54 protein-coding genes and 1 riboswitch (2 of these 55 only partly in view) are annotated in these 55,985 nt (G+C 66.3%); of the genes, 38 read left to right on the forward strand and 16 right to left on the reverse strand.

Annotated features, from left to right (window positions below; genetic code table 11):
* From ACSLGO_RS01065 to ACSLGO_RS01075, 3 genes are all read right to left on the reverse strand, one after another.
* A protein-coding gene (locus ACSLGO_RS01065; protein WP_091602061.1) for a 1,4-dihydroxy-2-naphthoate polyprenyltransferase crosses the window boundary here: on the reverse strand, positions 1–625 show its 5' portion. It extends 260 nt beyond the left edge of the window; the window shows 625 of its 885 coding nt (coding positions 1–625); the start codon lies at positions 623–625; the stop codon falls past the left edge of the window.
* 205 nt (positions 626–830) lie between these two features.
* Positions 831–1,967, reverse strand: coding sequence for an AMP-binding protein (locus ACSLGO_RS01070; RefSeq protein WP_325785894.1), 1,137 nt, complete (start codon positions 1,965–1,967; stop codon positions 831–833).
* Between the two features lie 6 nt (positions 1,968–1,973).
* Entirely contained in the window at positions 1,974–2,927 is a 954-nt protein-coding gene (locus ACSLGO_RS01075) for a 1,4-dihydroxy-2-naphthoyl-CoA synthase (RefSeq protein WP_152273803.1), read from the reverse strand.
* A 125-nt stretch (positions 2,928–3,052) separates the two neighbouring features.
* Between ACSLGO_RS01075 and ACSLGO_RS01080 the strand changes: the two genes are divergently transcribed.
* The 8 genes from ACSLGO_RS01080 to ACSLGO_RS01115 are packed head-to-tail and all read left to right on the forward strand — an operon-like array spanning position 3,053 to position 13,652.
* On the forward strand, positions 3,053–6,778 hold the full coding sequence (locus ACSLGO_RS01080) for a nitrate reductase subunit alpha (RefSeq protein WP_436399733.1): 3,726 nt from the start codon (positions 3,053–3,055) through the stop codon (positions 6,776–6,778).
* Entirely contained in the window at positions 6,778–8,454 is a 1,677-nt protein-coding gene (narH, locus tag ACSLGO_RS01085) for a nitrate reductase subunit beta (RefSeq protein WP_277664742.1), read from the forward strand. Before ACSLGO_RS01080 ends, narH begins: the two co-directional genes overlap by 1 nt.
* A complete protein-coding gene (gene narJ, locus ACSLGO_RS01090) occupies positions 8,451–9,149 on the forward strand; it encodes a nitrate reductase molybdenum cofactor assembly chaperone (RefSeq protein WP_325785891.1) in 699 nt (232 codons plus the stop codon). The genes narH and narJ overlap by 4 nt, the downstream gene beginning before the upstream one ends.
* Complete coding sequence (gene narI / locus ACSLGO_RS01095) at positions 9,146–9,973, forward strand: respiratory nitrate reductase subunit gamma (protein ID WP_152273799.1); 828 nt, start codon at positions 9,146–9,148, stop codon at positions 9,971–9,973. Before narJ ends, narI begins: the two co-directional genes overlap by 4 nt.
* Positions 9,974–9,994: 21 nt before the next feature.
* A complete protein-coding gene (locus tag ACSLGO_RS01100; protein ID WP_263127617.1) occupies positions 9,995–11,233 on the forward strand; it encodes a nitrate/nitrite transporter in 1,239 nt (412 codons plus the stop codon).
* A 36-nt stretch (positions 11,234–11,269) separates the two neighbouring features.
* Positions 11,270–11,995, forward strand: coding sequence for a histidine phosphatase family protein (locus tag ACSLGO_RS01105; protein ID WP_091602085.1), 726 nt, complete (start codon positions 11,270–11,272; stop codon positions 11,993–11,995).
* The gene (locus tag ACSLGO_RS01110; protein WP_436399734.1) at positions 11,979–12,848 is read left to right on the forward strand and encodes an NAD(P)H-hydrate dehydratase; all 870 of its coding nucleotides are present in this window, start codon (positions 11,979–11,981) and stop codon (positions 12,846–12,848) included. The genes ACSLGO_RS01105 and ACSLGO_RS01110 overlap by 17 nt, the downstream gene beginning before the upstream one ends.
* A 48-nt stretch (positions 12,849–12,896) precedes the next feature.
* Complete coding sequence (locus ACSLGO_RS01115) at positions 12,897–13,652, forward strand: CPBP family intramembrane glutamic endopeptidase (RefSeq protein ID WP_091602091.1); 756 nt, start codon at positions 12,897–12,899, stop codon at positions 13,650–13,652.
* A gap of 16 nt (positions 13,653–13,668) precedes the next feature.
* Here ACSLGO_RS01115 and ACSLGO_RS01120 read toward each other — a convergent pair whose 3' ends face one another.
* Entirely contained in the window at positions 13,669–14,109 is a 441-nt protein-coding gene (locus tag ACSLGO_RS01120; protein WP_091602094.1) for a VOC family protein, read from the reverse strand.
* A gap of 374 nt (positions 14,110–14,483) precedes the next feature.
* Here ACSLGO_RS01120 and ACSLGO_RS01125 point away from each other — a divergent pair, with 374 nt between their 5' ends.
* The 3 genes from ACSLGO_RS01125 to ACSLGO_RS01135 are packed head-to-tail and all read left to right on the forward strand — an operon-like array spanning position 14,484 to position 17,646.
* Complete coding sequence (locus ACSLGO_RS01125) at positions 14,484–15,998, forward strand: 3-hydroxyacyl-CoA dehydrogenase (RefSeq protein WP_436399735.1); 1,515 nt, start codon at positions 14,484–14,486, stop codon at positions 15,996–15,998.
* 41 nt (positions 15,999–16,039) lie between these two features.
* A complete protein-coding gene (locus tag ACSLGO_RS01130; protein WP_436399736.1) occupies positions 16,040–16,849 on the forward strand; it encodes an enoyl-CoA hydratase/isomerase family protein in 810 nt (269 codons plus the stop codon).
* A gap of 2 nt (positions 16,850–16,851) precedes the next feature.
* Positions 16,852–17,646, forward strand: a complete 795-nt coding sequence (locus ACSLGO_RS01135; protein ID WP_263127612.1) for an enoyl-CoA hydratase-related protein — start codon at positions 16,852–16,854, stop codon at positions 17,644–17,646.
* A gap of 50 nt (positions 17,647–17,696) precedes the next feature.
* Here the strand turns inward: ACSLGO_RS01135 and ACSLGO_RS01140 are convergent, their stop codons facing one another.
* On the reverse strand, positions 17,697–18,437 hold the full coding sequence (locus tag ACSLGO_RS01140; protein ID WP_263127611.1) for an IclR family transcriptional regulator: 741 nt from the start codon (positions 18,435–18,437) through the stop codon (positions 17,697–17,699).
* Between the two features lie 179 nt (positions 18,438–18,616).
* Between ACSLGO_RS01140 and ACSLGO_RS01145 the strand changes: the two genes are divergently transcribed.
* The 6 genes from ACSLGO_RS01145 to ACSLGO_RS01170 all read left to right on the forward strand — a co-directional run bounded on the left by ACSLGO_RS01145 (position 18,617) and on the right by ACSLGO_RS01170 (position 25,469).
* Positions 18,617–20,005, forward strand: a complete 1,389-nt coding sequence (locus ACSLGO_RS01145; protein WP_263129029.1) for a TIGR00366 family protein — start codon at positions 18,617–18,619, stop codon at positions 20,003–20,005.
* Positions 20,006–20,054: 49 nt separating this feature from the next.
* Positions 20,055–21,482 (forward strand): phenylacetate--CoA ligase family protein, encoded by a 1,428-nt coding sequence (locus ACSLGO_RS01150; protein WP_436399737.1) that lies wholly within the window; start codon positions 20,055–20,057, stop codon positions 21,480–21,482.
* Positions 21,483–21,514: 32 nt separating this feature from the next.
* Positions 21,515–22,519, forward strand: coding sequence for a zinc-binding dehydrogenase (locus ACSLGO_RS01155; protein ID WP_263127609.1), 1,005 nt, complete (start codon positions 21,515–21,517; stop codon positions 22,517–22,519).
* Positions 22,520–22,657: 138 nt separating this feature from the next.
* Complete coding sequence (locus ACSLGO_RS01160; RefSeq protein WP_091602097.1) at positions 22,658–23,869, forward strand: thiolase family protein; 1,212 nt, start codon at positions 22,658–22,660, stop codon at positions 23,867–23,869.
* Positions 23,869–24,624, forward strand: coding sequence for an enoyl-CoA hydratase/isomerase family protein (locus ACSLGO_RS01165; RefSeq protein ID WP_152273795.1), 756 nt, complete (start codon positions 23,869–23,871; stop codon positions 24,622–24,624). Before ACSLGO_RS01160 ends, ACSLGO_RS01165 begins: the two co-directional genes overlap by 1 nt.
* Positions 24,621–25,469, forward strand: coding sequence for a 3-hydroxyacyl-CoA dehydrogenase family protein (locus ACSLGO_RS01170; protein ID WP_325785885.1), 849 nt, complete (start codon positions 24,621–24,623; stop codon positions 25,467–25,469). The genes ACSLGO_RS01165 and ACSLGO_RS01170 overlap by 4 nt, the downstream gene beginning before the upstream one ends.
* Positions 25,470–25,533: 64 nt before the next feature.
* Here ACSLGO_RS01170 and ACSLGO_RS01175 read toward each other — a convergent pair whose 3' ends face one another.
* Positions 25,534–26,100 (reverse strand): hypothetical protein, encoded by a 567-nt coding sequence (locus ACSLGO_RS01175; RefSeq protein WP_091602106.1) that lies wholly within the window; start codon positions 26,098–26,100, stop codon positions 25,534–25,536.
* A 45-nt stretch (positions 26,101–26,145) separates the two neighbouring features.
* Positions 26,146–26,949, reverse strand: a complete 804-nt coding sequence (locus ACSLGO_RS01180) for a MerR family transcriptional regulator (RefSeq protein ID WP_325785883.1) — start codon at positions 26,947–26,949, stop codon at positions 26,146–26,148.
* A 97-nt stretch (positions 26,950–27,046) separates the two neighbouring features.
* On the opposite strand from ACSLGO_RS01180, the gene ACSLGO_RS01185 reads away from it, so the two are divergent.
* Entirely contained in the window at positions 27,047–27,793 is a 747-nt protein-coding gene (locus ACSLGO_RS01185; RefSeq protein WP_325785882.1) for a tyrosine-protein phosphatase, read from the forward strand.
* Between the two features lie 59 nt (positions 27,794–27,852).
* On the opposite strand, the gene ACSLGO_RS01190 is transcribed toward ACSLGO_RS01185, so the two are convergent.
* A complete protein-coding gene (locus tag ACSLGO_RS01190; protein ID WP_091602115.1) occupies positions 27,853–28,239 on the reverse strand; it encodes a hypothetical protein in 387 nt (128 codons plus the stop codon).
* A gap of 16 nt (positions 28,240–28,255) precedes the next feature.
* Positions 28,256–28,389: riboswitch (SAM riboswitch) on the reverse strand.
* A gap of 131 nt (positions 28,390–28,520) precedes the next feature.
* Between ACSLGO_RS01190 and ACSLGO_RS01195 the strand changes: the two genes are divergently transcribed.
* Positions 28,521–29,567 carry an NAD(P)-dependent alcohol dehydrogenase gene (locus ACSLGO_RS01195; protein WP_419243023.1) on the forward strand — a complete coding sequence of 349 codons (1,047 nt, stop codon included), beginning with the start codon at positions 28,521–28,523 and terminating at the stop codon, positions 29,565–29,567.
* Positions 29,568–29,644: 77 nt separating this feature from the next.
* Here ACSLGO_RS01195 and ACSLGO_RS01200 read toward each other — a convergent pair whose 3' ends face one another.
* Positions 29,645–30,616, reverse strand: coding sequence for an SGNH/GDSL hydrolase family protein (locus tag ACSLGO_RS01200; protein WP_436399738.1), 972 nt, complete (start codon positions 30,614–30,616; stop codon positions 29,645–29,647).
* Positions 30,617–30,890: 274 nt separating this feature from the next.
* On the opposite strand from ACSLGO_RS01200, the gene paaZ reads away from it, so the two are divergent.
* Positions 30,891–32,975, forward strand: a complete 2,085-nt coding sequence (gene paaZ / locus ACSLGO_RS01205; RefSeq protein ID WP_152273788.1) for a phenylacetic acid degradation bifunctional protein PaaZ — start codon at positions 30,891–30,893, stop codon at positions 32,973–32,975.
* Between the two features lie 110 nt (positions 32,976–33,085).
* On the opposite strand, the gene ACSLGO_RS01210 is transcribed toward paaZ, so the two are convergent.
* The 3 genes from ACSLGO_RS01210 to ACSLGO_RS01220 all read right to left on the reverse strand — a co-directional run bounded on the left by ACSLGO_RS01210 (position 33,086) and on the right by ACSLGO_RS01220 (position 35,701).
* Positions 33,086–33,724: a TetR/AcrR family transcriptional regulator gene (locus tag ACSLGO_RS01210; protein ID WP_091602126.1), complete on the reverse strand. Its 639-nt coding sequence runs from the start codon at positions 33,722–33,724 to the stop codon at positions 33,086–33,088.
* A gap of 69 nt (positions 33,725–33,793) precedes the next feature.
* Positions 33,794–35,137 carry a phenylacetate--CoA ligase PaaK gene (paaK, locus tag ACSLGO_RS01215; RefSeq protein WP_091602129.1) on the reverse strand — a complete coding sequence of 448 codons (1,344 nt, stop codon included), beginning with the start codon at positions 35,135–35,137 and terminating at the stop codon, positions 33,794–33,796.
* Positions 35,138–35,224: 87 nt separating this feature from the next.
* The gene (locus tag ACSLGO_RS01220; RefSeq protein WP_386917084.1) at positions 35,225–35,701 is read right to left on the reverse strand and encodes a hotdog fold thioesterase; all 477 of its coding nucleotides are present in this window, start codon (positions 35,699–35,701) and stop codon (positions 35,225–35,227) included.
* Between the two features lie 161 nt (positions 35,702–35,862).
* Between ACSLGO_RS01220 and ACSLGO_RS01225 the strand changes: the two genes are divergently transcribed.
* Positions 35,863–36,651, forward strand: coding sequence for a DedA family protein (locus tag ACSLGO_RS01225; protein WP_263127593.1), 789 nt, complete (start codon positions 35,863–35,865; stop codon positions 36,649–36,651).
* Between the two features lie 61 nt (positions 36,652–36,712).
* Here ACSLGO_RS01225 and ACSLGO_RS01230 read toward each other — a convergent pair whose 3' ends face one another.
* Positions 36,713–38,896, reverse strand: a complete 2,184-nt coding sequence (locus ACSLGO_RS01230; RefSeq protein WP_436399739.1) for a S9 family peptidase — start codon at positions 38,894–38,896, stop codon at positions 36,713–36,715.
* Positions 38,897–38,980: 84 nt separating this feature from the next.
* Positions 38,981–39,538 carry a hypothetical protein gene (locus ACSLGO_RS01235; protein ID WP_263127591.1) on the reverse strand — a complete coding sequence of 186 codons (558 nt, stop codon included), beginning with the start codon at positions 39,536–39,538 and terminating at the stop codon, positions 38,981–38,983.
* 226 nt (positions 39,539–39,764) lie between these two features.
* Between ACSLGO_RS01235 and paaA the strand changes: the two genes are divergently transcribed.
* The 11 genes from paaA to ACSLGO_RS01290 all read left to right on the forward strand — a co-directional run bounded on the left by paaA (position 39,765) and on the right by ACSLGO_RS01290 (position 48,252).
* Positions 39,765–40,748: a 1,2-phenylacetyl-CoA epoxidase subunit PaaA gene (paaA, locus tag ACSLGO_RS01240; protein WP_091602144.1), complete on the forward strand. Its 984-nt coding sequence runs from the start codon at positions 39,765–39,767 to the stop codon at positions 40,746–40,748.
* Between the two features lie 2 nt (positions 40,749–40,750).
* Positions 40,751–41,113, forward strand: a complete 363-nt coding sequence (gene paaB / locus ACSLGO_RS01245) for a 1,2-phenylacetyl-CoA epoxidase subunit PaaB (RefSeq protein ID WP_226802313.1) — start codon at positions 40,751–40,753, stop codon at positions 41,111–41,113.
* Positions 41,110–41,928 (forward strand): 1,2-phenylacetyl-CoA epoxidase subunit PaaC, encoded by an 819-nt coding sequence (gene paaC / locus ACSLGO_RS01250; protein WP_091602147.1) that lies wholly within the window; start codon positions 41,110–41,112, stop codon positions 41,926–41,928. Before paaB ends, paaC begins: the two co-directional genes overlap by 4 nt.
* A 5-nt stretch (positions 41,929–41,933) precedes the next feature.
* Positions 41,934–42,479, forward strand: coding sequence for a 1,2-phenylacetyl-CoA epoxidase subunit PaaD (gene paaD / locus ACSLGO_RS01255; RefSeq protein ID WP_152273783.1), 546 nt, complete (start codon positions 41,934–41,936; stop codon positions 42,477–42,479).
* A gap of 3 nt (positions 42,480–42,482) precedes the next feature.
* Positions 42,483–43,643, forward strand: a complete 1,161-nt coding sequence (gene paaE / locus ACSLGO_RS01260) for a 1,2-phenylacetyl-CoA epoxidase subunit PaaE (RefSeq protein WP_091602153.1) — start codon at positions 42,483–42,485, stop codon at positions 43,641–43,643.
* A gap of 41 nt (positions 43,644–43,684) precedes the next feature.
* Positions 43,685–44,452, forward strand: a complete 768-nt coding sequence (locus ACSLGO_RS01265; RefSeq protein WP_436399818.1) for an enoyl-CoA hydratase/isomerase family protein — start codon at positions 43,685–43,687, stop codon at positions 44,450–44,452.
* Positions 44,453–44,620: 168 nt separating this feature from the next.
* On the forward strand, positions 44,621–45,235 hold the full coding sequence (locus ACSLGO_RS01270) for a hypothetical protein (protein ID WP_263127585.1): 615 nt from the start codon (positions 44,621–44,623) through the stop codon (positions 45,233–45,235).
* Positions 45,236–45,290: 55 nt separating this feature from the next.
* Positions 45,291–45,911, forward strand: coding sequence for a copper resistance CopC family protein (locus ACSLGO_RS01275; RefSeq protein WP_436399740.1), 621 nt, complete (start codon positions 45,291–45,293; stop codon positions 45,909–45,911).
* 127 nt (positions 45,912–46,038) lie between these two features.
* Complete coding sequence (locus tag ACSLGO_RS01280) at positions 46,039–46,644, forward strand: copper chaperone PCu(A)C (protein ID WP_436399741.1); 606 nt, start codon at positions 46,039–46,041, stop codon at positions 46,642–46,644.
* Positions 46,644–47,894: a Dyp-type peroxidase gene (locus ACSLGO_RS01285; protein WP_436399742.1), complete on the forward strand. Its 1,251-nt coding sequence runs from the start codon at positions 46,644–46,646 to the stop codon at positions 47,892–47,894. Before ACSLGO_RS01280 ends, ACSLGO_RS01285 begins: the two co-directional genes overlap by 1 nt.
* Before the next feature lie 94 nt (positions 47,895–47,988).
* A complete protein-coding gene (locus ACSLGO_RS01290) occupies positions 47,989–48,252 on the forward strand; it encodes a DUF6480 family protein (protein WP_091602168.1) in 264 nt (87 codons plus the stop codon).
* Between the two features lie 105 nt (positions 48,253–48,357).
* Here the strand turns inward: ACSLGO_RS01290 and ACSLGO_RS01295 are convergent, their stop codons facing one another.
* Positions 48,358–48,807, reverse strand: a complete 450-nt coding sequence (locus tag ACSLGO_RS01295; protein ID WP_152273778.1) for an Lrp/AsnC family transcriptional regulator — start codon at positions 48,805–48,807, stop codon at positions 48,358–48,360.
* A gap of 209 nt (positions 48,808–49,016) precedes the next feature.
* On the opposite strand from ACSLGO_RS01295, the gene pdhA reads away from it, so the two are divergent.
* Genes pdhA through ACSLGO_RS01320 form a run of 5 tightly spaced genes read left to right on the forward strand, consistent with a single transcriptional unit; the run spans position 49,017 to position 54,771 of the window.
* On the forward strand, positions 49,017–50,165 hold the full coding sequence (gene pdhA, locus ACSLGO_RS01300) for a pyruvate dehydrogenase (acetyl-transferring) E1 component subunit alpha (RefSeq protein WP_091602174.1): 1,149 nt from the start codon (positions 49,017–49,019) through the stop codon (positions 50,163–50,165).
* A 12-nt stretch (positions 50,166–50,177) separates the two neighbouring features.
* Positions 50,178–51,248 carry an alpha-ketoacid dehydrogenase subunit beta gene (locus tag ACSLGO_RS01305; RefSeq protein WP_263127578.1) on the forward strand — a complete coding sequence of 357 codons (1,071 nt, stop codon included), beginning with the start codon at positions 50,178–50,180 and terminating at the stop codon, positions 51,246–51,248.
* Positions 51,245–52,660 (forward strand): dihydrolipoamide acetyltransferase family protein, encoded by a 1,416-nt coding sequence (locus tag ACSLGO_RS01310; RefSeq protein ID WP_436399743.1) that lies wholly within the window; start codon positions 51,245–51,247, stop codon positions 52,658–52,660. The genes ACSLGO_RS01305 and ACSLGO_RS01310 overlap by 4 nt, the downstream gene beginning before the upstream one ends.
* Positions 52,661–52,711: 51 nt before the next feature.
* Positions 52,712–53,563 (forward strand): MBL fold metallo-hydrolase, encoded by an 852-nt coding sequence (locus ACSLGO_RS01315; protein WP_436399744.1) that lies wholly within the window; start codon positions 52,712–52,714, stop codon positions 53,561–53,563.
* A complete protein-coding gene (locus ACSLGO_RS01320; RefSeq protein ID WP_436399819.1) occupies positions 53,542–54,771 on the forward strand; it encodes an MFS transporter in 1,230 nt (409 codons plus the stop codon). The genes ACSLGO_RS01315 and ACSLGO_RS01320 overlap by 22 nt, the downstream gene beginning before the upstream one ends.
* Here the strand turns inward: ACSLGO_RS01320 and ACSLGO_RS01325 are convergent.
* Positions 54,768–55,667, reverse strand: coding sequence for a phosphatase PAP2 family protein (locus tag ACSLGO_RS01325; protein WP_436399745.1), 900 nt, complete (start codon positions 55,665–55,667; stop codon positions 54,768–54,770). The two genes, ACSLGO_RS01320 and ACSLGO_RS01325, sit on opposite strands and share 4 nt — an antisense overlap.
* Positions 55,668–55,729: 62 nt before the next feature.
* Here ACSLGO_RS01325 and ACSLGO_RS01330 point away from each other — a divergent pair, with 62 nt between their 5' ends.
* A protein-coding gene (locus ACSLGO_RS01330) for an o-succinylbenzoate synthase (protein ID WP_436399746.1) crosses the window boundary here: on the forward strand, positions 55,730–55,985 show its 5' end (the start). Its footprint extends 746 nt past the window's final position; only the first 256 of its 1,002 coding nucleotides appear in the window; the start codon lies at positions 55,730–55,732; its stop codon lies off the right edge, out of view.

Consider the following 55,985-nt stretch of genomic DNA (forward strand, 5'->3'; position numbering starts at 1 on the left):
GGCGCACGGCGAGGGTCCGCTTGCCGGACTCCCGGTCAGTGGGGATATCCCGCACATTGTTGGCCATCAGCAGCGCGGTGGCAATCAGTCCCGTGGAGACCGCGCCGATCCAGGCCGCGGCATTCACCGTGCCGGCCTGCGTGTAAGTGGTGCCCAGGGTGGCAACGAGACCAAAGAAGACAAAGACGAAAACATCACCCAGGCCGAGGTACCCGTAGGGGTTCCGGCCTCCGGTGTAACCCCACGCAGCGGCAATGCAGCCCACGCCTACGAGCAGCAGGAACCAGGCCTGGGAAAGGACCACCAGAGCCAGTCCTGCAGCCATCGCCAGGCCGAAGGCCGTAAACGCGGCGTACTTCACCGATTTCGCCGGTGCGGCACCGGAACCGGTGAGGCGCAGCGGACCAACCCGGTTGTCGTCGGTGCCGCGGACGCCGTCGGAATAGTCGTTGGCGTAGTTGACGCCCACCTGAAGCAGGACTGCCACGGCGGCCGCGAGCACAGCATTAAGCCAGCGGAAGCCGCCCAGATCGAACGCCGCAGCGGAGCCGATTATCACCGGAGCAACCGCCATCGGAAGTGTCCTGGGGCGTGCCCCCTCCAACCATTGCGCCGCTGTGGCCACAGTTCATTCCTTCTTCGTTTGGCGTTCTTGGGCTGATGCGCGCCGGCGGGAGAAGTTCCCTCCGGACAGCTTCATTCTCCCGCACCGCCGCCGGGACCGCGAAAACGCCGTCCGCCGCGCGCCGAGATAGCAGAAACTGCACGTCTCAGCGCTGAGACGTGCACTTTCTGCCATCTCGATGGGGGAGCGGGGGGTGGGAGGGCTGCTAACCGCGGGCGGCGGCGAGCAGCTGGCGCACAGCCAGACGGTCGGTCTTGCCGCCGGGCAGCAGGGGAAGCCGTTCCAGCTCCACCACTACCTTCGGAACAGCGGGAGCGCCGAGTGCGGAGCGGACGGCGCTGCGCAGCCTGCCCGTGTCCACGGACCCGACGACGACGATTCCCACCACCGCGCCCCACTCCGGGTCATCGAGCCCCATGGCTACCGCCTGGTGTACCTCGGGAAGCTGTTCGGCGGCTGCGGCAACTGCAGCTCCGGAGACCTTCACCCCGCCCGTGACGATCACGTCGTCGAGCCGGCCGGACACCGAGACGACGCCGTCCCCGGACACCGAACCGGTGTCATCAGTGCGGAACCAGCGCTTGCCGGAATGGAAGGCGAACCGCTCGGCGCTCAGTTCAGGCGCACCAAGATAACCTTCTGCGAGCATGTCCCCGGCGATCCAAAGCCGGCCCTGGTCTTCCTGGACCTCCACGCCGGGCAGCGGAACGCCGTCGTACACGCAGCCGCCGGCGGTCTCGCTCATGCCGTAGGTGCGCACCACGTGAAGTCCGGAGTCCTTGGCCTGCGCCAGCAGCGACGGGCTGGCGGCGGCACCGCCGAGCAGGATCGTGTCGAACCGGCGCAGCACCGCCAGCGTGTCCGGAGCGGGATCCGTGAGCAGCCGGTGCAGCTGGGTGGGCACCAGAGAAGTGAGCCGGGTCCGGTCCGTCATGGCCTGCGCGGCGGCTGTGAAGGCCTCGGGGCTGAACGGGGCACCCGTGTCCATCAGCACCGGTTCAGTTCCGGCGTAGAGCGACCGCACCAGCACCTGCACGCCGGCAATGTAGTGCACCGGCAGCGCCAGCAGCCACTGGCCGTCCTGGCCCAGGTGCATCGCGGTGGCCATCGAAGAAGCCGCCAAGGCATCGGTGCTGAGCATGGTCTGCTTGGGTGTGCCGGTGGATCCTGAGGTGCTGATCACCAGCGCGACGTCGTCATTGGGCAGTTCCCCGGTGAAGGTCTGCGCCGGATCGGCATGCGGCGCGACGGCGGGGCCTTCCCCGGCCAGCGCAGCAGCGAGCGGCGGCAGCAGGTCCCCGGCGTTGAAGCCGGACGGCGTGTGGACTGGAAGCAGTTCCATGGCGTCCTAGAAGTAGTAGGGGAAGTTGGACCAGTCCGGGTCCCGTTTCGCCAGGAACGCTTCCTTGCCCTCCACCGCCTCATCCGTCATGTACGCCAGCCGGGTGGCTTCGCCGGCGAAGACCTGCTGGCCGGCCAGGCCGTCGTCAGCCAGGTTAAAGGCGAACTTGAGCATGCGGATGGCCTGCGGAGACTGCCGGGCAATGTCCGCAGCATATTCCAGGGCCACCTTCTCCAGGTTTTCATGGTCCACCGCTTCGTTGACGGCGCCCATGGCCACCATGTCCTCGGCGGAGTATTCGCGGGCCAGGAAGAAGATTTCCCGTGCGCGCTTCTGGCCGATTTGCCGGGCCAGCAGGGCCGAGCCGTAGCCGGCGTCGAAGCTGCCAACGGTGGCGTCGGTCTGCTTGAACTTACCGTGCTGGCGGGAAGCGATGGTCAGGTCCGAGACAACGTGCAGGCTGTGCCCGCCGCCGGCTGCCCAGCCGTTGACGACGGCGATAACCACCTTGGGCATGGTGCGCATCAGGCGCTGCACTTCCAGGATGTGCAGCCTGCCGGCGCGTGCCGGATCAATGGTTTCCTGGGTCTCTCCATCGGCGTACCGGTACCCGTCCCGGCCGCGGATCCGCTGGTCGCCGCCGGAGCAGAAGGAGTGCCCGCCGTCCTTGGGGGAGGGGCCGTTGCCGGTGAGCAGGACGGTTGCCACGTCCGGCGTCATCCGCGCGTGGTCCATGGCCCGGTACAGCTCGTCCACGGTGCCCGGACGGAACGCGTTGCGCACCTCGGGCCGGTTGAAGGCGATCCGCACCGTGGGCAGGTCTCGCACAACGGCGCCGTCGGCGTCGCGCTCCACCTGCCGGTGGTAGGTCATGTCGGTGAAGTCGTCGAAGCCGCCAACCACCCTCCACTGCCTGGGATCGAAGATGTCAGAGACCTGCTCGGGAAGTTGTGTGCTCACGCATCGAGTTTATCGCGGCCGCAAAACGCGGCCTGCGGGACAGCCGCGGCGGCATCTTCGCCGCTGCCGGACAGGAATCAACCCCCACGCTGTTGGCCCCGCGGAGCGGCGCGTAGCTTGAAGAAATGGCTAGCAGCTCCGTAACGGGGACAGACGGCCCCGCATCAGACGCACTCCTGAAACTCGGCAGGTTCTTCACCCGATGGGATGAGACGGCCGACGGCCGCGCGGTCTTCCGCGAAGGCGGACGGAAGGGCGACGCGTTCTACCGGAACCGGTGGAGCCATGACAAGGTGGTCCGTTCCACGCACGGCGTGAACTGCACCGGGTCATGTTCCTGGAAGGTCTACGTCAAGGACGGGATCATCACCTGGGAAGCACAGGAAACCGACTATCCAACGGTGGGCCCGGACCGGCCCGAGTACGAACCTCGCGGCTGCCCGCGCGGCGCCGCGTTCTCCTGGTACACCTATTCGCCCACCCGGGTGCGGTACCCCTATATCCGCGGGGTCCTGCTGGAAATGTACCGCGAGGCCAAGCAATCCACCGGCGGAGACCCGGTGCTGGCGTGGGAGGCACTGGTGGCTGACCCCGAGAAGCGACGCACCTGGCAGCAGGCCCGCGGCAAGGGCGGGCTGGTGCGTTCCAGCTGGCAGGAAGCCCTGGAGATGACGGCGGCGGCGCATGTTTCCACCATCAGGAACTTCGGGCCGGACCGCTGTACCGGGTTTTCCCCGATCCCGGCCATGTCCATGGTTTCCCACGCTGCCGGTGCCCGGTTCATCAACCTGATCGGCGGGGTGCTGAACAGCTTCTACGACTGGTACGCGGACCTCCCGGTGGCGTCCCCGCAGGTGTTCGGCGACCAGACGGACGTCCCCGAATCAGGAGACTGGTGGGACGCGACCTACCTGATGATGTGGGGCTCCAACATTCCCGTGACCCGCACCCCGGACGCGCACTGGATGGTGGAAGGGCGCTACCGCGGCACCAAAGTGGTGTCCGTCAGTCCCGACTATGCGGACAACACCAAGTTCGCCGACGAATGGCTGCCGGTCCAGGCGGGTTCCGATGCGGCGATGGCGATGGCCATGGGGCACGTGATCCTCAAGGAGAACTTCGTGGACCGGCGTGTGCCGTTCTTCGAGGACTACGTCCTGCAGTACACCGACCTGCCGTTCCTCGTCACCCTGGTGGACGGACCGGGCGGCACCACAGTGCCGGGCAAGTTCCTCACGGCACGGGACCTCGGCGGGGAGAGCGCGCAGGCGGCGGACGCCGCGTTCAAGACCGTCCTGGTGGACCGGTTCAGCGGGGATCCCGTGGTGCCCAACGGTTCCCTGGGCTTCCGGTACAACGACGACGACGCCGGCAAGTGGAACCTTGACCTGCAGGGTGTGGTGCCATCCCTCTCGCTGGCGGACACCGACGGATGGTCCGGTGAGACCTCTGGCGTGGACCTGCCCGTGTTCTCGGATCCTTCCGGCACCGGGTCCGTGGCGCACCGCGGCGTGCCGGTCGCGGACGTGGCCGGCCGGAAGGTCACCACGGTCTTCGACCTGATGCTGGCGCAATACGGTGTGGGCCGGGACGGGCTGCCGGGGGACTGGGCTGCGGGATACGACGACGCCGCCACCGCCTGCACTCCGGCCTGGCAGGAGGAGCTGACGTCCGTTAAACCCTCCGCGGTGATCCGCACCGCCCGGGACTTCGCTGCGAACGCCGAGAAATCCAAGGGCCGGTCCATGATCATCCTGGGCGCCGGAATCTGCCAGTGGTACCACGGGGACGTTACCTACCGGGCGATCCTGGCCATGCTGATGCTCACCGGATGCGAGGGACGCAACGGCGGCGGCTGGGCACACTATGTGGGGCAGGAGAAGTGCCGCCCCATCACGGGCTGGGCGGCCATGGCCTCGGCCGGCGATTGGAACCGTCCGCCGCGCTTTATGATCGGCACCGCGTTCTGGTACATGCACACGGACCAGTTCCGGTCTGACGGCTACTCAACGGACGGGGTGCAGTCCCCGCTGGCCGAGGGCCATCTGCGCGGCATGCACTCGGCAGACGTGATCGCCAAGTCCACCCGGATGGGTTGGATGCCGTTCTTCCCGCAGTTCGATGCGAAGAATTCCCTGGACGTGGCCGATGAGGCCGCGGCCGGCGTCGAACGCGGCGAAGCCGAAACGCCGGCACGCTGGGTGGCAGACCGCCTGAAGGAAGGTCGGCTGCGCTTTGCCGTGGAGGACATCGACGCGCCGGAGAACTGGCCGCGGACCCTCATCCTCTGGCGGTCCAACCTTCTGGGCTCCTCCGCCAAGGGCGAGGAGTATTTCCAGAAGCACCTGCTGGGCACCCTGAACAATGTGCTGGGAACGGACCACGGCGATGCCCGGCCCAGGGATGTGGTGTGGCGCGAGGAAGCACCGCAGGGCAAGCTCGACCTGCTGGTCTCGGCGGACTTCCGGATGACCAGCTCCACCCTGCTTTCCGACGTCGTGTTCCCGGCCGCCACCTGGTATGAGAAATACGACCTCTCCTCCACAGACATGCATCCGTACGTGCATGCCTTCACCCCGGCGATCGCGCCGCCGTGGGAATCGAAGTCGGACTTCGAGCTGTTCCGGCTGCTTTCCGTGGAGTTCTCCCGGCAGGCTGCCATGCATCTGGGGGTCCGCAGGGACCTCGTGGCCACCGCGCTTACGCATGACACCCCCGGGGAGATCGCCCAGCCCGGCGGTCACGCCCCGGACTGGAGGAACACGGACGTTCCCGCGGTTCCCGGGAAAAACATGCCCACGCTCGCCGTTGTCGAGCGGGACTACCCGGCCATTGGGGACAAGTTCACGGCACTGGGTCCGCTGGCGGAAAAGCTGGGCTTCACCACCAAGCACGTCACCTACAGGGTGGATAAACAGGTGCGGCAGCTGGCGCAAAAACACGGCGTCTTCGATTCCGGTGCCGCCCGCGGCAGGCCGGCAGTGGATACGGACGCCCGGATGGCGGAGGCCATCCTGCTCTTCTCCGGCACCACCAACGGCGAACTGGCCGTCCAGGGGTTCGAAACCCTTGAACAGCGCACCGGTACCCCGCTGGCAGACCTGGCGGCCGGCGCGGAGGACAGGCTGATCACCTTCCGCGACACCCAGGACCGCCCGACGCCGGTGATCACCTCCCCGGAATGGTCCGGGTCCGAGTCCGGCGGCCGGCGCTACGCGCCGTTCACCATCAACATTGAACGGCTCAAACCCTTCCACACGCTCACCGGACGGATGCACTTCTTCCTGGACCACGACTGGATTCGGGACATGGGGGAGGCCCTGCCGGTGTTCCGTCCGCCGCTGGATATGCACCGGCTCTTCGGCGAACCCACGCTGGGCACCCGGGGGGAACTGTCCGTCGCGGTGCGGTACCTGACCCCGCACAACAAGTGGTCGATCCACTCCGAGTACCAGGACAACCTCTTTATGCTTTCGCTCTCCCGGGGCGGTACGGCGGTGTGGATGAGCCCGCAGGACGCGGAGCTGATCCAGGTGGCGGATAACGACTGGGTTGAGTGCGTGAACACCAACGGCGTGCTGGTTGGCCGGGCCATCGTCTCGAGCCGCATGCCCGCCGGGGTGGTCTACGTGCACCATGCCCAGGAACGGATCATCGATACCCCAAAGTCCGAGGCCACCGGACGCCGCGGCGGCATCCACAACTCGGTCACCCGGATCCTGGTCAAACCCAGCCACATGATCGGCGGGTACGCCCAGCTGTCCTGGGCCTTCAACTACCTGGGCCCCACGGGCAACCAGCGGGACATCGTCTCCGTGGTCCGCCGGCGCTCGCAGGAGGTGAGCTACTGATGAGGATCATGGCGCAGACTGCGATGGTCATGGCACTGGACAAGTGCATTGGCTGCCACACCTGTTCGGTGACCTGCAAACAAGCCTGGACCAACCGGGCCGGTACCGAATACGTGTGGTTCAACAACGTTGAAACCCGGCCGGGGCAGGGCTACCCGCGCCGGTATGAGGACCAGGAGAAGTGGCGCGGCGGGTGGGAGCTGAACCGTCGCGGAAACCTGAAGCTGAAGTCCGGCGGCCGGGCCGCGAAGCTCTTTGGCCTGTTTGCCTCACCGGTGCAGCCCGAGCTCAGCGACTACTACGAACCCTGGACGTATGACTACGAGAACCTTATCCAGGCCCCGGCCGGGAACGATTTCCCGGTGGCCCGGCCCAAGTCCCTGATCACCGGGGACACCATGAAGATCAAGTGGTCGGCGAACTGGGATGACGATCTGGGCGGTGCCCCGGAGACCGCGCAGCAGGATCCGGTGGTGGAGAAGCTGCGCCGCGATGCCGAGGACAAGGTGAAGTTCGAGTTCGACCAGACTTTCATGTTCTACCTGCCGCGGATCTGCGAGCACTGCCTCAACCCGTCCTGCATGGCATCCTGCCCCTCCGGCGCGATCTACAAGCGGGAGGAAGACGGAATTGTCCTGGTGGACCAGGACCGCTGCCGCGGCTGGCGGCAGTGCGTCACCGGCTGCCCGTACAAGAAGATGTACTTCAACCACCGCTCCGGCAAGGCAGAGAAGTGCACGTTCTGCTATCCCCGGATTGAGGTTGGCCTGCCCACGGTGTGCGCGGAGACCTGCGTGGGCCGGCTGCGGTATATCGGGATTTTCCTGTACGACGCCGACCGCGTCACCGAAGCGGCGGCCACGCCCAACGAGCAGGACCTCTACGAAGCGCAGCTGGACCTCATGATGGATCCGAACGACCCGGAAGTGGTTGCCGCCGCCCGGGCCGAAGGCATCCCGGAGGACTGGTTGGACGCGGCCCGCCGGTCCCCGGTGTACGCGCTGGCGAAGGAACTGCGGGTCGCCCTGCCGCTGCATCCGGAGTACCGGACCATGCCCATGGTCTGGTACGTGCCGCCGCTCTCACCGATCGTGGACGTGCTTAAGGACCAGGGGCACGACGGCGAGGACGCCCGGAACCTGTTCGGCGCCATTGAGGCGCTGCGCATTCCGGTGGAGTACCTGGCGGAACTCTTTACCGCAGGGGACACGGACCTGGTGACTTCGGTGCTGCGCAAGCTCGCGGCCATGCGTGCCTACATGCGGGCCATCACCCTGGGCGACGCCCCGGAGGAATCAATCGCCACCGACGTGGGGATGACCGGGGAAGCCATCGTGCGGATGTACCGGCTCATGGCGGTGGCCAAATACGAGGAACGGTATGTGATTCCCAGCGCCCACCTCGAGGATGCGCACAACCTCGAGGAAATCGGCTGCTCGCTGGATACCGACGGCGGGCCGGGGATGGGCCAGACTGGCGTTTTCGGTGAAGCGTCCGGGCGTCCTCTGCCGGTAGCGGTAGAGAACTTCGCAGCACTCGAGGCACGGCAGCGCGGTGAGGACCCGGCCGGGAACCGGGACATGACGGGCCGGGTCAACCTGCTGAACTGGGACGGACGGGGTTCGCCCCGCGGGTTGTTCCCGCCGGGCCAGGCTGAGGGCGGTGAACGGACATGAGCCTGCTGGAGAAGCTGCTGGGCAAACCCGGCAAGGGCACGCTGGCCCCCGAAGCCTACGCGGACAGCAATCCCCGGCGCAGCGCCGTCGTCCGCCAGGTGGCGTCGCTGCTGCTCCAGTACCCGGACGAGGCCCTGCTGGCCTCCCTGCCGCTGCTGCGCACCGCGCTCGCCGAGGAGGAAGCGCTCACCGACGGCATGGACGAGTTCCTGGAGTGGTTCACGGAACGCCCGCTGACGGTTCTCCAGAGCGAATACGTCCAGGAATTCGACCTGTCCAAACGGCACAGCCTGCACCTGACCTACTGGACCGACGGCGATACCCGCCGCCGCGGCGAAGCGCTCGCCGCCTTCAAGGAGGTCTACCGGGAACAGGGGATACTGCCCGAGGGCACGGAGCTGCCGGACTACCTTCCGCTGGTGCTGGAGTTCGCGGCCAAGGTTTCTCCGGCTGACGGCTACGAACTGCTGCAGCGCTACCGTCCTTCCGTGGAACTGCTGCGTCTCGCCCTGCGGGACGCCGGCCTGCCCTACCACCACGTGCTGGCGCTGGTCTGCTCTACCCTTCCCGGTGTCTCGCCCGAGGACGCCCAGACGGTGATGCGCACCGCCGGCTACGGTCCGCCCACGGAAAGCGTGGGCCTGGAACCCTACAGCTCCCGGCTGCTGCCGCTCTCCGAGAGGAACCGGACATGACTGCTGCAGGCTCCCGCTTCCCCGCCGATGTGCCCCCGCCGGAGAACGTGACTGTCACCCTGGGCGACGTCATGCTCTGGGGCGTGCTTCCGTACGTGGTGATCGCCGTCCTGGTGCTGGGCTCAATCTGGCGGTACCGCTATGACCAGTTCGGCTGGACCACCCGGTCCTCCCAGCTCTACGAGGCGCGGATCCTGCGCATCGCCTCCCCGCTGTTCCACTTCGGGATCCTGGCGGTCATTGCCGGGCACTTCATCGGGCTGGTGATTCCCCAGTCCTGGACCCAGGAGGCGGGGATCTCCGAGGGGCTGTACCACGCGTTAGCCCTCGGGATCGGGCTCATCGCGGGGATCGGCACCATGGTGGGGATTGTCCTGCTGATTTACCGGCGCCGCACCACGGGGCCGGTGTTCATGGCCACCACCCGGAATGACAAGCTGATGTACGTCGTCCTGGTTGCGGCCCTGTTCGCCGGGCTGGCTACGACTCTCATCTCCGTCTTTGATCCCAGCATCACCGATTACCGGGAAACGGTCTCGCCCTGGTTCCGGTCCATCTTCATCTTCCAGCCGGACATCGCGGCGATGACCGCTGCGAGCCTCTCCTTCAAGATCCATACCCTGTGGGGCCTGGCCCTGTTCGCCATCTGGCCCTTTACCCGGCTGGTGCACGCGTTCACGGCTCCGCTGCAGTACATCTTCCGCCCGTACATCGTCTACCGCTCCCGCGGGAAGCGGAAAGCTCCGGGGGCCGTGCCGCCGCGCCGCGGCTGGGCGCCGGTGGGCACACCGGACCGGGACCGCAGGGGAGTTCCCCGGCAGTAAGGACTTCGCGAGAGGACAGCCATGGCACCGGCACCATCCGCACCGGCCGCCCCGGACCTGAAATCCGGGCAGCTGCTGAACCTGATCACGGCCACGGTGGCCTCCACCGTGGGCTTCTGGGCCTGGACCATCATCGGCCCGCTTTCCGCCCGCTACACCCAGACACTGGACCTGAACCCATCCCAGACGTCCATTCTGGTGGCCATGCCCATCCTGGTGGGCTCCCTGGCCCGTATCCCGGTGGGCGCCTGGACCGACCGGTACGGCGGGCGGCGCATGTTCACTCTGGTGCTGGGAGCCACGGCGCCGCTGGTCCTGCTGACAGCGCTGGCGGGAGAATCGGGAAGCTACGCGCTGCTCATCATCGTCGCGTTCTTCCTCGGCATCGCCGGTACAGTCTTCGCGATCGGCATTCCGTTCTGCTCCGCCTGGTATGACCGCAGCCGCAAGGGCTTCGCCACCGGTGTCTTCGGCGCCGGAATGGTTGGCACCGCCGTGTCCGCGTTCTTCACGCCCCGCCTGGTCGCCGGCGTCGGATACTTTCCGGCGCACCTGATCATTGCCGGCGTGGTAGCGCTGATGGCCGTGATCAGCTGGCTGGTGCTGCGCGAGTCCCCGGCCTGGAGCAGGCCCACGGAGCCAACGCTGCCCAAGATCCGGCATGCGTTCACGCTCAAAGCCACCTGGCAGCTGTGTTTCCTCTACGGGATTGTGTTCGGGGCGTTCGTCGCGTTCTCCAACTACCTGCCCACCTACCTTGGCAACGTGTACAACTGGGACGCTACAGACGCCGGGACCCGCACCGCAGGTTTCGCCGTCGCGGCGGTGATTGCCCGGCCCATTGGTGGAACCGTCGCGGACCGGATCGGCCCCAAGATCGTGACCCTGGTGTCCTTCGCGGGCACCGTGGTCCTGGCCATGGTAGTGGCGTTCCAGCCCAGCCAGGAACGGGTCTATGGGACGGCGTTCCTGCTGATGGCGCTGTTCCTGGGACTGGGCACAGGCGGCGTCTTTGCCTGGGTGGGACGCGCCGCTCCGCCGAAGGACGTGGGCACCGTCGGCGGAATCATCGCGGCCGCCGGAGGATTAGGCGGCTACTTCCCGCCGCTGGTCATGGGCGCAACCTACGACGCCGAGAACTCCAGCTACTTCGTCGGCCTGACCCTGCTGGCGGTTTTCGCGGCGCTGGCGCTGCTGCTGACCTTCACCGTGCGCAACGGCGGGAAAACCGACGAACGGGCGGCAGCGCCGTCGTCGTAGCCTTGGCCCCGCCGGGTGCCGGAGTAGAGTCGGACGATGGGTGCAACAGAGCTGATCCTCATCCGTCACGGCGAGAGCGCCGGCAACGTCGCGGCCACCCGGGCCCAGCAAACCGGGGCTGAAGTAATCGACGTCGGGCTCCGGGACCCGGACGTGCCGCTGAGTTCCGACGGCGAGCGGCAGGCCATGGCACTGGGCGCCTGGCTGGCAGCCCTTCCCGCGGGCGAACGGGCGGACTCGGTCTGGTCTTCACCGTATCTGCGGGCCCGGCAGACGGCCGAACTCGCCGGGCTGTCCCCCTTCCGGGTGGATGAACGCCTGCGGGACCGCGAACTGGGAATCCTTGACCTGCTCACATCGCGCGGCGTCGCAGCCCGCTACCCAGCCGAAGCCGAGCGCAAGCAGTGGCTGGGCAAGTTCGCCTACCGTCCCCCGGGCGGTGAGTCCTGGGCCGATGTTGCGCTCCGGCTGCGCTCGCTGCTGCGGGACCTGGACGACGCCGAAGACGGACGCCGCGTGGCGGTAGTCTGCCACGACGCGGTGATCCTGCTGCTGCGCTACGTGTGCGAAGGGCTCCTGGAAGCAGACCTGCTGGACATCGCCTCCACGGCCAGCGTCCGGAACGGCTCCATCACCCGTCTGGTCCGCCCCACGGGAACCGGTTTCTGGGCCGTCGCGGACTTTAACGCAGTGGAGCACCTCGCCGCAGGCGGCGCCCCGGTTACCGAACATGCAGGAGATGACAATGTCCACCCGCGCTGAACTGGTCACCCCGGCAATGCTGCGTTCCTGGCAGGTCTCCCGGGACGCCGAGGGCAAGGATGACAGGGGAACCGTTCTGGTGATCGGCGGTGCCCGGCGCACACCCGGCGCCGCGATCCTCACCGGGCGGACGGCGCTGCGGGCCGGCGCCGGGCGGCTGACGCTCGCTGTTGCCGAAGCCGCCGCCGTCGCCTCCGCCGTCTCGCTGCCTGAGTGCGGCACCGTGGGCCTGCCGGAGAAAGGACAGCGCATCGAGGGGAGCGCTGCCGCCGATGCCCTGGGCACAGACCTTGAAACCGCGGACGTCCTGGTGGTGGGTCCTGGCCTGGACAACGCCGAAGACACGGCAGACCTGCTGCGCAGCATTAGCTCCGGGATCCCGCAGGAGGCATCCGTGGTACTGGACGCCTACGCGCTGGGCGTGCTGCCGGGCCTGCCGGAACTGGGCGGGCTCCTGGCCGGCCGTCTGGTGCTGACACCCAACCGAACCGAAGCTGCGCGCCTGCTCGAGGTGGATGAGGTTGAGGACGCCGACGCCGCAGCCCTGGAGATCGCGCGCCGCTACGGCGCGGTGGTGACCAGCAAGGGGCGGATTACCGCCCCGGACGGGCGCGCCTGGGAGGTTCCGGCCGGCAATCCGGGGCTGGCCACGTCCGGAAGCGGCGACGTCCTGGCCGGTTCCGTGGCCGGTTTCCTGGCCCGTGGAGCAACCCCGGACCAGGCAGCCTGCTGGGGCACGTACCTCCATGCCGCGGCCGGGGACAGGCTGTCATCCTCGAAGGGGCCGCTGAGCTTCCTGGCCAGTGAACTGCTCGAAGCCATGCCGCAGGTGATGACGGAACTGACGGTGTAGTGCCTCTGCGTTAGTGCCTGCACGGCGCGGGGCCGATACTGTGGGCTGATGGCAACACCTGACCTCCCGGCCCAACCACGCCGCGCCGTCCTGCAGGAGGCGCCGCTGTCCTACCGCTTCTCCAGGAGCGACGGCGCAGCCCTGGCTTTCTACGTCGCGGCCATGCTGCTGCTCAGCCTGACGCCGGCTGCGCTTGCGGTGACTGCCGTGATCGAGGACCCGGTAACGGCGTCGTACGCCGTGAACTTCACCTTCTACCTGGTCGCGGGAGTCCTCGCATTTGTTGCGGCCCGCCAGTACGTGGTGCGTGAAACCCGGATCCTTGCGACGCGGCCCTGGCTCACGCTGGGCGTGATTCCGCTGTCCATTCTCGCGATGCTGGTCGCCACCATGATCCTGGTACTGCTGACTGGTCCGCCGGAAACCGCAGTCAACCAGGTGGCAGCCCAGGACCTGATGACCTCAGTGTCCCCATGGCTGATCGTGCCGCTGTTCGTGGTGCTTGCTCCGTTCGTGGAGGAGTACATCTACCGCCATCTGCTGATCGGCAAGCTGTCGCGGCGGGTGAACATCTGGGTGTGCGCGCTGCTGTCCGTGATCGTCTTCTCCGGCATTCACGTCCTGGGCGAATCCGAGTTCTCGCTGGCTGTGCTCGTACCCTACCTGGCCATGGGAGTGGTGCTGGTGGGCGTGTACATGTGGGCAGGAAACAACTTCATGCTGTCCTACTTTGTGCACGCGGCGAAGAACCTGCTGGCAGTGGTCCTTACCTATGCCGTTCCCGCGGAGCTGCTGCAGCAGTAGCCGGGCCGTTTGGGGCCTAGCTGATGCAGAACTCGTTGCCCTCCGGGTCTGCCATGGTGTACCAGAGGTGCGGGCCCTGGCTGGCTTCCCAGAGGAACGTTGCCCCGCGGGCTTCAAGGGCCGCGCGGGTGGCGTTGATGTCATCCCCGGCGAGCCGGATGTCCAGGTGGATCCGGTCCTTGACCGTCTTGGGCTCGGGAACCGGCTGGAACAGGATACGCATCGGTGCCACCGGGGATCCGGGCGGCACCGGCTGCAGGACCGCTGACCCGGCCGCCCACATCCGGGTGCCGTTATGGTCAATGACGTCCTCGGGGGAAGCGAAGCCCTTCGCGAGCATCTCGTCAATGAAGTCCTGGTTGGTTTCCTCGACTGGCCAGCCGAGGGTTTCAGCCCACCAGTCGGCCTGGTCATGGGCGTTTTCGCAGTCGATGCAGATCTGGATGTCGTAAGCCATAGGGCCAAACCTAGGGCAGCGGCGGCTGTGCGTCCTGCGTAATGCGGACACATGCCGTCCGCAACATCCCGTCCGGGCGTCACCTGTTTAACCGCCCCCGCCGGGTCTGCGAGGAGATGAGGAGGACCCCTGCATTGTTCGCAATCCGGTGGTGGGCGGCTGATGTCATCGCGTGTTGCCCTGCGAGTACATCATCACTGTGTTGATCGCGCGCTCGTTTGGAGAGCGATGGTCAGTGAACGGCGCAGCCGGTCGTTGCCATGCCACATGGTTCCGCTCTGCGGAAAAGGCTTCCGGGCATTTTCATTGTGGCTGGTCAGCCGCGCTTCCTAGGCTGAAAGCACATTGGAGTACAGCCACAGGGAGTGTAGATCGTGCGGGTTGGGGTCGTAGGGGCAGGGGTTATGGGGCGGGGCATCGCTGCCGCCGCGGCAGTCGCGGGTCATGAGGTTTTGCTTTACGACGTCATTCCAGACGCTGCTCAGACAGCCTTGGACGAAATTGAACAGAGCCTGGAGCGCCGGGCGCTCCAGGGCAAAATTACGGAGCCAGAGGCTGTCCTCGCCCGCGGCCGGCTCCGGGCAGCTGGTGCACTGACTGAGCTCAGCCTCTGCCGCATCGTCGTCGAAGCAGTCATCGAGTCGCTTGAGGCCAAGCAGCAGGTCTTTTCAGCGCTGGAGGACAACGTCGGTACGGATGCGATCCTGGCAACCAACACCTCGTCCCTGTCCGTGGCAGTCATCGCTCGCGGAACCGCACATCCGGAACGCTTCCTGGGAATGCACTTCTTCAACCCCGTCAGCGCCATGGACCTCGTGGAGATTGTCCCGGGCCCGGCCACGGGACCCGAGGTACTCGCCGGCGCCCAAGCCTTCATCCGGGGCCTGGGCAAGACGGATGTCGTGGTCAGGGACAGCCCAGGTTTCCTGGTGAACCTCGCTGGGCGTGCACTCGCCACGGAAGCCCTGCATATCGTCCAGGACGGCGCGGCCAGTTTCCGGCAAGTGGACACAGTCGCCCGGAGGAACCTTGGTTTTCCGTTGGGCCCCTTCGAGCTCATGGACCTCACCGGCATGGACGTCAACTATCCGGTGACAGCCAACCTTTTTGAACACAATTTCGCAGACGACAGGCTGCGATCGACCTGGTACCACCGCTGGTTGTTCGAAGCAGGCTTGCTGGGCAGGAAGACGGGGCAGGGATACTACGCGTACCCCGAACGGACGCCTGACCTATCTGCTCAGGACGTACTGCCGCCATCCGGCAACGACGTGCCTGCGGTAGCGGTTGCGGGCGAATTCGCCGCGCTGCTTAAGGACTGGCTTACGGAACGAGGAGTGCCTGTCACCGATGTCGTGGCAGATGCGGCCCTCTGTGTGGTGGCAGCGGAGGGCCTTGATGCCTCCCGAACGGCCGCGGCCCTGGGGGTTGACCCCAAACGGACCGTTGCCCTTGATCTCTGGGATCCCGACGCGCCCGTTACGGTCCTCATGGTCCCGCCCGGTGTACCCACTGAGACCGTGGGAGCCCTGGCGGCGCATCTGCGTCGCAGGCAGGACGTGGAGGTGATCGCCGACACTCCCGGATACATTGGCCAGCGGTTGCTGGCCGCGGTCATTAATCTGGCTTGCGACATTGCCCAGCGGAGGATCGCTTCGCCGGCTGACATCGACACTGCCGTGACACTCGGACTTGGGTACCCTTACGGCCCCCTGACCTGGGCTGATCAAGTGGGGCCTGGAAGGATCGTGCGTATTCTCGACGGCATGTTCGAGGCGACTCGGGACCCGCGTTACCGCTGCAGTCCCTGGCTGCGCCGCCGCGCAGCGGCCGGCCTTTCCTGTCTCGAACCGGACTATGACCCCGGGGCTCCGGTTCCCCAGCTTTGAACCCAACAGCAACAACCGTTACAACACGAAGGAATGACCAGATGTCGGTATATGACGCATATGAGCACCTGCTGATCGAGGAAGTTGAGGAGGGCATTCTCAAAGTCACCATGCACAGTCCCGGACGACTTAATGCCGCTCACGCAGGAATGCACACCGAGCTGGCCCGGATCTGGAAAGACATAGACGAGGATCCGAACGTCAACGTCGCCATCCTGACCGGATCCGGGGGAGTCTTCTCAGCGGGCGGGGACCTGGACCTGGTAAAGGACATGTCGGAAAATTTCGATGTCCTGACCCGGGTGTGGAAGGAAGCCCGTGACCTCGTCTACAACGTCATCAACTGTTCTAAGCCGATTGTCTCCGCGATGGAAGGTCCAGCCGTGGGCGCCGGGCTGGCCGCTGGCCTGCTTGCCGACATATCCATCGCCGCGAAAGATGCTCGCATCATCGACGGACACACCCGCTTGGGCGTGGCGGCGGGGGACCATGCGGCTATCGTATGGCCTCTGCTCTGCGGCATGGCCAAGTCGAAGTACCACCTCATGCTTTGCGAGCAAGTGACTGGTGAGGAAGCTGAACGCATGGGACTCGTTTCGCTGACCGTCGACGCCGGCGACGTTCAGGACCGGGCGCTTGAAGTGGCTAGGAAGCTGAACCGCGGTTCCAAGACAGCACTTCGCTGGACCAAGTACGCGCTCAATAACTGGCTGCGGATGGCAGGGCCAACCTTTGACGCGAGCCTGGCGCTGGAGTTCATGGGTTTCAACGGGCCGGACATCAGGGAAGGCCGAGCCTCCGTGCTGGAGAAGCGCCGTCCGCAGTTCGGTGCTTCGGCAGAGACACGCTGAACATGGTTGCATGCGACCTGGGCGCTGTGGGACATATCCTCGTGGAGACACCTGCCCCGGGAGTAGCGCTGGTGCGCATCTGCCGGCCGGAGGCGCGCAACGCCCTCTCCATGCCACTGCGTGAGGAACTTGCGGATGTCTTCCATGCGCTGGAGGCGGATCACGCCGTCCGGGCCGTGGTCCTGGCCGGGACGGATGGGTTCTTTGCCGCAGGCGCGGATGTAAGGAGCATGGTCGGGGTTGGGCCCATAGAGATGTACCAGCGTCACACAGAGCGACTGTGGGGAGCGGTGGGTTCCTTCAGTCGCCCGGTCATCGCCGCCGTTAACGGGCATGCTCTCGGAGGCGGACTTGAACTGGCGATGAACACTGACATCATCATCGCCGCCGATTCAGCAAAGCTCGGTCAGCCCGAGGTCCGCTTGGGCATTATGCCGGGCGCAGGGGGGACCCAGCGGCTGCTGCGGGCAGTTGGAAAATTCCACGCAATGCGGCTATGCCTGACTGGTGAGATCATCACGGCCACCGAGGCGCGGGATATGGGACTCGTCTCGATGGTGGTCCCGTCCGCCGACGTGGAAGAGACCGCTATCCGGATGGCGCAGGATATCGCGGCCCTTCCGGCGGTAGCGGTGGAACAGATCAAGGAAGTGATCACTCTGGGCGCGGATGCGCCGCTGGAAGCAGCCATGGCTCTGGAGCGTAAGGCGCTGCAGCTGCTATTCGCCAGCGCAGACAAGGAAGAAGGACTGGTCGCTTTCACCGAAAAACGCCGTCCGAACTTCACGGGCCGGTGACAATGATTGTGGGGCAGCTGCTGAAGCAGCTGCCCCACAATCATTCCCAGTTAGTCGGCGAGGTAATCCGCAGACTGGAGCAGCGGCGGGACCAGCTCGGCGGCGATATCCGCCGCCTCCAGCTGACTGGTCCGGGCGATGAGGGTCAGGGCATACAGTTCGCCGCTGCACCGGACAGGAACAGCTACTCCGCCGAGGTCCGTGTTCCAGCCTCCGATGCTGGACACATACCGACCCGACGCCGCCGCCAGACGTTCCTCGAAAGGCGTGACGGGCTGGCCGCGGCGTTCAAGGTCGTAACGGATGGATGACGTCAGTCGGCTCTTCTCGGGTTCCTCCGACGCTGCGACAAACGCCAGCCCTGCCGCCGAAACCGAGATGGGCAACCGTCCGCCAACTGCGAGGTTGACACTGTTGGAATTACGCGGACGCGTAACGCTCATAAACGTCATGTGCAAGCCGTCCCGGGTAGCCAGGGCAGCAGTGAACCCGGTCGTATCGGCAAGGCTGTCCAACGCCCTGCGCGCCCGTCCGGCGATCGGAAGGTTCACCAGGACCGGGTAGCCCAGACGCAGGTTTTTCGGAGTCAGATAGTAGGCGCCGGAATCAGAACTGACTCTGAGATACCCCAACTGGACCAGGCTGTCCGTGAGCCGGGAAACCGTGGAAGGCGGGAGTCCGGTGGCACGTGAAAGCTGTCCGTTGCCCATGGAACCCGTTGCGCGGGAGAGGACTTCAAGGATCTTTAGCCCGCGGGCGAGGGCTTCTATGGGTCTGGTAGGGGAGCTCACATATCTGATCGTAGCGATCAAACACTGCCCCGGCTGAAACTGGACGCACGTTCCGACAGGCGGAAATAGCTTCCGACAATTTTCATTGAAGCCTGCGACAGTGCCTCATTAGCGTGATGGGACGGGCATGCCGAGAACCCCGTATCCACTCCGAAACGAAAGTCGAGCTGTCCATGTCAATGACGACTGCGCGCCAAAAGCTCTCCCTCTCAGAAAAAGTTGCGACCGGTTACTCCCGGTATTTTCCTGATTCTTTGATATTTGCGCTTGTACTAACCGTCATCGCCATGATTCTGGCGCTGATCTACACCGACTCGGGGGTAGGGGAGGTAATGGACGCCTGGTTCGTGGGTATTCCCATGCTCTTCACCTTCGCGTTCCAGCTGGCCTTCACTTACGCCGCAGCCCTCGTCCTCGTTGACACTCCCAGAATCCAGCAGCTCATCCGGCGTCTTGCACAGCTGGTCCGTACGCCGCAAGCGGCCTACATCTACACCGGTATCTTCGGTGCGCTAACGTCATTCGTCGGGTGGTACATCGGTCCAGTAGTCACCGCCATTTTTGCCCGGGCCGTGGCCAAGGAATTGAAGGGTGTTGATTACCGTCTCATCTCGGCCATTGCTTATTCATCCTTCGTCATCTCCCTGACTGGTATTTCCGGAACGATTCCGCTGTTCGTGGCATCGGAAGGCCCGCTGACGCAAACCCTGGGGGGGCTCATTGGCCTCCAGGACACTACGTTCTCCGTCATGAACCTGGCCTCGGCCGCCATGATTGTCCTGGCCACGACGGTCACGTTTTACTTTATCGCCCGTAACAAGAAGCACGTTGTGTCCTTCGCTGACCTTGCCGTCGGAGCCGCCGACGAAAGGACGGACCGTGTTGATGACGAAGAGAGCACCGACTTGGCAGACGGTGACAGCTTCGCCTCCCGGGTCAACCGAAGCCGGCTGCCGATCCTCATCATCGGTCTGCTTGGTCTTGGCTACCTGGTCTTCTACTTTGTCCAGAACGGCCTCAGCGGCCTGGACCTGAACACTGTGGCCTTCATTGCTCTCGTCATGGGACTGCTGGTCCAGCGAAACGCAGTGACATACTCCGCGTCCTTCGCCCGCAACCTCGTCTCCACCGGCTCAATAATGCTGCAGTTCCCCATCTACGGGGGTATAGCCTCGATTTTCGCCGTGACGGGCCTGGCCGGTGTGCTCACCGAGGGTCTGGTGAGCATCTCTAACGAGTACACCTACCTGACGATCACATTCCTCATCACGGGGGTGCTGAACCTCTTCGTCCCCTCTGCGGGATCACAGTTCGTTGCCACAGCTCCCTTCTTCATTCCGGCAGGTGAGAGCTTCGGGATCGACAACACCTTGACGGTGATGGCCATCACCTATGGTGACATCTGGACCAACCTGATTCAGCCGTTTTGGGCACTGCTGTACTTTCCGATCCTTGCCGCCGGTACTCGCCTGAGGGTTCGGGACTTTCTGGGGTACTGCCTCCCCATTCTGGCGGTGGTCGGCATCATCTGGATCATTGCCCTGAACTTCATTCCGCTGCATCTGTGACCTAGAAAAACCAAAATAGCCCTGAAACAACGTACGTGAGGCCATAAGCATGACCACTCCCCACCGCCCTGCGGTCCGCCCGCCCTACTACTACGAGTCCCTGGACTGGGCAGGGCTCGTCAAGGAGTACGAGCCGCCCTTCGAGTTCATGACCGGGGCCCGTCTATGGTCCCGGGAAGAGATTGCTGAGGAACAGCTCAAACGGCTGCGGGGTGCAATGTCCCGCGCCGCGAAGGTTCCGTTCTACCAGCGGTTGTGGGGGGAAGCCGGTTTCCATCCGGAGGACGTCAAATCACTTGAGGACCTGTCCCGGATGCCCCTCTACACAATCGATGACATCCGGGACAGCATCGAACGCCGGCCGCCGTTGGGCGACTATCAAGGCCTGGGCTTCGAAGACGGGGCAGCCACCCCCTTGCGCCTCTACACCAGCGGCGGTACCACCGGGGCGCCCCGGCCGACCATCTACAGCCAGTGGGACCGAGAGGTAGGCGCTATCCTCAGTGCGCGGACCTTCTACATGCAGGGGGTCCGCCCTGGCGACGTCGTGATGAATGCGTGGGCATACTCGACCCACAATGCAGCATGGATCATGGACCATGCACTTTGGCACTGGTTAGGGGCCACCCCCTTGACCACCAGCACTGGAAATGTCACACCCACGGAGAAGCAGGTGGAGCTGGCACACCTCTTCAAGGCATCCTCCATCACCGCCACCTCTGATTATCTTCTGCACATCGCGGACACCGCACGGAAGATGGGCCTTGACCCGAAACATGACCTCTCCCTGAAAACCCTGCTTTCCTTCGGGGACACAGCTGCCGTAGAAGAAGCCTTCGGGGTACCCACGTACGACTCGTACGCCTTCCATGAAGTCCAGTACGTGGCAGCCGAGTGCCACGCAAAAGACGGACTGCACGTCTTCGAGGACGCTTTCATTGTGGAAGTCGTCGATTTCGAAACAGGTCAACCGCTGCCACCCGGCCATCGGGGCAACCTCGTGGTCACAGCGCTTTACAAGACCGGAACATCGCAGCTGCGCTACAACATCCAGGATATTTCTGCCGCGTATGAGGATGTCGAGTGTGCGTGCGGGAGCCGGCACCGGAAACTGGACTACTTCCAGGGGCGAAGCGACACCATGGTGAAGCTGCGCGGTGTCAATGTCTGGCCGGAGGCATGCGGCAGGATCGTCCGTGAGCACCCGGGCGTGACCGGTGAATACTTCTGCATCGCCCAGCGGGTTCAGCCTGAGGGCAAGCCAGCTCGGGACGCCATGACGATCATGGTCGAAACGGTAGATGGAGCGGAGGGCTCCGTCCAGCTGCGCGCGGAATTGGAGAAACTGCTCAAGCAAAAAGTCGGAGTCCAGATCGATGTGGAACTCGTCGGCCGTGATTCGCTTCGTGGTCTCACCGGCCACGGAGAACGTGCCAAGCTCAAGCGGTTCGAGGACCAGCGGGCGGTGAACCGGTGAAGGCGTACGTTCAGCAGGAGCACGGCCGGCCCGTGGAAGCTGTCGAGCTGCCCGATCCCTCTCCGCAGCACGGAGAGATCGTGGTGTCCGTGGCCAGCTGCGGCCTGAACCATCTGGACCTGTGGCTGAAACAGGGTTCCACGGGTGATGACCTGAGACTGCCGCGGGTTCCCGGGAGCGACGTTGTTGGGCACGTCACTGAGCTGGGAGCGGGCGTTGATCCTGCGCTGGCCGGGAAGAACGTGGTCATCTATCCGGGTAGAGGCTGCGGTGGCTGTGACTGGTGCTCATCCGGGCAGCCCAGCGCCTGCCGGGGGTTCCGGATCATGGGATACTCCTTCGACGGCGGATACGCCGAGAAGGTCGTCGTACCTGCTGAATCAGCAATGGTGCTGGGCGATGACCCGGACCCGGCCTGGGCCGCGGTGCCGGTGGCCTACGTGACGGCTTGGAACGCCCTGGTAACCAAGGGCGGGCTGGAGAAGGGAAAGACGGTCGCTGTCTGGGGAGCTGCGGGAGGTTTGGGCAACGCCGCGCTCCGCCTGGCAGAGGCCATGGGCGCCATCCCACTGCCGATCGTCGGTTCCGAGGAGAAAGCCTCCTGGCTGGCCGCCACGGGATGGTCCGGGGACATCGTTGTCAGAGGAGAGGACGTGGCCACCAGGGTCCGTTCCCTCACAGGCGGACGAGGCGTAGATATGGTCCTGGACCACGTTGGCGCCGCGGCGGTCAAGAGTAGCCTGCGGATGTTGGCGGTACGTGGACACCTGGCCTTCTGCGGGGTCACCACAGGGCACCTCGTGGAGATGGACCTGCGGCAGATTTTCGGAAAGCAACTTACTGTCGCGGGAACATGGATCGGTGATCCCTCGGACATGCGTGATGTTGTGCGTTTCCTGGGCCAGAATCCGCAGGCACTGCCAGTCGTTCAAGCGTCCTACGCATTTGATGACGCCCGCGCTGCGCAGGACGCCCAAGCCGATCCCGGACGCAGCGGAAAGGTAGTGCTGCGTTCGAGTGGACCTGCGGAGGCATAGTGGACGAGTCGATGGGCGTCACCTGTTTGACCGCCCCCGCCGGGTCTGCGATTGTTTATAGAACGATTGGTCGGTAAATCCGGCGGCCGGACGGGCAGCGAAGCCCGGCGGTGAACTGGCAACTCTTTGGGAGCAGACATGGCTGAGGCTTTTCTCGTTGGCGGAGTGCGGACCCCGGTGGGCCGCTACGGAGGTGCGCTGTCCAGCGTCCGTCCCGATGACCTCGCAGCACTCACGCTGCGCGAACTGGTCGCGCGCGAGGGCCTCGATCCCGCCGTCGTCGATGAAGTTATCCTCGGCAACGCCAATGGTGCCGGCGAGGAAAACCGCAACGTGGCCCGCATGGCCGCCCTGCTCGCGGGCTTCCCTGACACGGTTCCGGGCATCACCGTGAACCGCCTCTGCGCCTCTGGCCTCTCCGCAATCATCATGGCTTCCCACATGATCAAGGCGGGTGCCGCGGACATCGTCATTGCCGGCGGCACTGAATCGATGTCCCGTGCCCCCTGGGTCACCGAAAAGCCGACCAAGGCCTTCGCTAAGCCCGGCGACACGTTCGACACCTCGATCGGCTGGCGCTTCGCCAACGAACGCTTCGTCTCCGGCGACCTCTCCCGCGACGGCAAGATGACCTACTCCATGCCGGAAACCGCCGAGGAACTGGCCTCAACGGACAGCATTTCGCGTGAAGACGCGGACGCATTCGCCGTCCGCTCCCACGAAAACGCCCTGGCCGCAATCGCTGCCGGCCGCTTCAAGGACGAAATCGTTCCCGTCACCGTCAAGGGCCGCAAGGGGGACACCGTTGTGGACACCGATGAAGGTCCCCGCGAGGGCACCACCCTGGAGGTTCTCGGCAAGCTCCGCCCCGTGGTCAAGCCCGGTGGAATCGTCACTGCCGGCAACGCCAGCTCCCTGAATGACGGCGCCTCGGCGATCATCATCGCCTCCGAGCGCGCCATCAAGGAATACGGACTCACCGCCCGCGCCCGGATCGTCGACGGCGCCTCCGCCGGTGTCCCGCCGGAAATCATGGGCATTGGTCCGGTTCCGGCCACCCAGAAGGTCCTGCAGCGCAGCGGCATCCGCCTGGACCAGGTGGGAGCCTTCGAACTCAACGAAGCCTTCGCCACCCAGTCCCTGGCCTGCATCCGCCGCCTCGGCGTCGACGAGGCAATCGTGAACAACGACGGCGGCGCCATCGCCCTCGGCCATCCGCTCGGCTCCTCCGGCTCCCGCATCGCCATCACCCTGCTGGGCCGCATGGAACGCGAAGGCGCTTCCCATGGCATCGCGACCATGTGCGTCGGTGTCGGGCAGGGCACCGCCATGCTGATCGAGGCCGTGTAGTGGCAGGGTTCGATTCCTTCACCACGCTGGAGGTCACCGTCGGCGAGGACCGGGTTTCCGCGGTCCTGAACCGGCCCGAGGTCCGCAACGCCATTGACCAGGCCATGGTCGATGAACTGCACGAACTCTGCGCCGAACTCGAACACAACCCGAAGATCCTGATCCTCTCCGGAACCAACGGGATTTTCGCCTCCGGTGCGGACATCGCCCAGCTGCGCGAACGCCGCCGGGAAGACGCCCTGCGCGGCATTAACTCCACCATCTTCCACCGCATCGCCAAGCTCCCCATGCCGGTCATCGCCGCGCTGGACGGCTACGCACTGGGCGGGGGAGCGGAGCTGGCCTTCGCCGCCGATTTCCGCATCGCTACTCCGAGCGTGAAGATTGGCAACCCGGAAACCTCGCTCGGCATTATGGCTGCAGCCGGCGCAACCTGGCGCCTGAAGGAACTGGTGGGCGAACCCCTGGCCAAGGAAATCCTTCTGGCCGGCCGCATCCTCAACGCCGAGGAAGCCCTCGCGGCCCGCCTGGTCACCGAGATCCATGAGGCGAACGAGCTGCTGGCCGCAGCGAACGCCCTGGCCGACCGGATCGCGAAGCAGGACCCGCTGGCCGTACGCATCACCAAGTCCGTGTTCCACGCGCCGGCCGAGGCGCACCCCGTGATCGACACCCTCGCCCAGGGCATCCTCTTCGAGTCCGAGGCGAAGTTCGACCGCATGCAGGCATTCCTGGAAAGGAAGAAAAAGAAATGACAGTTCCCTCCAAGGTCGGTGTCCTCGGCGGCGGCCGCATGGGTGCAGGCATTGCCCATGCCTTCTGCACCGCAGGCGCCTCCGTCGTCGTCGTCGAGCGCGACGAGCAGGCAGCAAACGCTGCATACGAGCGCGTCGCCTCCAACCTGGCCAAGAGCGTCGAGCGCGGCACCACGGATGAATCCCTCGACGCCCTGGTGGCCCGGCTCAGCGTCTCCACGGACTACGCGGACTTTGCCGGCTCCGGCCTGGTTGTTGAAGCAGTTCCGGAAGACTTCGACCTGAAGGCTTCGGCCCTGCAGGCTGTGGAGGAACAGCTCGACGCCGATGCCTGGCTGGCGTCCAACACCTCCTCCCTGTCGGTTTCGGAACTGGCGGAGAAGCTGCAGCGTCCCGAGCGGTTCTGCGGACTGCACTTCTTTAACCCGGTTCCTGCCTCCACCCTGATCGAGGTGGTCCTGGGCAAGCAGACCTCGGACGAACTCGCCGAGGCTGCGCGGACCTGGGTCGCAGACCTGGGCAAAACGCCCGTCGTCGTCAATGATGCTCCCGGCTTTGCCAGCTCCCGGCTGGGTGTGGCCATCGCCCTCGAAGCAATGCGCATGGTCGAGGAGGGTGTCGCCTCCGCGGAGGACATCGATGCCGCCATGGTCCTGGGCTACAAGCACCCGACCGGCCCGCTGAAGACCACCGACATCGTGGGCCTGGACGTACGCCTCGGCATCGCCGAATACCTTGCTTCCACCCTGGGTCCGCGCTTCGAGCCGCCGCAGATCCTGCGGGACAAGGTGGCCCGCGGCGAACTCGGCCGCAAGACCGGCAAGGGCTTCTTCGACTGGAGCTAGTTTTTCGCCAAACACAGCAGCCCGAGTGCTTCGCCCAGTAGAGCGAGCACGCGGGCTGCTGCCGTTAACGAACCCGGGCGGCATCAACGCCCGCAAGCCAGCCCGGCGCCCGGCCCCCGTTCGGCGGGAAAACGGCCGCGGCGTCCACGCCCGATTCCTGCAGCAGCCAGGACACCAGGGAGTTCGAGTTCCACATATCGCCGGCGGACGTTTTGGCACCCCACACCAAGCGGGGAACCTGTGGGACCCGCGCGAGCAGGGCCGCGGCGTCGGATGAGTCCATGCCGAACACCACCGGCGGACCGGGAGCGTAGCCGAGATCGGGTATGACGCCCCCGCGCCAGCACCTCACCTCATACCGGAAAAGCCTAAAACGTCCCAGCAGCCGGAGACCGACCGGGCCAGTCGCCACCACCCCCGGGCCGCCGGCACTCCGGCCCCACGCGGGTGCCATCTCGACGGCGTAGCGACCGGCCGGGGCCAGTATTTCCAGAGCGGCGTGGAACAGCGGGCGGGGGCTGCGCCCTTCGCGCAGGGCATGCCAGTGCTCCCACCAGCGGCTGGTGTGGATCACCACGTGTCCGCCGGCGCCCACCGGCAGCCACCACAGCCGGATCTCGGCTTTGTTCACCGGTGCCTCCTCGTAGCTGGTGCGCGGCTGCCTACCGGATTCCGGCTAGGCCCGGGCGACCGGCTGCTGCAGCTCAGTGACCCAGTCGGCCTGGTCCGCAGACTCCGACCGCAGGTAAACTTCACGGCACGGACCGGACAGGGTGAAACCGCGGGCAAGAATCTCGGCGTGTACCGCCTGCCAGCTCTCGGCAATGTGCTCCATTGACCCGAGGTGGACTCCGCAGACTGCCGTTGGGACGGCCGGCAGCTCAACTGCCTCGGCGCCGTCGGGCACCGGTCCTGTGTGCGCGAAACCGGCAGTGATCCGCAGGCCGTCTTCGTCCATGTCATACTCCGCCACCGGCACACCGCCCGGCGTACCGGAGGGTGCCAGGAGCGCCCCGACGGCGTCGAAGAGCGGCCCGACGACGCCGGGGACTTCGGGCTGTTCGGACACCACAGCGCGCCGGGCCGCGAGCCGGACGGCGGGGAGGGGCTTTTCGATGATTTCGATCTGGGTCATGGCATTCTCCTTTTCAATAAGGTGGAGCCTGCGCTCGACGTCGATGAGCCGAGCCGCCGCTGTCCGCGCTTCCTCCGCGACTTCCGCACGCCGGATGCGCAGCAGGCCGGCGATGCGGCCCGAATCCACCCCGGAAGCGAGCATCGCGGATATATCGTCCAGGCCAAAGCCGAGGGAACGCAGTGCCACAATCCGGTGCAGCCGCTCGAGCTGGGACGGGTCGTAGGAGCGGTAGCCGCTGAACTCATCCACGTGGGCGGGTACAAGCAGCCCGGCGGTGTCCCAGTGCCGCAGCATGCGGTGGGTCACCTGCCCGATCTGCGCGAACGCTCCAATGGATAACATGCCTCAGTTCTCCTGCCTTCCACAGTGTCAGGGTCAAGTATCGCCCCCGGACTGCTTTTCGTGACGCCGGCGGTGCCATGACGCCTACGCTGGAGGCATGGGGAACCGGCCGAACCGCACTGTGAACTGGGAGGGCGCCGCGAATGCGCGGGACCTCGGGGGAATTCCGGCAGTAAGCGGGTACGTCCAGCCGGGGCGCGTGTACCGGATGGGGCGCTCCGAATGGCTGACGGGCCGAGGCTGGCGGCAGGCGCACGACGCCGGTGTCCGCACCGTCGTCGACCTGCGCAACGCAGCGGAGATTGGCCGCCGGGACACGGACCCCGTAGTGCCGCCGGCCGCAGTCCGCGGCATCCGCTTCCTGAACCTGCCCACCCAGGCACCCGACGATCCGGACTTCACCGCATTGACCGGCCCCTATATGAGCTCGCCGCGGTTCTACGCGGAGAACCTGCGCCGCTGGCCGGAGAAGTTCGCGGCAATCGCGCAGGCTGTTGCCGATGCGCCGCCCGGCGGCGTCGTTCTCCACTGTTCCGCAGGCCGGGACCGCACCGGCCTGGTGGCGGCACTGCTGCTGGACCTGGCCGGCGTCCCGCCGGAGGGCATCGCCGCGGACTACCGGGCAGCCCTGGCGGGTATCAATGACTGGCACCGGAGGCAGCAGCAACCGCGTGAACGTCCGCTGGACGACGCCGAACTGGTAGGCCGCGCGGACGCTGCCGAAGCCGAGCTGCTCAGTTTCCTGCGGGACCTCGACGCCGCAGCCTACCTGCGCAGTGCCGGAACCGGCGAGGAAACCCTCGCCCGGCTCCGGTCCCGGCTTCTCGACTCCCCATCGAGATGACAGAAACTGCACGTTACAGCGCTCATTCGGGCAGTTTCTGCCATCTCGGCGGTCGGGGTTCAGGCAGAACCGTGGTCCTGCATGGTGGCGTCATGACGCGGAACCCGGCCGCGGCAGGGAACCACCCTCTCAGGAGTGGCTAAGTAGAAAAAAGAGCTCCGGTTCCGGCCTGCATAGGCACCGGGGACCATCAGGGATGAATACCGGGTGCACCACTGGGGCTGTCCCTGCGTGGCAGCAAGGGCCTCGGCCACCAGCGGAACATCGTGGTGCCACATGATCTGCTGCCGGCCGTCCAGCACCAGGTAGATCAGGTCCAGCTCCGGATCGGCATGGACTTCGACGTCGATCCAGTCGTCGTACCTCATGAGGCGGCCGCCGTGGATCCAGTGGATCTTATGGCCGGGGTAGAAAGCGGTGCAGCGCGGGTCACTGGAGGGAATCACAGCGTGTCCTTCGAGATGAGTGTCCTTGCCCGCTCCGGTTGGACGCGGGCCGCTTCGTCATCCGAACCACCCGCCGAACAGTGGGGTTGGTGCATGGCCAGTCGGAGCTTTTCCGTACCCTGACGGGTGCGGAGGCCATATCTCGTGAAGCACTGATTACGTTAGCAGCCCGCAGGGACACCGGTACATCCTCCGGGGCTGCCGAATTGGGTACATGTAAATGCATGTATGGTGAGGAAGGTGGATAACCTCCACCCAACCGATTCAAAGAAGAAGGCATCATGCGTGCAGTTGTATTTGAGAAGTGGCAGACTTTCCCGTCCCTGACGGACATCGAGCGGCCCAAGCCGGGCCCGGGAGAAGTCCTGCTGAAGGTGGCCGGTGCCGGAGCCTGCCATTCCGACGTCGCCCTGTACAAGGACTTCGAGGAAGGTGCCCCGGGGTCGATCCCGCCGGCGTTCGTTCTGGGCCACGAGAACTCCGGCTGGGTCGAAGAACTTGGTGAAGGTGTGACCGGCGTGGAAGTTGGCGGCGCGTACCTGGTCTACGGTCCGGTGGGCTGCGGCCGCTGCAAGGCCTGCTCCCGTGGCCAGGACACGTACTGCGAGAACGCTGCGGAGATGCCGTACCTCGGCATGGGTCTGGGCCGCGACGGCGGCATGGCCGAGTACATGGTGGCTCCGGTGCGCAACCTCGTGCCCCTGGGCGACGCCGATCCGGTAGCTGCCGCCCCGCTCTCGGACGCAGCCCTGACTCCGTACCACGCGATCAAGAACTCGCTGCCGAACCTGGCCGGCGGTGGCAAGTACGCCCTGGTCATTGGCCTGGGCGGACTCGGCCAGATGGCGGTCCAGATCCTTAAGGCCCTGACCGGTGCCACCGTGATTGCCACGGACATGAAGGAAGACGCCATGAAGCGGGCAGAGGCAGCCGGCGCCGTTGTGGTGCCCGGCGGTGACGGCCAGGTTGAGCGTATCCGTGAGATCACCGGAGGCCGCGGCGTGGATGCCGCATTCGACTTCGTGGGGGCCGGCCCGACCATCAAGACGGCGGCCGCATCGATGGCCCCGCAGTCACGTTTCACCGTGGTGGGTATTGCCGGCGGAACATTCGAGTGGAGCTTCTTCACCACGCCGTACGAATCGACCGTCACCAACACCTACTGGGGCACCATCGAGGACCTGCACGAAGTGGTTGCCATGTACCGTGCCGGCCAGATCAAGCCCGAGGTGGAGCTTTACAGCATGGACAACGCGCTGGAGGCTTACCGCAGGCTGGAAGCCGGTGAGCTCACCGGACGCGCCGTAGTGGTTCCGCACATGAAGTAGTTCTTCCGGAGTCAAAGGCACGACGGCGGTGCCCGCGTTTGGCGGGCACCGCCGTCGTGCTGAGGGAGGGCCTGCGGTCAGCGGCGGCCGCGGCAGGGGTGGCCGCTGCCCGGATGCAGGTCGACGTCGGCGGTGATGGCTGCGAGGTACCCGTCGCGGTAGCCGGTGGCGTTCGGGTGCAGGTCGAACGGGCCCCGTTCGAAAATGATCCACGGATCGGCAGAGCCAACACCATGCCCGGCAAACTCGTCCACGACATCCACGTACGCAGACCGCCGGTCCGGGAGCTGGGCAGCGAGCACTGCGTTCAGCGCGTCGGTGCCGGCGTTGAACAGCCCGGCTGCCTCCGCGGTCAGCAGGCCGGGAGCCCCTGCTGCGTCGAACAGGTGCGGATAGCCCACCAGGACCAGTTCCGCCCGGGGCGCCAGGATGCGCAGCTGCGCCAGGGACTGGCGTACTTGTGGGGCCAATGCGGTCTCCGCGTACGCCTGCGCTGCGGCGAGGGCGGGTTCACAGGTGGCCGGAAGTTCGGCTCCGGCACAGGCAATGACAACTTCCGTAAAACGGACATCATTGCCGCCGATCGTCAGGGTGACCAGGTCCGTGTTCCGGTCGATGCTGCCTGCCGCCTGCAGGGCAGCGATCTGCTCCGGCAGGTCCACCGGCCCGGCAGGCGGCGCAGGCGGCGTCGTGGACGCCGTGGCGCCGCCGCAGGTAACGTCAGCATCCAGTTCAATCCTGGGCAGTGCGTCCAGCAGCGCGGGATAGCCCTCGGCAGTCCGGCCGCACGCGTCCAGCACCGCGCCGCCGCCGAATCCGGCCGCGTACGAATCCCCGAGCGCCACATAGTCAACGGTCCGCTTCCCGCCGCGGTCCCAGCCCTTGGACGGCCCATGGTGCCCGCGGTCCCGGTCAAGGCCGGACGCGGTCCATCCCGGCGGAGTGTCTGCGGCGGCTCCGGCCACCGGCATCACCACGGAGCCTGCCGTGAGCAGGCATCCGCTTAAAAGCACGGCTGCCGCCCGCCTCCACTTGCGTAACTCGAACATGTCCTTGCCTTCCGACGTCGTTGTCCGCAGCGCCGTGCCGCGTAACGGAACACGGTAACGGCCCCACCGCAGCGGCGGAACACGAAGGGTGCCGGGAGACGCCCGCGCCGAAAATACAGGAATAGCCAGGTGCCAGGGTGATGTGCGGCACGGCACTCTCATGTAGGCTGGATTCATTACCGACCGTCCGGTCAGTTATCGGCATGTGCCGCAGCTGCGGCCAGCCGGGCCGGACAGGCCAACGAACGTCCAGTACCGAAAGGGTCCGTCAAAGATGACCTCAACCGCCATAGACGTGCAAGTCGTCCCCAGCTTCGTCCAGGACGAATGGTGGACCCCGGAGAACACCTCCGCCAGCTCCGCCGAAGTCCGGGACGCCTCCACCGGCGAACTGCTCGCCCTGGTCAGCACCGACGGCCTGGACACCGCCGCGGCCATTGAACACGGCCGCACTGTGGGCCACCGGGGCCTGGCCGGGCTCACCTTCCACCAGCGCGCCCTGAAGCTGAAGGAATTGGCCCAGTACCTGAACGGCCGCCGCAAGGAACTCTACGAAATCTCCGCCCGCACCGGTGCCACCAAGATCGACTCCCTCGTGGACATCGACGGCGGCATTGGCGTCCTCTTCACCTTCGGTTCCAAGGGCCGGCGCGAACTGCCGAACTCCACCGTGGTGATCGACGGAACCCCGGAGGTCCTCTCCAAGGACGGTTCGTTCATCGGCGAGCACGTCTACACGTCCATTCCCGGCGTCGCCGTGCAGATCAACGCCTTCAACTTCCCGGTCTGGGGCATGCTGGAGAAGTTCGCCCCGGCCTTCCTCGCCGGCGTTCCCACCATCGTGAAGCCCGCTACTCCCACCGGCTACCTCACCGAAGCCGCCGTGCGCATGATGATCGAATCCGGCATCCTGCCCGCCGGTTCGCTGCAGCTGATCTCCGGCTCCGCCCGGGACCTGCTGGACCACCTCGACTACCGGGACATGGTCTCCTTCACCGGATCGGCGTCGACCGCCAACAAGCTGAAGAACCACACCAACGTCGTCGAAGGCGGTGTCCGCTTCACCAGCGAAACCGACTCGCTGAACGCGTCCATTCTCGGCCCGGACGCTGTTCCGGGAACGCCGGAATTCGACGCGTACGTGAAGTCCCTGGTCACTGAAATGACCGTCAAGGCCGGACAGAAGTGCACCTCCATCCGCCGCGCCATTGTGCCCAAGGCGCTGGTGGACGACGTCGTTGCTGCCGCTGCCAAGCGCATAGAGGAGCGCGTTGTGCTCGGCGACCCGCGCGCCGAAGGCGTCACCATGGGTGCGCTGGCCTCGGTGGAGCAGCGCGACGGCGTCCGTTCCTCCGTGCAGGCCCTCCTGGATGGCGGCGCGAAGATCGCGTTCGGCAGCCTGGACGCTCCGGAAACCGTGCAGGCGGACGGCAGCCGCGGCGTCGTCGAGGACGGTGCGTTCCTGGCGCCCATCCTGCTGACGTGGGACAACCCCGAGGCTGAGGCCCTGCACTCCGTTGAGGCCTTCGGTCCGGTTTCCTCGGTGATCGGCTATGAAGACACCGCCGACGCCGTGCGGCTCGCTGCCCTGGGCGGCGGCTCGCTGGTAGCGACCGTCGCCAGCAACGATCCGGAGACCGTCCGCGAGGTCGTCACGGGCATCGCCGGCCACCACGGTCGCGTGCACGTGCTGAACCGGGAAACTGCCCGCAGTTCCACGGGCCACGGCTCGCCCGTGCCGCACCTGGTCCACGGCGGCCCCGGCCGCGCCGGCGGCGGCGAGGAGCTCGGTGGCATCCGCGCCGTCAAGCACCACATGCAGCGCACCGCCATCCAGGGCTCGCCGAATATGCTGACTGCCATCACCGGCGTCTGGCACACCGGTGCGGACCAGAACTTCGACGAGACGCACCCGTTCCGCAAGGACCTGGCCACGCTGAAGATCGGCGACGCCATGGCCTCCGAGCTGCGCGAAGTGACCCTCGAGGACATCACCGCCTTCGCGAACAGCACCGGAGACACGTTCTACGCGCACACCAACCAGGAAGCTGCCGAGGCGAACCCGTTCTTCCCGGGCATCGTTGCGCACGGCTACCTGCTGCTCTCCTGGGGTGCCGGACTCTTCGTGGAGCCGGCTCCGGGTCCCGTACTGGCCAACTACGGATTGGAGAACCTGCGCTTCATCACTCCGGTGGCAGCAGGCGATTCGATCCGTGTGACCCTGACCGCCAAGAAGATCACGCCGCGTGAAACCGACGAGTACGGCGAGGTTGCCTGGGACGCCGTCCTGCACAACCAGAACGATGAGATTGTTGCGACGTACGACGTGCTGACCCTCGTGGAGAAGCAGCGCGCCTAGCCTCCTTCACCCACACACATCGAGATGACAGAAACTGCCCGTTAGAAGCTTCTAACGGGCAGTTTCTGTCATCTCGATGGGGTGTATGGGCGCGGGTAAAGCGAACGGGGTCAGGGCTTGCCGTGCAGGCCGTCGAACATCATGGAAATGATGTCATCGGCCAGCTTTTCCCCGCTGAGGGAGCCGCCGGGCTTGTACCACTCGACAATCGAGTTGATGGTGCCGAAGAGCAACCGGGTAGTGGTGCGCGGATCGATGTCACTGCGCAGGGAGCCTTCGGAACGCGCGGCGTCCACGAGCGCGGCAACCCGGCGGTCGAACTGCCGACGCCGTTCCAGCGCGTCACGCTCAATGTCAGTGTTCCCGCGCAGCCGCAGCAGCAGGGTGACGAAGGGCAGTCGTTCGGTCAGGACGTTGATCGTCCCGCGCAGCACGAACTCAAGTCGCGCGTCGGCAGGACCGGTGGAGGCACGTGGATCATCGAGGACGCCCTCGAGTCCGCCCAGTGCGTTCTCCAGGGCCAGGCGCAGCAGGTCGCCCTTGGACGGAACGTGGTGGTAGATGGCGGACTTCGTGATGCCCAGGTTCTCCGCCAGGATGCCCATCGAGGTCGCTTCATAACCATGGCGGTTAAAGACGTCGACGGCGATGTTCAGCACGGTCTGCTGGTCGTAGCCCGGGCGTCCGCGGCGGGAACCGTTGCCGGCTGCGGAGGACGGGGAAGTCGCGGAACTCGAGGGACTAGGCATCTGGATATTTTCGCATGACCGTTCGGTTGGCCGGGACAGGCCCGGCCAACCGAGTGATCACATCGGCCGCTAGGCCGGCTTGTTCTCCTGCTTGCGCAGGTCATAGATGCGGCGCAGCTTGCCGCTGGAGCGTGCCAGCGAGCCGGGCTCCACAACGTGGATGGCGCAGGAGGAACCGATGTGGATCTTGATCTGGTTCTTCAGCTCGGCCGCCGCCTTGGTGCATTCGTCCGCGGAGGACTCGGCGCGGCGCTCGATCTTTACAGCCAGTTCGTCCATGCGGTCCGGACGGGTAATTTCGAGCTGGAAGTGCGGGCTCAGGGCGGGAATCCGCAGTGCGATTTCCTCGATCTGGCTCGGGAAGAGGTTCACGCCCCGCAGGATGATCATGTCATCGTTGCGGCCCGTGATGCGGCCCATGCGGCGCATGCCCGGCCGTGCGGTACCCGGCAGCAGGCGGGTCAGGTCATGGGTGCGGTAGCGGATGATCGGCAGCGCTTCCTTGGTGAGGGAAGTGAAGACCAGTTCTCCGTGCTCGCCGTCGCCAAGGACCCGGGTGTCATCAAACGGGTCGATGATTTCCGGACGGAAGTGGTCCTCCCAAATGTGGGCGCCGTCCTTGGTCTCAACGCATTCCCCGGCGACGCCCGGGCCCATGACCTCGGAGAGCCCGTAGATGTCGCAGGCGTCGATGTCCATCATCTGCTCAAGTTCATGCCGCATTTCCTCGGTCCACGGCTCGGCACCCAGTACCGCATTCTTCAGCGAGGTGGAGCGCGGATCAATCCCGGCGCGCTTCATGGCGTCGGCAATGGTCAGCAGGTACGTGGGCGTGGCGAGGATGGTGTCCGGCTGGAAGTCCTGGATCAGCTGGATCTGGCGTTCGGTCTGGCCGCCGGACATCGGAATGACCGTGCAGCCGAGCTTCTCGGCGCCGAAGTGGGCACCCAGGCCGCCGGTGAAGAGGCCGTACCCATAGGCGTTGTGGACCTTGTAGCTGGACTTCACGCCGGAGGCGCGCAGTGAGCGGGCTACCAGGGTTCCCCAGCGGTCCAGGTCGCCCTTGGTGTAGCCAACCACGGTGGGCCGGCCGGTGGTGCCGGAGGAAGCGTGGATTCGGGAGACCTGGTCCATCGGTACGGCGAACATGCCGAAGGGGTAGCTTTGGCGCAGGTCTTCCTTGGTGGTGTACGGGAACTTGGCCAGGTCCGCGAGTTCCTTGAGATCGTCCGGGTGGACGCCGGCGTCGTCGAACTTCTTGGTGTACAGCGGCACCCGCTCATAGGCGTAGCGGACCGTCTCCTTGAGGCGGGTGAGCTGAAGGGCCTCGATCTGGTCCCGGCTCATGAGCTCCTCGGCGTCGAGGGTGCTGGGATCTGCTGCGGTGGCCTTGATGGCGGAGGCGGTATTCATTGCGTAGAACCTTTGGGAGAGGGGTGGGGCTTGATTGTGCAGTGTGGGAAGGGAAAACGAAAGAGCGGGATCCCGCGGGCCTGGACCCTAGCTGCGGCGCGCCGGGTTGGGAATGGTCCGGGAACGGCCCCTGAACTCGGCGATGACGCGGGTGGTGCCGTCGGGGGACTGGGCGGTGACTTCAATGTCGAAGACGCCGCTGCGGCCTGCCGCAGCCCGCCGGCTGGCTTCTGCCCGCAGTTTGTCGCCGGCACGGGCGGAGGAGATGAAGTTGATGTCCGCGCCGGAGGCCACGGTGATCGTGTCCATGCCGGCGAGTGAATCGGCACCGGAAGGGTTGCAGGCCAGGGCGAAGGCAGTGTCCGCGAAGGCGAAGACCATGCCGCCGTGGGCGATGGAGAAGCCGTTGAGCATCTCCGGCCGCAGGTCCATGGTGATCACGGCATAGCCGTCTGCGAGCTCCTGGACAGAGATGCCGAGCCATTCGGACGTCGCATCATGTTCGAGGATCGGATGCGCCAGGCCCGTTTCACGGACCGGGGCGGTGACAGCGGAGTCAGCCATGGAAGCCCTCTCTTTTCTTTACCGAATGTTCATTAGGTAATCCTGTGAGCGTGATCACTGTCAAGTTGATGAGCGTCCGCCGTCATCTGTGACGACCGTCGCCGCGGGTAAAACCAGGGCTCTCCCAGTCGGCGCGAAGGCTCATGGTCTACCCTGAGGTGGTGTCCCTAGCCACAGCTGCTCCCGCTGCGCTGCAGCCAAAGTCCTCGCTCCTGCCGGAATGGCTGGACCCCCAGGTTTTCCTGGCTGATCCCGCAATAGGCCCGTGGGTAGTGCTGCTCATCTGCGGCATCGTCTTCGTGGAGACCGGGCTGCTCATCGGCTTCTTCCTCCCGGGAGATTCACTGCTCTTCACGGCGGGGCTGCTGGTAGCCACCGGAGCGGTGCAGATCAACATCTGGGTGCTGATCCTGCTGATTGCTCTCAGTGCCTTCCTCGGCGACCAGCTGGGATACCTCATCGGACGCAAAGCCGGTCCGGTGGTGTTCAACAGACCCGAGTCCAGGTTCTTCCACCAGGAGAACGTGGACCGCGCGGAGGCCTTCTTTGCCCGGCATGGCGGTAAGGCCGTGGTGCTGGCACGCTTTATCCCGGTGATCCGTACCTTCACCCCGGTAGTGGCCGGCGTGGGGCGGATGCATTACGCCACCTTCATTGCCTACAACGCCATCGGCGGCGCTGTGTGGGCGCTCTCTGTCACGCTGCTGGGCTACATCCTGGGGGACCGCGTCCCGTTTGTGCGGGACAACCTGGACCTGATCTTCCTCGGCGTCATCGGGCTCACGCTGGTGTTCGTCGTCGCTGGCCTGTTCCGGCCCGGACGCCGCCCGCAGCGGACAGGTAAGCAGCAAGAAGTGTCCGAGCCGGAAAGCGCGCCGCAGGAAAAAGGGGTGCGGAAGCCGCGGCCGCTGCCCCGTCCCCGGCCGGAAGCAGCAGCGGAAGAGGACTGAAACGGCAAAAGCCGGGCACCCGCGGGGGCACCCGGCTAACGCCGTCGTTCTTTGCTGCTCCCTACCGGGCGGCAGCAGCCGGTGAGCTGACGCCCGGAAGCAGATCCCGGGCATCCAGCGCGGACAGCACAAAGGCGTAGTCCCAGGCGCGGTCCTTCCAGGCCTCGTAACGGCCGGAGGCGCCGCCGTGCCCGCCGTCCATTTCGATCTTCAGCACCACGGGCTCGGAGCCGGTGGTGGTTTCACGCAGCTTGGCCACCCACTTGGCCGGCTCCACGTAGAGCACCCGGGTGTCGTTGAAGCTGGTGACCGCGGCGATGCGCGGATAATCAACGGCACGCACGTTCTCATACGGGCTGTACTCGCTCATGTAGCGGTACACCTCCGGATCGGTGATCGGGTTGCCCCATTCCTCCCACTCCAGCGCGGACAGCGGCAGGTTGGGATCCAGGATGGTGGTCAGAGCGTCCACGAACGGCACCTGCGCCACGATCGCGCGGTACTTCTCCGGCGCCAGGTTCGCGACGGCGCCCATCAGCAGCCCGCCGGCGGAGCCGCCCATGGCCGCGATCCGTGCCGGATCAACCCAGCCGGACGCCGCCATGTGGTCGGTGGCTGCAACGAAGTCCGTGAAGGTGTTCTTCTTGTTCAGCTTCTTGCCCTGGTCATACCAGGTGCGGCCCATCTCGCCGCCGCCGCGGATATGCGCCACCACAAAGACGACGCCGCGGTCCAGCAGGGACAGCCGGGCAATGTTGAAGGCCGGGTCCATGGAGACTTCGTAGCTGCCGTAGGCGTAGACCAGGGCGGGATTGGATCCGTCCCTGACCACCTCGGCCCGGCGCAGGACAGAGAGCGGAATCCGGGTGCCGTCGGATGCCGTGGCCCAGTCGCGTTCCACGACGTACTGCGCGGGGTCGTAGCCGCCGCGCACCGGGGTTTCCCTGCGCAGCTGGAGCTCGCCGGTGGCCAGCACGTAGTCGTAGACCCGCGGCGGGGTCAGGTAGGACGTGTAGCTCAGCCGGATGATCGGCGAATCATATTCCGCGTTGGTCAGGCCTGCGGTGTAGAGCTCCTCGTCGAAGGCGGGTTCGGCGGGGGATTCCTGCTCCGGGGTGCCGATCCCGGCCAGCGGCAGGATTTGCACGCGCTCGGTGGTGTCCTTGCGCACCGACACCAGGACGTGCGTGGAGGTGACGGACGCGCCGTTGACCCGCACGGCGCCGTCGTGCGCCACTACGGTCTGCCAGTGCTGCTCGCTCAGCGGCTTGGCGAACTCGCCCTCGGCCACCAGGGACACCATCGAGTTCAGGGCGTCCTTGTTGTGCGTTACCAGGTACTGGCGCACGCCATCCCGGGTGAACGGCTCGGCTTCGTAGAGGATCCGCTCGCTGCGTGGAATCAGGGTCCGGAGGGTGTCCGACGCGTCGTCGAAATCCATCACCCGGTATTCGCTGTGTTCCGAGCAGCTGATGCCGATCAGCAGCTGCTTCCGGTCCGCGGAAAGATCGAAACCAGTCCACATGGCGACGTCGTCCTCCTGGTAAATCACGGCGTCTTCACTGACGTCCGTACCCAGGGTGTGGGCCTTGATCTGGTACGGACGCCAGGAATCATCGACGACGGTGTAGAAGACGCGGGTGCCGTCCGGGGAGAAGGCCAGGGAGTAGAAAACGTTGGAGACGACGTCGGGCAGCAGTTCGCCGGTGCGCAGGTCCTTGATCCGCAGGGTGAAGCGTTCATCCCCGGCGTTGTCTTCGCAGTAGGCCAGCAGATTGCCGTCCTCGGTGACGGCCAGCCCGCCCAGGGAGAAGAACGGCTTGCCTTCGGCTTCGGCATTGCCGTCAATCAGGATCTGTTCCCCGGGCACGGCGACGCCCGGTTCGACGACGGGTGGTGTCCAGTCCGCGTGCAGATCGCCGGTGTCCTGCGCCGCGGTGCGGCAGTGGATCGCGTACTGCTGGCCTTCTTCGGTGCGGGTGTAGTACCACCAGCCGCGCTTGCGGGCAGGAACGGACAGGTCCGTTTCAACGGTGCGGGCCTTGATCTCGTCGAAGATCTGCTGCCGCAGCGGCTCCTGGTCCGCGGTAACCGCTTCGGTGTAGGCGTTCTCCGCGTTCAGGTGCTCAACCACCTCCGGGTTGTCCTTTTCCCGCATCCATTCGTAGTCATCGGTGAACGTCTCACCGTGGTGCGTGCGTTCGACGGGGACTTTTTTCGCGGCCGGGGGAACAGGTGTAGTCATGTCCCGAATATATCGATCCGTCTGTCAGCCCGCGACGGGCCGCGCCCCCTTTATGCTGGCGGCTTATGCTCCGCAGCAGCGTGCCTAGCGGCCCAGCAGGATCCAGGCGCTGAACATGCCTGCCGCGGCGAAGAACACCCAGTTGGCTACCACCAGGGCCAGGGTGTGGGCGAAGGGCCTGCGGCTCTGGACGCCCCTCGTGTAGACCGGGTCCTGGCCGGCGGGCCCGCGGCGGAACTGGGACCACAGGGAGGTTGCGAGCAGGAGGCCGCCGCCGGCGGCAGCGACCGGAAAGGCCGGCAGGGCCAGGATGACGGTGCTGCCTGTGGTCCAGTACAGAAGGACATGCGCCAGTGCGACGCCGGCCAGGACGGCCAGCGGGCGCCCGGGCCTTCCCGCGAGGGCCACGGGCAGGTACCGGGGCGTGGCGGCCGCGGCGGCCAGGAGCGTCAGGACCACGCCCAGTCCGCTGACCGTGATGCCGAGGGTGCCTCCGGTGGAGGCCACGGCAGCGGCAACGGCGCAGAACCCCAGCAGGCCCAGCAGGATGGGCACCAGCAGGTGCGCGGCCAGGCCCGGGGCGGAAGCCGCGTCGGCGGCCGGACGCACCCGGGTGCCTTCAGGCGCTCCGCTTGCTGCCATGCTCTGCTTCCTCCTTGCCGGGGCTGTTAGTTCAAAGGTAGCCCCTGCCCGGACACCCCGCGTCCACGGCGCCTGCCTGCCACACCGCCGCAGGCCGCAGGAATCGCAATCCGCCTTGACGTGCGATCGCTCACACGCATATCCTGAACGAACGGTCGGTAATTATTGGCCGAACGACTTCCGCGGAGCTGTCCGCGGCCCCGTGGAAAACAGTGAGGTGACATCTATGGCTACGCAGACAGAGTTGTACGCAGTCCCGGCCCAGCAGGATGATGACGCAGCCGGACAGGCAGCATTCGATGCGGTCATCGCCGACGATTCGCGGATCGAACCGCGTGACTGGATGCCCGAAGGCTACCGGAAAACCCTGGTCCGCCAGGTCTCCCAGCACGCGCACTCCGAGATCATCGGCATGCAGCCCGAAGCCAACTGGATCACCCGCGCACCCTCACTGAAGCGCAAGGCCATCCTCCTGGCCAAGGTCCAGGACGAGGCAGGCCACGGCCTCTACCTCTACTCCGCCGCGGAGACGCTCGGAACGCCGCGGGAGAAGATGACCGAGGACCTGATCGCCGGCAAGGCGCGCTACTCCAGCATCTTCAACTACCCCACCCGCAGCTGGGCGGACATGGGCGCAATCGGCTGGCTCGTCGACGGCGCAGCGATCTGCAACCAGGTTCCGCTGTGCCGCGCCTCCTACGGCCCCTACGGCCGTGCCATGGTCCGCATCTGCAAGGAAGAGTCCTTCCACCAGCGCCAGGGATTCGAAATCCTGCTTGAGCTCGCCAACGGCACCGAGGCCCAGAAGCAGATGGCCCAGGACGCCATCAACCGCTGGTACGCGCCGGCCCTGATGATGTTCGGCCCGCCGGATGACGATTCCCCCAACTCCCGCCAGTCCATGGCGTGGAACATCAAGCGCTTCTCCAATGACGAACTGCGCCAGCGCTTCGTCGGCATGATCTACGAGCAGGTGAAGGTCCTTGGCCTGACCCTGCCCGATGACCAGATCCGGTTCAACGAAGAAACCGGCAAATGGGAGCACGGACCGCTGGACTGGAACGAGTTCAAGGAAGTCCTCGCAGGACGCGGCCCGTGCAACTCGCAGCGGCTGGCCCGCCGCCGCGAAGCACACGAGAACGGCGCCTGGGTGCGCGAAGCAGCAGCAGCCTACGCGGCAAAGCAGGCACGAAAGACTGAGGTGGCATAAGCATGGTTTCCGGTTCGACAACGGGCGACGACGGCACCAAGACGGCGGCAACGTCCGGTTCGGTGGAGCCTGACACGGGCGTCAACGCGGCCTGGCCGCTCTGGGAAGTCTTTGTCCGCTCCTCACGCGGCCTCTCCCACGTCCACGCCGGTTCGCTGCACGCGCCCGACGCCGACATGGCGCTGCGCAACGCACGTGACCTCTACACCCGGCGCAACGAAGGCATTTCCCTGTGGGTGGTTCCGGCGGAGGCCATCATCTCTTCCGACCCCGATGCCAAGGGGCAGTTTTTCGAGTCCCCGCAGGGCAAGGACTACCGGCACGCCACGTACTACCGCAAGTCAGAAGGGGTGAAGCACCTGTGAACACGGACAGCGCCACCCGCATTACCCCGGGCAACGCCCTCCGCCCGGAGGACATCGCAGCCTCCGACGCCAAGGCCCCGGAAGCCGTTGCCGAGTACGCCCTGCGCCTCGGCGATGACGCACTGATCCTGGCCCAGCGCCTTGGCTGGTGGGTTGCCCGGGCTCCGGAACTCGAAGAGGACATTGCCCTCTCCAATATCGCCCTGGACCTGCTTGGCCACGCCCGGTCCTTCCTCACCTATGCCGGCACCGCCTGGGACAAGACCGAGGACGACCTCGCCTACTGGCGCGGCGAAGAGGAATACCGTTCCGCGCACATCGTGGAGCAGGAAAACGGCGACTTCGCCAAGACGATAGCCCGCCAGCTGGTGGTTTCCTTCTTCCAGTACGAGCTCTACACAGCCATGCTCTCCTCCAAGGACGAGACCCTGGCCGCCATCGCAGCCAAGGCCGTCAAGGAAGTCGACTACCACCGGGACCACAGTGCCCAGTGGGTGCTGCGCCTGGGCCAGGGAACCGAGGAATCACGCACCCGCATGATCCGCGCGCTGGAACTCACCTGGCCGTACGTGGGCGAACTGTTCGAGGATGATGACCTGGTCCGCTCCCTCGACGGCATCGCCGTCGCACCCTCCACGCTCCGTGCAGCCTTCGATGAGAAGGTAGGCGCCGTACTGGCTGAAGCCGAGCTTGAAGTCCCCGAAGTGCAGCCCGCACCGGGCGGCGGACGCCGCGGCGAACACAGCGAGTACCTCGGCTACATCCTGGCTGAGCTCCAGGTGCTGGCCCGCCAGCACCCCGGCGCAACCTGGTAACTGCCATGAACGAGACTGAGGCAGCCCCCGCCGTCGACGCCGCAGCCAGTACGCAGCTGCGCCCCGCGGACCCCGCATCAGCGGCAGCGTGGGATGTCGCGGCGACAGTCTGTGACCCGGAAATTCCGGTCCTGACCATCGAGGATCTGGGTGTGCTGCGTTCCGTGGAGGTGCAGGCGGACAATGCGGTGCGGGTGGCCATCACCCCCACCTACTCCGGCTGCCCCGCCATGGACGCCATCCGCGACGACGTGACCGCCGCGCTCCGTGCCGCCGGCTACGGCCAGGTCCAGGTGGACCTGGTCCTGGCACCGGCCTGGACCACGGACTGGATGAGCGAATCCGGCAAGACCAAGCTCAACGAGTACGGCATTGCCCCGCCCACCGGCCGGGCCGCTGCCGGGCCCGTGCGGCTGGGCCTGAGCGTCAAGTGCCCCCAGTGCTCCTCACTCAACACGCGTGAAATGACACGCTTCGGCTCTACTTCCTGCAAGGCGCTGTACGTCTGCCGCGACTGCCAGGAACCCTTCGACTACTTCAAGGTGCTCTAAACCATGACAACCTCCACCACCGAGGCAGGCGCAGCTCCCGCCTCGCGCCGCACCGCCTTCCACCCGCTGACGGTCAGTGCTGTCCGCCGGCTCACCGAAGACGCCATCGAAGTCACCTTCGCGGTTCCCGAAGAGCTGGCCGGTTCCTTCGATTACCTGCCGGGCCAGTACGTCGCCCTGCGCACCACCCTGGACGGGGCGGAGATCCGCCGCAGCTACTCCATCTGCGCCGAGCCCCGGCCAGGAGAGATCCGGGTTGCCATCAAGCGGGATCTCGGCGGCAAGTTCTCCACCTGGGCCAATGAAAACCTCAAGGCCGGAGACGTCCTGGACGTCATGAGCCCCACCGGCGGTTTCATTTCCAAGCACCCGATGACGGCGCTGAACCACCCCGAAGACATTGACGTCACCGATGAGAACGTGTTCGTCGCCGTCGCCGCCGGCTCCGGCATCACCCCGGTAATTTCGATTGCCCGCACCGTCCTCGCAGCCTCGGAGAACGTCCGCTTTGACCTGGTTTACGCCAACAAGGCTGCCATGGACGTGATGTTCCTGGAGGAACTGGCGGACCTTAAGGACAAGTACCCGGCCCGCTTTGCCGTGCACCACGTGCTCTCCCGTGAACAGCGCATTTCTCCGCTGCTCTCCGGCCGCATCGACGCGGAGAAGCTCTCCGCGCTTATCGAGTCCGTGCTCCCCACGCGCGATGTGGACGAGTGGTTCCTCTGCGGCCCGTTCGAACTCGTGCAGCTGTGCCGGGACACCCTGGCCGAGCGCGGCGTCGAGTCGGAGAAGGTCCGTTTTGAACTCTTCACCACGGGCCAGCCCGGAAAGCCCGAAGGCCAGATTGGCCGCCCGGTCCAGGTGGACCCGTCAGCGGACAACTTCGAGATCAGCTTCCGGCTGGACGGGCTGCAGGGCAAGGTGGCCAGCCCTACCCACGCCCGCGAATCGATCCTGAACGCCGCGCTCCGCGTCCGGCCGGATGTTCCGTTCGCCTGCGCCGGCGGCGTCTGCGGCACCTGCCGCGCCAAGGTTGTTTCCGGAACCGTGGAAATGGAAGAAAACTACGCACTGGAACCGGATGAAATCGAAAAGGGTTACATCCTGACCTGCCAGAGCCGCCCCACCAGCCCCGAAGTCACCGTCGACTACGACGCCTAGGAGCGAAGCCACCGATGAGCGAGCAGAACCAGACCGAATCCATGGTCCAACTCAGCATCTCCGACGGCGTTGCCGAGATTGTGCTGACGGCCCCGCACAAGCTCAACTCCCTGGATGAGCAGGCACTTGCGGACCTGTCCAGGGCCTACGACGACGCCGCTGCCGCCGGCGTGCGCGCCCTCCTGCTGCGCGGGGAAGGACGGGCCTTCTGCGCCGGACGCGATATCTCCGGCGTCGTACCGGCCGAAGACGACGCCTATGCCTACCTGGGTGACCTCGTCACCCCGCTGCTGAAGAAGATGGCAGCCTTCCCGGCACCCACCTTCGCGGCCGCCCAGGGCGCCTGCCTCGGCGTCGGGCTTGGCCTGCTAATGGCCACGGACGTGGTCTATGTGGCGGACAATGCGAAGATCGGTTCCCCGTTCGCGAACCTGGGGGCAACCCTGGATTCGGGCGGGCACTGGCTCTTCACCGAGCGGCTGGGCGCCCACCGTACCCTGGACCTGATCTACACGGCAGACCTGATGAGCGGCGCCGAAGCCGTGGCCGCTGGCCTGTTCAGCCGGGTCTTCCCGGCCGATGAGCTGCTCGAAAGCACCCGGGCCACGGTTGCCCGCGTTGCCTCCGGCGCCACCGGAGCGTTCCGCGCGTCTAAGGAACTCGTGGCGCAGATCCGCGATGCCCGCCTGGGCCTATGGGAATCGGTTGAAGACGAGAACAAGGCGCAGGGCGTGCTGTGCGGCACCGAGGACTATGCCGAAGGTTTCGCCGCGTTCAAGGAGAAGCGCAAGCCGGTGTTCAAGGGCTAGCCCTCCCGTCATCGAGATAGCAGAAACTGCACGATACAGCCCTGTAACGTGCAGTTTCTGCCATCTCGACGGTGACGGGGAGTGGATATTCGACACGGCGTCGAAACTTCGCGAGAATTACAGGGCCGGTTGCGATCCCGCCCGGTACACGGTGCCTGAGGAGGACCGATGACAGCGCGTGCCGCACGCTTGGTGCGCGGCTGGGCCGGAGCATTCGCGGCCACGGCCGTCGCTGCTGCGTCGCACGTGCTTGGCGGCGGAGCAGCTCCCGAACCCGCCCTCGTCCTGTTCTGCCTCGCAGTCTCCGGCATGGTCAGCTGCCTGCTCGCCGGACGTGGGCTCTCGCTGCTCCGGCTCGGCACCGCCGTGGCGTTCAGCCAGGGACTCTTCCACCTCATCTTCAGCTTCGGTTCGGCTCCGGCCGCCGTGGGCGCAGGTTCCGCCCACGCCCACCACACAGGCCACTCACTGGCAGGGACCGGAACTGCCGCGGCAATGGCCGCAGCGCCGGCCCCCTCCCACGGCCTCCTGATGTGGGCCAGCCACGCCCTGGCCGCGGTGGCCACGGTGTGGATCATTGCCCATGGCGAACGGACACTGGTCCGCCTCATCGAAGCGCTCGGTGTCCGGCCCGGTGCACTGCTGCCGTTCTTCCGTCCAGCGCACCTTCCCCGCCCTATCGCTTCCGTCCTGGCAGTGCGTCCCCTTGGGCTGCGGAACCTCGGCATTCCCCTCCTCACGCTCCGGCACCGGGGCCCACCTGCTGCATTCGTGTCCAGCTAGGCGCACTCCGCGCACACACACGAATCCCAGTTCCTTCCCGGAACGGAAAGCAGTTATGCCTACCTCTTTTTACCGCCAGGCCCGCACGCGCGCCTCGCTCCTTGCCGCAGCTCTCCTCGCCGCATTCGCAGCGGTTCTCTTCCTTGCAGCACCGGCACACGCGCACGATGAACTTGTGTCCTCCAACCCGGCGGACGGTGCCGTCCTGGACGCCGCTCCCTCCGAGATTGAACTGGTCTTCAGTTCAGAACTCATGGACCTGGGCAACCAGGTCATCGTCGAAGACTCCGCTGGTACCAACCTCGCCGAGTCCGAGCCGGTCCTGACACGCGAAACCCTGGTCCAGTCCGTTCCCGCCCTTGAGGCCGGCGACTACAAGGTCAACTGGCGTGCGGTATCCAGCGACGGACACCCGATCACCGGCACCTTCAGCTTCACCGTGAACGGCTCCGCCGGCGAGAACCCGTCCCCGGCTGCCACCGAGTCTGCTGCTGCTCCGGCGGCCAGCGACCCCGCCGCCGCGGAAACTGCCTCGCCCGAGGCCGCCACCTCTTCCGACAGCACCTCGTTTGGCCCCATGGGCTGGGTGCTGACGGCTGTCGGCGTCGCCCTCGTTGCTTTGCTGGTTTATGTCATCGTCGCGCAGGCCAGGAAGCGCCGCGGCACGGACGCCTAACCGGCACGCAGGCACCTCACCAACACCGCCGCCCAGCGGCACCTTCTGCGGCCGTGCTCCGGCACGGCCGCACCCTTCCCTTTCCCGCGCCCAAAAACGCGGACCACACCTTTGGAGTACCGAAAACATGAAGAAATTCACCCTTGCCGCAGCCGTCCTTGCCGTGTCCGCCGCGGTCCTCACCGGCTGCGGCTCCTCCAACCCCGCAGCCGAGACGGCCCCTGCCCCGGATGATGCCGCAGCGCTGTCCATGACCGGGGCCTGGGCGAAGGCCGCAGAAGCGGACGGAATGACCGGCGCTTTCGGCACGCTCGAAAACTCCGGCGACGAGGACCTCACCATCGTCGCCGCCAGTTCGCCCGCGGCCTCCACCGTGGAGCTGCATGAAGTGGCAATGGACGACGACGGCGCGATGGTCATGCGCGAAATCGAAGGCGGATTCGTGGTCCCCGCCGGAAGCGACTACCTCCTGGAACCCGGAGCGAGCCACCTGATGCTGATGGGCCTGACGGACGGACTGCTCGCCGGAGACACGGTGACGATCACCCTCGAGCTGGCTGACGGCTCCACCCTGGACGTCGACGCCGTAGCCAAGGACTTCGCCGGCGGAAACGAAAGCTACGGGTCCGGCGAAGGCCACGACGCCGAAAGCCACGGGGCCGGATCACACGGCACTGAGACCCACGGGACTGAAACCCACGGGACTGAAACCCATGGGACTGCGGACCACTAATGAGCGCTGAAACCACACCACGGGGCGTGGGCCGGCGCCGCCTGCTCTTCGGCGGTGCCGCGGCGGGCCTGGGCGCGGTTGCGGCTGCCGGCGGCCATCTGGCCGGCAGCCGGGGGATCGGGCAGGGAAGCACGGAGCTGGAACGCGCGGGGCTGGATGAGGCCGGAAGCAACGGCCGCCAGACAGTTCCGTTCTATGGACGGCACCAGGCCGGCATAGCCACGCCGCCCGGAGCCTACGCAGCTTTCGTTGCCCTGGACCTCCGCGGGGGCATCGGCCGGGACCGCATCCGGTCCTGGCTGCGGATGTTGAGTGATGACGCCGCCGCGCTGACCCAGGGCGAACCAGCGCTGGCAGACACCGAACCGGAGCTGGCCCGGAACCCGGCGCGGCTGACGGTGACGTTCGGATTCGGGCCAGGGCTGCTGGCCGCAGCTGCGCCGGAAAAGGCCCCGGCCTGGCTGGCTCCGCTGCCGGCCTTCGGCGTCGATAGGCTGGAGGACCGCTGGAGCGGCGGCGACCTGGTGCTCCAGCTGTGCGCCGATGATCCGATGACGCTGGCTCACGCCCAGCGCATGCTGCTCAAGGACAGCCGCGCGTTCGCCGTCGTGCGCTGGGTGCAGCCGGGCTTCCGGCGCGCCTACGGCACCGAAATGGCCGGGACCACCATGCGGAACCATTTCGGCCAGGTGGATGGCAGCGCCAACGCGCTGCCCGGCACCCCCGAATTCGACCGGGTGGTCTGGGGTGACTCCGAGATCCCGGGGTGGCTTGAAGGCGGCACCTCCATGGTGATCCGGCGGATCGCCATGAACCTGGACACCTGGGACGAGCTTGACCGCCGCGGCAGGGAGGAGTCGGTGGGACGGAAGCTGGACAACGGCGCACCGCTCACCGGCGAGTCCGAGCGTGACGAACCGGATTTCGACGCGGTGACCGGGCTCGGCTTCAAGGTCATCCCGGACTATGCCCACATGCGCCGTGCGCGTCCGGACGATCCGCGCCAGCGGATCTTCCGCCGCGGGTACAACTACGACGCCGCTCCGGAGCCGGGCGGCGGCGTCTCCAATGCCGGGTTGATCTTCGTGGCCTTCCAGGCGGATGTGACCCGCCAGTTCGTGCCGATCCAGCAGCGGTTGGACAAGCTGGACCTGCTCAACGAGTGGACGACGCCGATCGGTTCGGCGGTGTTCGCCGTGCCGCCGGGCGCTGCGGAGGGCGGATTCGTGGGGGAGGGGCTCTTTAGCTAGGGATTGCTCCTCCGCCGGTAGTCCCGCTAGGTTGGAAATGTCAGCATGCTGACTAAATGTTTCCTCCCTTGCGGGACATCACCGAAAGGCCACGATGACGCAAAGCTATGATCCGAACAATGATCCAGCCAATCCGGACAAGCCCAAGGAAGCTGACCACGCTGCCGCCCAGAAGGGTCCGGATACTCAGGAGGGCACCGGGAACCATGCTGGCAGCGGTGAGAAGGGCCGCCGGGTGAACCCTGATCCCGCCGAAGGCAACATCACCGGCCTCGAGCCCGGCGGCGGAGTTCCGCCGGGGGAGACCCCTCCCGCCGAAGACCAGATGAGCATGGACCAGGGGCATGACGAGAACTAGCGTCCCCTCCGCCTAAATCGAGATGGCAGAAACTGCCCGTTTGAAGCTTCAAACGGGCAGTTTCTGTCATCTCGATGAGGGGGAGAACGGGGAGGGGGGGGTGGATCAGCGGACGTCGAGATCCTCGAAGACCAGGAACGTCTGCGTGTCCAGGACTCCGGGCGCGGATTGCAGCTGGTCGAAGATGACCTGCCGGAGGTGCAGGTTGTCCTCGGCCCGGACCAGCAGGATCACGTCGAAGGTTCCGCCGACGAGGGCCACGTGGTGCACCTCGGGAATCTTGCGCAGGAATTCCTTGAGCTCGCGCCAGGACTGCTGGCGGACCTTCATGGTGACGTATGCGCTGGACCGGAGCCCGGCCTTGACCGGATCCACCAGCGCCGTGAACCGGGTCAGGACCCCGGAGCCGGTCAGCTTGGAGATGCGCGAATAGGCGTGTGCCCGGGAGATGTGGACCGCTTCCGCCACGGCGCTGACCGAAGCCCTGCCGTCCTTCGTGAGCTCCGCGAGGATCCGTTTATCGATCTCATCCAATGCCGCCTGCGCCTGGGCCATAGTGTCTACGTCCTTCAAAGTAATCCAGCTCACTTTTGCAACTTGTCCATCACAATACGCACTGGGATACAGAAAATCTAGGATTTCCGCCCGCGGTAGATGCGAATCGTTCAGTTCCGCATACTGGGCTTACAGAAATTCCACCCACGCTGGAGGCTCCGGGACGCCCGGTAACCCTCCGGCATCCGCCGCGGCAGACGGAGATTCCCATGACAATTCCCACCGGCAACACACGCGCCGGGTCCGCAGAGGGCACGCGGCCGGAGGACAACGAGGACCGCACCGCCACCATGCTGCCCTCCGCCGAGCCCGTCCAGCTGATCGACGCTGACGGCACCCACCGGCACAGCGACAAGTACCCCCTGCCCGACGGCGATGCGCTGAAGGCAGCCTTCGAAGGCCTGGTCTCCGGCCGGCGCATCAATGACCAGGCCAATGCCCTGGTTCGCCAGGGCCGCCTTGCGGTCTACCCCTCCTCCCACGGGCAGGAAGCGTGCCAGGTGGCCGCTGCCGCGGTGCTCGCCGAAGGCGACTGGCTGTTCCCGACCTACCGCGACACCGTTGCCGTCGTCCACCGCGGCGTGGACCCGCTGCAGGTTCTGACCCTGCTCAAGGGCGACTGGCATGCCGGATACGATCCGTACGAGCACAACGTGGCACCGCAGGCGACTCCGCTCGCCACCCAGCTGCTGCACGCCGTCGGCGTGGCCCACGCGGCCAAGCTGCGCGGCGAGAACACCGTGGTGCTGGCCATGTGCGGCGACGGCGCCACCAGCGAAGGCGACTTCCACGAGGCACTGAACTTCGCAGCCGTGTTCCATGTACCGGTGGTGTTCTTCGTCCAGAACAACGAATACGCCATCTCGGTTCCGCTGAAGAACCAGAGCGTTGCCCCGTCCCTGGCCCACAAGGCAATCGGCTACGGCATGCCCGGCGAGCGGGTGGACGGCAACGACGCCGCGGCCCTGCTGGCCGTGCTGGGCGCCGCAGTGGAGCGGGCCCGCGAAGGCGGCGGCCCTGCCCTGGTGGAGGCACACACCTATCGGATGCAGGCCCACACCAACGCCGACGACGCCACCCGCTACCGCTCCGACGACGACGTCGCCAAGTGGGTTCCCCGTGACCCGCTGACCCGGCTGCGGACCTACCTCACGTCGCTGGGCATGCTCGACGACGAGGCCGAGGACGCCATGAAGGCCGCCGCGGAGACGGTTGCAGCCCGCATCCGCGAGGGGTTGAACACGGACGTAGTGCCCGAGCCCATGGACCTCTTCAACTATGTCTATGACAGCCGCACCCCGCAGCTCAGCGAGCAGGCTGCCCTGCTGGCCGACGAGCTTTCCCGGGCACAGGACTAACAGGAGCCACCAATGACAGTCACAGCACAGGCGCCTGCGCCCGAAGACACCCGCGTCAGCCTGACCTTCGCGAAGGCCCTCAACACCGCCCTGGCAGACGAAATGGCTGCGGATTCAACCGTGGTGATGTTCGGTGAGGACGTTGGCCCGCTCGGCGGCGTTTTCCGCATCACCGACGGCCTGACCGAACGCTTCGGCGAGGAACGCTGCTTCGATACGCCGCTGGCCGAATCGGGCATCATGGGCATGGCCGTGGGCATGGCCATGAACGGCATCCGCCCGGTGGTGGAGATGCAGTTCGACGCGTTCGCCTACCCCGCCTTTGAGCAGGTGGTCAGCCACGTTGCCAAGATGTCCAACCGCACCCGGGGCAAGGTCAAGCTGCCCCTCGTCATCCGCATTCCGTACGCCGGCGGAATTGGCGGAGTGGAGCACCACTGCGACTCCTCAGAGTCCTACTACGCCCACACTCCAGGCCTGACCGTCCTGGCCCCGGCCACCGTCGCGGACGCCTACACCATGCTGCGTGAAGCCATCCGCTTCCCGGACCCGGTGGTCTTCCTGGAACCCAAGAAGCTCTACTGGACCAAGGAGGACGTTGACCTCGCAGCGCTGCGCGCCCCCTTCGAGGACAGCGCACACGTCGAGGACAGTGCAGCGGAAGCCGAGGCCGCGATAGGCAGGGCCGTCGTAGCCCGCGAAGGCACCGACGCCACGCTGATCGCCTACGGGCCGTCCGTTTCAACGGCGCTGTCCGCCGCGGAAGCCGCCGCTGCCGAGGGCCGCAGCCTGGAGGTCATCGATGTCCGCAGCATCGTCCCCTTCGACGATGAGACGGTGTGCGCTTCCGTGCGCAAGACCGGCCGCGCCGTCGTCATCTCCGAAGCCCCCGGCTTCGCGTCCGTCGCCTCCGAAATCGTGGCCCGTGTGCAGGAGCGCTGCTTCCACTCCCTAGCGGCCCCCGTGCTGCGCGTCACCGGCTTCGACATCCCGTACCCGGCTCCGAAACTGGAGCACTTCTTCCTGCCCGGCGTGGACCGGATCCTGGACACCGTTGACGAACTGCAGTGGGAGGACAAGTGAGCGTGCGTACTTTCCTGCTCCCGGACCTGGGCGAAGGCCTGACCGACGCGGAACTGGTGAACTGGCTCGTTGCCGAAGGGGACACCATTGCGGTGGACCAGCCTGTCGCCGAGGTTGAGACCGCCAAGTCGCTGGTGGAGGTTCCCTCACCCTTCGCGGGCGTCGTGGAGACCCTGCACGGCGCTGCGGGGGAGAGCATCGACGTCGGCAAGCCGCTGATCTCGGTGCGCACGACGGCGGATGCTCCGGCGCCCGGTGAGACCGCACCAGCTGCGCCGGCTGACCCGGATCCTGCCGGGGAAGCCTACCGGCAGGAGGAACGCGCGGGTTCGGGCAACGTGCTCATTGGCTACGGGACTCCGGGAGGACATGGCACCAACCGCCGCACCCGGGCGCCGCGCCGCCCGGCACCCGCCCCGGCCGCTCCAGCTCCGGCATCGGCACCGGCTGCAGCAGCCGCAGTTGCCGCCCCGGCTCCCGCCACGCTCGAAGCTCCCCGGTGCATCTCGCCGCTGGTCCGCCGGCTGGCCCGCGAATCCGGGATCGCGCTGCGTTCCGTGCACGGCACCGGCCGTGACGGCCTGATCCTGCGCCGCGATGTTGAACTGGCCATCAGCGGCGGTTCCGCGCCTGCCCCGGCAACTGCGCCCGTGCCGGCTTCGCCGGCGGCTCCGGCCGCGGGCGACACGGATCCCCGCTCCGGCCTGGCCGTCACGTCCCGCACCCCGGTGAAGGGACTGCGCCGCACAGTGGCGGCGAACCTCAGCGCCAGCCGCAGCGAAATCCCGGAAGCCACCGTCTGGGTGGACGTGGATGCCACTGCGCTGCTGGAACTGCGTGCCGACCTTAAGCGCCGGGCCCCGGAGAACACTCCCGGCCTGATGGCTTTCCTGGCCCGGTTTACGCTTGCCGGCCTGCGCCGGTTCCCGGAACTGAATACCCGCTACGTGGCAGGTGCCGGCCCGGACGCTGAGCTGGTGGCGTTCGACGGCGTCAACCTGGGCTTCGCCGCGCAGACCGACCGCGGGCTGATGGTCCCCTCCATCCGGCACGCCGAAAAGCTCAGCGCCAGGGAACTGGACGCGGAGATCCGGCGGCTGACGGCGTCGGCCCGATCCGGTGCCGCCACCCCGGCCGAACTGACCAGCGGAACCTTCACGCTGAACAACTACGGCGTCTTCGGTGTGGACGGCAGCGCCGCAATCATCAACTACCCGGAGTCGGCGATCCTGGGAATCGGCCGCATCATCGACAAGCCCTGGGTTGTGGACGGGCAGCTGGCCGTTCGCAAAATGACCGAGCTGACCCTGGTCTTCGACCACCGGGTGTGCGACGGCGGCACGGCAGGCGGATTCCTCCGTTACGTCGCGGACGCAATAGAGAACCCGGGCAGCGTCCTGGCTGACCTGTAACCGCCGGCACACGGTAGGTTGGTTAGCGCAGATACCCGAAGGACGGATGCCATGACCGAGACCCACCCGCAGACCGCCGGCGACTGGCAGGAGCTGGCGCCGCACACCTACGTGCGGTCCAGCCCGGGCTGGGGAATGAACTCCGGCCTGGTCATCGGGCAGGAACGGGCTCTGCTGGTGGACACCGGTGCCGGTCCAGTCCAGGCGAAAGCGCTGCTGGACGGCATCCGGAAGCTGACCGACCTGCCGGTGACCGCCGTCAATACCCACGCGCACTTCGACCACTTCTTCGGCAACGCCTACCTGCTGGAGAACGGCGTTGAGGACATCTGGGCAACCAGCGACTGCGCCCGGACGATCGCCGCTACGGGTGAGGAACAGCGGGCCTCGGTCGCCGCCGTCGAGCCGGACATGGCCGCGGGAACCGGGCCGGGGACCGCGGTTGCGGCACCCGGGAAGCTCGTTGACGGCGCCCCCGTGGACCTGGACCTGGGCGGCATATCCGTGACGCTGTTCCACCTGGGCCGCGGGCACACCGACCATGACCTGCTGGTGGGCGCAGGGGACGTGCTTTTTGCCGGTGACCTGGTGGAGCAGGGCGCCGACCCGAACTTCGGCGACTCATATCCCAAGGAATGGATCCGGACGCTGGGGAAGATCGCCGCACTGGAAGACCTGTACGGCACGGTGGTGCCCGGACACGGCAAGCCCGTGGACATGGACTTCGTGACCACCCAGATGAACAAGATGCGCACCGCCGTCGCCGTGACGCGCAGTGCCATGGACCAGGCCTCCACAGACATGACCAAGGCCATTCCGATCCTTCCCTACGGCCCGGAGCAGTCCCGGGCGCTGCTGACCCGGCTGCGCACCCTGGCGCGCTGGAAGTGGCTGAAGCAATAGATACCTTCAGCCTGCGGAGCATCGCAGTCCCTGCCTTTGGGCCCACCGTGCTGTACGGGACGGCCATTGGGGCGATCCTCCCTGTCATTGCGCTGACCGCCCGTGACCTCGGTGCCACCGTTGCCCTCGCCGCCGCGATCGTCACGCTGACCGGCATCGGGTCCTTGCTCACCAACGTTCCGGCCACACTGGTCACCACCCGCTTCGGGGAAAAGTGGGCCCTCGTGGGGGCCTCCGCCTGGTGCGCGCTGGCCATGGTGCTGGCGGCATCCGTGCCGGTGCTGGGGGTCTTTGCCCTCGCCGTCTTCATGGTGGGCATGGCCGGTGCCGTGTTTGGGCTGGCGCGGCAAAGCTACGTCACGGAAGCCGTGCCCCTGCATTTCCGGGCGCGGGCGCTTTCAACCCTGGGCGGGTCAAACCGCATCGGCGTATTCATCGGCCCGTTTGCCGCTGCCGGTGTGATGTCCTTCGCCGGGACGCCGGGCGCCTACTGGGTGGGCGCCGCGGCCGCCTTCGCTGCCGGCCTGCTGAGCCTCACCGTCCCGGACCTCAGTGTCCGGACGCCCCGCGCGGGGAAGCGGAACGGGGAACCGGAGGACACGGTGGAAGCCGTGGCCGCTCCCACCATTGGCTCAATCCTCCGCAGCCATTCGCGGGTCTTCGGCACGGTGGGTATTGGGGTGCTCCTGATTGCCGCGGTGCGGGCCACCCGGCAGGCCGTGATCCCGCTCTGGGCCCAGCACCTGGGGATAGATCCCGCCCAGACAGCGCTGATCTACGGCATCTCCGCGGGCATTGACATGCTCATTTTCTACCCGGCGGGACGGGTCATGGACCTGCGGGGCCGCCGTGCCGTAGCCGTGCCGTGCATGCTGTTCATGGCGGCCGGGCTTGGCCTGCTGCCGCTGACCTCCACGCCGCTCCAGCTGCTGCTGGCCGCGCTGCTGATCGGGTTCGGCAACGGAATCGGCTCCGGGATCGTCATGACGCTGGGGGCGGATTTCTCTCCGCAGCCGGGCCGCCCCCAGTTCCTGGGTCTCTGGCGGCTGCTCTCGGACATCGGAATCCTCAGCGGCCCGGGACTGCTCTCCGCCGTGACTGCAGCGGTGTCCCTCCCGGCCGGAATCGCGGCGACTGCCCTCATGGGGCTGGCCGGGGCGGCGGTCCTCTGGAAGTTCGTACCGAAAGGGCGCCGGATCGGCCCCTAGCGGTCTCCGGCCTGCTGGGTGAACAGCCAGGAGCCCAGGGCAGCCAGCACGTATCCCACGCCGACGATGAGTGCGAGCCCGCACCAGAAGTACAGCGGACGCCCATCGAGGCCGGCCACTCCTCCGCCCCAGCGCGCATAGGCGTAGACGGCCCCGGAGAAGGCCAGCGCCACTAGCCCGGCTGCGGCGCAGAGGCCGGTCAGCAGGCCTCCGGCTGCGCCCCGGCTGCCCGCCGGAAGGGTGTTCCAGCCGCGGTTGGTGCGCATCATGATGAGACCGCCTGCCAGGGTGCAGGCCGAGACCACGAAGAAGGCGGCAACCACGTCCGCGGGCCGGTGCCAGAGATTGAAGAACGTGGCCGAACCGGCCAGCACCGCGTAGGTGCCGCCCAGGACTGCCACAGCGGGCCGCCAGCGCGGTGAGGACACCAGGAACACCGCGGCCATCGCCGAAGCCGCCATGGTGGTGTGGCCCGATGGCAGGGAATTGAAGTCCAGGGTGATGACGCCGCGGTCCGGCCGGTCCAGCAGCAGGTTCTTCAGCAGCTGCGTGACCAGGTTCGCGCCGGCCATGGTGGCAATGGCGATGACGGCGGGGGAGAAGCGTTTCCGGTACAGGGTTACGGCAATGATGACGGCCAGGGCGATGAACACCGAGGCCAGCGGCAGGTTGTCCAGGAACTGAAGCGCGGGGAGCCGGGTTCCAGGATCCACCAGCTCCGCCTCGCGCCATGCCGACTCATCAGCCAGCTGGCCCGTGGTGGTCCGTACGAACCCAAAGTACGTGACCGCCGCCCCCGCGGCCGCCAGCAGCGCCGCGAAAAGGAAAAGGGCGGGGTTATGTCCGGCCTGGCGCCGGGTGGGCCGCCGTTTGTTCAGGAGGTTGCGCGTATCCATCCCCTCCAGCGTGCCATACCTCGGTGCAGGTTTCCTGTGAGCCCGCGCGGTAGGCTGGCCGGGTGGAGAACACACGCCCGTCCCTGTCCGACCTGCAGGCAAACGCCCGCGTGGTCACCCTGCCCATGCGGGTGAAATTCCGCGGTATCCTGCACCGCGAAGCGCTGGTTTTCCGCGGCCCGGCCGGTTGGGGCGAGTTTTCGCCTTTCCCCGAATACGGGGACCCGGAGGCAGCCTCCTGGCTGGCAGCGGGCATCGAGGCTGCCTGGGAGGGCTACCCGGAACCGGTGCGCACTTCGGTACCCGTCAACGGCACTG

This window comes from Arthrobacter sp. IK3, from assembly GCF_051337705.1.
GTDB lineage: Bacteria > Actinomycetota > Actinomycetes > Actinomycetales > Micrococcaceae > Arthrobacter_B > Arthrobacter_B koreensis.

Excerpts from the sequence above, each read along its gene's own strand:
- narJ (WP_325785891.1), top strand. The coding sequence starts at position 8,451 with ATGAGCCTGCTGGAGAAGCTGCTGGGCAAACCCGGCAAGGGCACGCTG.
- ACSLGO_RS01275 (WP_436399740.1), top strand. The coding sequence starts at position 45,291 with ATGCCTACCTCTTTTTACCGCCAGGCCCGCACGCGCGCCTCGCTCCTT.
- ACSLGO_RS01280 (WP_436399741.1), top strand. The coding sequence starts at position 46,039 with ATGAAGAAATTCACCCTTGCCGCAGCCGTCCTTGCCGTGTCCGCCGCG.
- ACSLGO_RS01325 (WP_436399745.1), bottom strand. The coding sequence starts at position 55,667 with ATGGATACGCGCAACCTCCTGAACAAACGGCGGCCCACCCGGCGCCAG.
- pdhA (WP_091602174.1), top strand. The coding sequence starts at position 49,017 with ATGACAATTCCCACCGGCAACACACGCGCCGGGTCCGCAGAGGGCACG.
- paaA (WP_091602144.1), top strand. The coding sequence starts at position 39,765 with ATGGCTACGCAGACAGAGTTGTACGCAGTCCCGGCCCAGCAGGATGAT.
- paaE (WP_091602153.1), top strand. The coding sequence starts at position 42,483 with ATGACAACCTCCACCACCGAGGCAGGCGCAGCTCCCGCCTCGCGCCGC.
- ACSLGO_RS01145 (WP_263129029.1), top strand. The coding sequence starts at position 18,617 with ATGACGACTGCGCGCCAAAAGCTCTCCCTCTCAGAAAAAGTTGCGACC.
- ACSLGO_RS01195 (WP_419243023.1), top strand. The coding sequence starts at position 28,521 with ATGCGTGCAGTTGTATTTGAGAAGTGGCAGACTTTCCCGTCCCTGACG.
- ACSLGO_RS01170 (WP_325785885.1), top strand. The coding sequence starts at position 24,621 with ATGACAGTTCCCTCCAAGGTCGGTGTCCTCGGCGGCGGCCGCATGGGT.
- ACSLGO_RS01305 (WP_263127578.1), top strand. The coding sequence starts at position 50,178 with ATGACAGTCACAGCACAGGCGCCTGCGCCCGAAGACACCCGCGTCAGC.
- ACSLGO_RS01115 (WP_091602091.1), top strand. The coding sequence starts at position 12,897 with ATGGCAACACCTGACCTCCCGGCCCAACCACGCCGCGCCGTCCTGCAG.
- ACSLGO_RS01135 (WP_263127612.1), top strand. The coding sequence starts at position 16,852 with ATGGTTGCATGCGACCTGGGCGCTGTGGGACATATCCTCGTGGAGACA.
- narI (WP_152273799.1), top strand. The coding sequence starts at position 9,146 with ATGACTGCTGCAGGCTCCCGCTTCCCCGCCGATGTGCCCCCGCCGGAG.
- ACSLGO_RS01290 (WP_091602168.1), top strand. The coding sequence starts at position 47,989 with ATGACGCAAAGCTATGATCCGAACAATGATCCAGCCAATCCGGACAAG.
- ACSLGO_RS01220 (WP_386917084.1), bottom strand. The coding sequence starts at position 35,701 with ATGGCTGACTCCGCTGTCACCGCCCCGGTCCGTGAAACGGGCCTGGCG.
- ACSLGO_RS01150 (WP_436399737.1), top strand. The coding sequence starts at position 20,055 with ATGACCACTCCCCACCGCCCTGCGGTCCGCCCGCCCTACTACTACGAG.
- paaK (WP_091602129.1), bottom strand. The coding sequence starts at position 35,137 with ATGAATACCGCCTCCGCCATCAAGGCCACCGCAGCAGATCCCAGCACC.
- ACSLGO_RS01270 (WP_263127585.1), top strand. The coding sequence starts at position 44,621 with ATGACAGCGCGTGCCGCACGCTTGGTGCGCGGCTGGGCCGGAGCATTC.
- ACSLGO_RS01080 (WP_436399733.1), top strand. The coding sequence starts at position 3,053 with ATGGCTAGCAGCTCCGTAACGGGGACAGACGGCCCCGCATCAGACGCA.
- paaD (WP_152273783.1), top strand. The coding sequence starts at position 41,934 with ATGAACGAGACTGAGGCAGCCCCCGCCGTCGACGCCGCAGCCAGTACG.
- narH (WP_277664742.1), top strand. The coding sequence starts at position 6,778 with ATGAGGATCATGGCGCAGACTGCGATGGTCATGGCACTGGACAAGTGC.
- ACSLGO_RS01100 (WP_263127617.1), top strand. The coding sequence starts at position 9,995 with ATGGCACCGGCACCATCCGCACCGGCCGCCCCGGACCTGAAATCCGGG.
- ACSLGO_RS01130 (WP_436399736.1), top strand. The coding sequence starts at position 16,040 with ATGTCGGTATATGACGCATATGAGCACCTGCTGATCGAGGAAGTTGAG.
- ACSLGO_RS01235 (WP_263127591.1), bottom strand. The coding sequence starts at position 39,538 with ATGGCAGCAAGCGGAGCGCCTGAAGGCACCCGGGTGCGTCCGGCCGCC.
- ACSLGO_RS01315 (WP_436399744.1), top strand. The coding sequence starts at position 52,712 with ATGACCGAGACCCACCCGCAGACCGCCGGCGACTGGCAGGAGCTGGCG.
- ACSLGO_RS01185 (WP_325785882.1), top strand. The coding sequence starts at position 27,047 with ATGGGGAACCGGCCGAACCGCACTGTGAACTGGGAGGGCGCCGCGAAT.
- ACSLGO_RS01120 (WP_091602094.1), bottom strand. The coding sequence starts at position 14,109 with ATGGCTTACGACATCCAGATCTGCATCGACTGCGAAAACGCCCATGAC.
- ACSLGO_RS01265 (WP_436399818.1), top strand. The coding sequence starts at position 43,685 with ATGGTCCAACTCAGCATCTCCGACGGCGTTGCCGAGATTGTGCTGACG.
- ACSLGO_RS01295 (WP_152273778.1), bottom strand. The coding sequence starts at position 48,807 with ATGGCCCAGGCGCAGGCGGCATTGGATGAGATCGATAAACGGATCCTC.
- ACSLGO_RS01070 (WP_325785894.1), bottom strand. The coding sequence starts at position 1,967 with ATGGAACTGCTTCCAGTCCACACGCCGTCCGGCTTCAACGCCGGGGAC.
- ACSLGO_RS01160 (WP_091602097.1), top strand. The coding sequence starts at position 22,658 with ATGGCTGAGGCTTTTCTCGTTGGCGGAGTGCGGACCCCGGTGGGCCGC.
- paaZ (WP_152273788.1), top strand. The coding sequence starts at position 30,891 with ATGACCTCAACCGCCATAGACGTGCAAGTCGTCCCCAGCTTCGTCCAG.
- ACSLGO_RS01180 (WP_325785883.1), bottom strand. The coding sequence starts at position 26,949 with ATGTTATCCATTGGAGCGTTCGCGCAGATCGGGCAGGTGACCCACCGC.
- ACSLGO_RS01285 (WP_436399742.1), top strand. The coding sequence starts at position 46,644 with ATGAGCGCTGAAACCACACCACGGGGCGTGGGCCGGCGCCGCCTGCTC.
- ACSLGO_RS01230 (WP_436399739.1), bottom strand. The coding sequence starts at position 38,896 with ATGACTACACCTGTTCCCCCGGCCGCGAAAAAAGTCCCCGTCGAACGC.
- ACSLGO_RS01210 (WP_091602126.1), bottom strand. The coding sequence starts at position 33,724 with ATGCCTAGTCCCTCGAGTTCCGCGACTTCCCCGTCCTCCGCAGCCGGC.
- paaB (WP_226802313.1), top strand. The coding sequence starts at position 40,751 with ATGGTTTCCGGTTCGACAACGGGCGACGACGGCACCAAGACGGCGGCA.
- ACSLGO_RS01110 (WP_436399734.1), top strand. The coding sequence starts at position 11,979 with ATGTCCACCCGCGCTGAACTGGTCACCCCGGCAATGCTGCGTTCCTGG.
- ACSLGO_RS01200 (WP_436399738.1), bottom strand. The coding sequence starts at position 30,616 with ATGTTCGAGTTACGCAAGTGGAGGCGGGCGGCAGCCGTGCTTTTAAGC.
- ACSLGO_RS01105 (WP_091602085.1), top strand. The coding sequence starts at position 11,270 with ATGGGTGCAACAGAGCTGATCCTCATCCGTCACGGCGAGAGCGCCGGC.